Origin of the sequence: Desulforapulum autotrophicum HRM2, from assembly GCF_000020365.1 — a bacterium.
Lineage (GTDB): Bacteria > Desulfobacterota > Desulfobacteria > Desulfobacterales > Desulfobacteraceae > Desulforapulum > Desulforapulum autotrophicum.
This window is the reverse complement of the sequence record NC_012108.1, coordinates 1-57,671: the sequence shown is the minus strand read 5'-3', so window position 1 is coordinate 57,671 and position 57,671 is coordinate 1. Positions and strand designations below refer to the sequence as shown.

Genomic DNA, 57,671 nt, shown 5'->3' with positions numbered 1-57,671 from the left:
TTTCTGCCGGTCTTCAGCCTCATGGAACAATCCGGCAGACTGTTCCGCCCCCTGGCCTACACCAAGACAACAGCCATGGCCGCATCTTCCATTCTTGCCATCACCATTATTCCCGTGCTCATGACCTTTTTTGTAAGGGAAGAGACCATTGATCCGAAACTTTCAAAAAGCAAACGAAGAAATATCTGGATTCTTGCCATGGCAGGACCTCCTCTGGCCGTTATCTCTGCCGGCCTTGCAGGTGTTAAGCTTGCAGATAAAAGCCTTGTTTTTGCCCTTGGCTTCTCCCTGTTTCTCGGGATATGCCTCATTTCCCAGAAAATAATACCCGAAGGAAAAAACCCCCTGAACCGTTTTTTAATCCGAATATATATGCCGGTCATTAAGCTTGTGCTGAAATGGCGAAAGATAACTGTTCTCATCGCCATTGTCGCCATTGCAGTCACCTGGTATCCCATGACCCGCGTTGGAAGCGAGTTTATGCCGCCTCTGAATGAAGGGGATCTTTTATATATGCCAACCACCCTGCCCGGGATCTCCATTACCAAGGCCCGTGAACTTTTGCAGCAGACCGATAAAATAATAAAAAGATTTCCCGAAGTCAAAAGCACTCTTGGAAAGATTGGCCGGGCAGAGACATCTACAGATCCTGCTCCCCTCTCCATGATAGAAACTGTGATCATGCTAAGACCCCAGGTGGAATACGAAACAATATATAAAAACCGGTTTTTTTCAGACTGGCCTGTCTGGGCTAAACGACCGTTGACCTTTATCCTGCCGGAAAAGGTGGAGGGAAAGATCATCCATGAATGGCGCAAAAAAAAGGTGGCTCGATTTTTTTCAGGGTGGCCAGGGTTTATTAAAGCCTCACTCTCCTGGATATTGCCGGAGGAAAGGTATCTCACCATGGGTGAACTCTCCGACGAACTTGACCGGGCCGTCAAATTCCCGGGGGTGACCAATGCCTGGACCATGCCCATTAAGACAAGGATCGATATGCTCTCCACAGGTATCAAGACCCCTGTAGGCATCAAAATCATGGGACCCGACCTTGGGACACTGGCAGGTATTGGTGAAGATATAGAGAGGCTTCTAAGAGATAAAGAAGGCACCCGTTCTGTATTTTCAGAACGTGTTACCGGCGGAAACTATCTTGATTTCACCATCAAAAGAGAGGAGATCGCCCGTTACGGCCTTCTGGTCCAGGATGTCCAGGACATCATTACAACCGCCATAGGAGGCATGAATGTCACCTATACCATTGAAGGCCTTGAACGTTATCCTGTCAACCTTCGCTACAACAGGGAGATGAGGGATAATATCGAAATGATCAAACGGGTTTTTGTACCAACACCCTCGGGGGCCCAGATTCCCCTTATCCAGCTTGCCGATATTTCCATCCACAAGGGGCCGGCCGGTATAAAGAGCGAAAATTCCAAACGCACCGCCTGGGTCTTTGTGGATATTCGCGACATGGATATCGGCACCTATGTCAAACAGGCCAGAAAGCTTGTGGATGAGAAGATCAAGCTACCCCCGGGATATTCTCTTATCTGGTCCGGGCAGTATGAGTATATGCAAAAGGCGAGAAAAACCCTGAACATTATCGTTCCGGCAACACTTCTTGTGATTTTCATCCTGCTATTTATCCACTTTAACAATATCGTTGAAGTTATCATCGTCATGGCAAGCCTGCCCTTCGCACTTTTGGGAGGATTCTGGCTCATCTACCTCCTTGGATATAACATGTCCGTTGCAGTTGGAGTCGGCTTTATCGCCCTGTCAGGCCTTGCCACTGAAACAGGCATTGTCATGCTCGTCTATCTGGATGAAGTTTTTAAACGAAGAACAGATCAAAACCTTATGAACAATGCATCAGATCTTCAGTCATCCATTATTGAAGGGGCTGTGGACAGGGTCCGCCCCAAGATCATGACAGTTGCCACAACTCTTATCGGACTATTACCTGTCATGTATGGAGCCGGGGCCGGTTCCCAGATCATGAAGCGCATTGCAGCACCCATGGTCGGAGGCCTTATCTCATCCACAATCATGACCCTTATCATCATCCCCGTGCTCTACGACATGTGGAAAACATGGGAAATCAAAAAAAAGAACCTTACCAACGAATCATAAAAAAAAGGAGTTGCTCCATGAAACAGATTTTAAAAAAAATTGCAATATCAGTTCTCTTTTCTCTTATTATAACAAGCCCTGCCCTTGCAGGCAGTGAAATGACAGGTCAGAAAATGCCGGATCAGAAGATGGCAGGAAATGACATGTCCGCATCAGACAGGATCGGGAACCTTTTCCATGAATCCGTGGTGGTGGGCTATATGCTCTCCTATTATCTTATGGATCTAAGGGAAAAGAAAGGTGACGGGCAGAAAGGCGATGATATGGAAAAAATGGATATGGAGAAACCCCATCATATCATGCTCTATATCATAGACAAAAACCACACCCCCGTCCTCAAGGGAACTGTTGGATTTTTGATCAAGGATGCTGCGGGTACAGCACAGAAAGCCATGGCCATGAAGATGGGCATGGGATTCGGCATCACCGCGGACATGAAGCAGAAAGGAGTTTATACTATTTCAGCCAAGGCCCTGGTGAATGGTACAAAACTCATGGACAGCTTTGAGTATGAGATAAAATAATTTATTACCATTTGAAAGAATAAAAAGTACGGAGAAACAGGGATGACACAAACATCTTTCCCTGGGGAGGAGATATCAATGAAAACGATAGTTCCTGTTCGCATTGCGGGAAAAAACGCCATAATAAAGGCCAGCACGAAATAATATACCGGTCTCTCTTTGGAAAACTTTATATTGGGAGTCCGCGTCTTTATACCTGCGATTGACAACCACAGGAAAAGCTGAGCTTCAGCCCTCTGGCAGACCGACTGCCGGAACGGACAACCCCAGAATTCCGTTATCAGCAACAGTCCATTGAGGCCGTGACACGAAACACATGCCATACGCCCTCCCATCATCATCCAGTCATTCGATTCGGGTCCGTTTGTGTAAGAAATTTCCGTACCGCGTTTTCATCGTTCCCTCCATTTTTTAATCTTATGTTTGTTGTCACACCACTTCTCTGCAAGGCATCCGGATTTGAAGCATTGAAAACGCTTCAAATCTTTGTTTTGCGCAACCGCAGCGCATTGCCGATGACCGAAACGGAACTGAAACTCATAGCAGCCGCCGCGATCATCGGGCTCAAAAGAAGGCCAAAAGCCGGGTACAGCACGCCGGCTGCGATGGGCACCCCCACCGAGTTATATATAAAAGCGAAAAACAGATTCTGTTTGATGTTGCGCATGGTGGCACTGCTCAACAGACGGGCACGGACAATGCCCCTGAGGTCACCCTTGACCAGAGTGACGCCTGCACTTTCCATAGCGATATCCGCACCGGTGCCCATGGCAATACCGACGTGGGCCTGGGACAGAGCTGGTGCATCGTTGACGCCGTCTCCGGCCATGGCCACAATCCGGCCGGCATCCTGAAATTTTTTGACGGCTTCGGCTTTCTGGCCCGGCAGTACTTCTGCCACCACTTCATCCAGATCGAGCTTTGCAGCCACCGCCTGGGCCGTGGTCTTGCTGTCACCGGTCAACATGACAATGCGGATATTGTCCTTATGAAGCAGTTTGATCGCCTCGGCAGTGGTTTCCTTGATCGGGTCTGCCACGCCGATCAGGCCGGCGAGCTTCCCGTCAACTCCGACAAACATAACGGTCTGGCCATCCTTACGCATGGTTTCGGCTTTTGAAGCCAGTTCCTGAACATCTATCTTTAATTTCTCAAAAAGTTTGATATTACCAAAGGCAATCTGTTTGCCGTCCACGCTTCCTTTGACACCTTTTCCGGTCACCGATTCAAAATCGACGGCTTCGACCAGGTCTATCCCTTTTTCTTCGGCGCCATTCACAATAGCCGCCGCCAAAGGGTGTTCACTGCCTTTCTCAAGACTTGCCGCCAAACGCAGCATTTCCGTTTCATTGCCGCCAGCAACTGTGCTGACAGCAACGACCTTGGGCTTGCCTTCGGTGAGCGTTCCGGTTTTATCCACGACCAGGGTGTCGATTTTTCGCATGACTTCGATGGCCTCAGCATTTCTGAACAAGACCCCCATGGAGGCGCCCCTGCCGGTAGCCACCATGATCGACATGGGGGTTGCCAGACCCAGGGCGCAGGGGCAGGCAATAATTAGTACGGCTACCGCATTGATTAAAGCATGCGCCATTTTCGGGTCGGGTCCGAACATACTCCACACAATAAATGTAATGATGGCTGAGCCGACGACTGCCGGCACAAAATATCCAGCCACAACATCGGCCACTTTCTGGATGGGGGCGCGGCTGCGCTGGGCTTCGGAAACCAGATGAACGATCTGAGCCAGCAGGGTTTCGGCCCCTACCTTTTTGGCTTCCATGATCATAGTTCCCGTACTGTTGACCGTTGCTCCGATCAATTTATCGCCCTGATTTTTCTCTACCGGTATGGATTCACCCGTGACCATTGACTCGTCGATCGAGCTTTTTCCATCAACGACGACTCCATCAACCGGTACTTTTTCGCCCGGCCGAACCCGCAGCTTATCGCCAGGCTCCACCTGTTCAAGTGGAATATCTTCTTCAGCGCCATCATCTCGAATGATTCGGGCGGTTTTCGGAGTCAGCCCCAGCAGAGCTTTGATGGCAGAGCTGGTCTGGCCACGGGCCTTCAATTCCATAACCTGCCCCAGCAGAATCAGAGTAACGATGACGGCAGCGGCTTCAAAATAAACAGCCACCGTGCCCTCTTTTCCCCTGAAGGAGGCCGGGAATATTTCTGGAAATATGGCCGCGATAAGGCTGTAGATGTAAGCCACCGACACACCCAGTCCAATCAGGGTGAACATATTGAGATTCCAGGAAACGACTGACTGCCAGCCCCGCACCAGAAATGGCCAGCCGCACCAGAACACGACGGGTGTGGCCAACACCAATTCGATCCAGACAAGGACATTTTTCGAAACGATCCGTGCCAATGGGTTGCCGGGGATCAGGTCGCTCATGGCCATCATAAAAACCGGAAGGGTAAGGATCAGGCTAACCCAGAATCGGCGACGCATGTCTGCCAGTTCCGCGTTTTCTTCCTCCTGCCCGGTCCCACCCTTTGGTTCCAAAGCCATGCCACACTTTGGACAACTGCCGGACCGGTCCTGTAAAACCTCCGGATGCATGGGGCAGGTCCATTGTTTGCTGACAGACGTTTCCGGAGTTTCAGCCTCCAAAGCCATACCGCATTTCGGGCAGCTTCCCGGCTCGGTCTGTTTTACTTCCGGATGCATGGGACAAGTGTAGAGACCTGCCTTTTTTGGGGAAGCATGGTTTTTTTGTTTTACATTCTTTGCACGTTGTTCCTGTTTTGTCAGATAAGCTGATGGGTTTTCTACAAATTTTTTCAGACAATGCTCGCTGCAAAAATAGATTTTTTCTTTTCCATGGTCGGCATGATGCGGGCTGTCCTTACCGACGTCCATACCGCAGACCGGATCTTTCAAGGCGTTTCCCTCTGCCGCTTTATCCGGATGAGGTGTTTGATCCTCGTGATGATGCTTATTATCCTTATTCATATTCTATTTTCCTTTTATGAGAATGTATTGTCTACGTCTGACCGGCCAGACATGGAATTCAGGATGCTGCTTGTATCCGATGCCAATGTTGCCGTCTTCTGTATATAGTGTCCAGGCATAGGCAGGCTCATAACAACTGGTTGTTGAAGACCAGTAAAAAGAACGGATAGATTTAAACTGATCTTTTCCGGCAATGGCTGGAGAATGAGCATTGATGTCAATAAGACTTTCCAGTTCGCGGATATTGGGCAGCCGCCAGTCATTATAACCCGATTTTTTTTCATGATTGATTTGTTTAATTCCGACCGGGCTTGATGGATTCTCCGCCATCCATCCGCTACGAGCGTCGCTCCTGCGAAAACGATGATGTAGCCGATGACCATTGCGACAAGATGCGCTACCGGCGTGCCGAATATCTGTTCCCAAAGGTTTCCTCCCTCTCTCCACTTCACATCAAGGCCGAAAAACCTGGCCAAGAAGTAGATGGTCAGAGGAAACCCGTACATCTCTGCATAGAATGCAATGATAAAGGCCTGAACCACACCGGCATGCGACCATTCCTTCCAGTTCTGGGGCGCCAGGTAGCGGTACAGCAGCCATGAGACCATTACTATGACAATGACGGCCAGTCCCCATGTTCCGACATGCATGTAATCTCTCTCCTTTATTTTGATAGAATTTGTTCTCTAATCGTCCAAGAGCCGTAGATTAAATAACTGCTCAGAATGGTAGTTGCTTCATGACAGCCACCCAACCAGCAACCGTCAACGCTGCTCCTGCCATCCAAAAAATGGTCCGGGCAAACATGGAAATGTTTCCATACAGCGATCGATAGCCTGGGGGATCTTCGAGCACCAGCAAACCTTCGGACAACACCTCCCAGAATCCCTGGGTGCTGGCCAGAATCAATAAGGTCATCACGATGCCAGTTCTATCCCTCAATGGTTTCCAGACTATTATATTTTATCTTAACATATTGTCCAGTTTTCGGGGTCCACTATAAAGGGATCGTTCAAATTCAGCAACGACTCCCATATGCAGTCTCCTTTAAAACGTTGTAGATGGTCCCACGACTAACTCCGTATTCCTTGGATAATGTGGTGGGGTTCATCCCGGCTTTATTCTTTACCTGAATTTCTTGCTTTTGATCGCCTGTGAGGGATGATCTTCTCCCCAGGTGCTTGCCATTGGCCTTGGCTACTGCAATGCCTGCAAGCTGGCGTTCCTTTCTAAGATTGGTTTCAAATTCTGCGAATACTCCGAGCATTTGAAGGAATGCCTTGCCAGTGGCTGTACTGGTGTCGATCTTCTGATCCAGGATTTCAAGGGAAGCCCCCCTGCTTTCCAGGTGATCAACTATTTTGCATAGATCCCCGGTGTTCCTTGCCAAGCGGTCCAGCTTCCAAACCACAAGTTTATCGCCCTGGTTGATCATATCCAAAAGTAGGTTCAGGACTTCACGGCCCCTGGTCGTTGTGCCTGACTTCTTTTCCTGGCGATGGACTGCATCAGGGTAAGCAACCTTTAACGCTTCCACCTGCATCTTTGTATTCTGGTCTAAAGTGCTGACTCTGGAATAAGTAAAAATCGTCATGACATCCTTCCCGGTAAAAATTCCTGTTTAACTGTCAACAAACTCTTAAACCTTTTTAGAAACAGTGTCAACAATTAAAAAAACAACCTTTTTAACGGGGTTTTATAGACTGTCAATAAGGTATACCTTCTTAACAGGCTTTTAATTTAGACGCGGGTAGCGGTTCACAGTGGGCCTATTTTCTTGACGTGAGTCGCCCTTTGTGAAATTTATATTAATCACAATCAAACTGATAATTGAGAGAAAAAGGAGCCGACTTGCGTCTATCATTCCCCTCTAAAGAGCATTGGGCAGTGTGGTTGCTGATCCCAGGAAAGGAGCAATGGAAAAAATGGAGCACACCCGAAAAATTTAGTGTTATCAGCGCCTACCTTGGGATTGTCGGATTTATAATTACTGTTGTATCAATTTGGAATTCATTTTCACAACCTTCTCAGACCACAATAACTGTCTTGGGATCCAGCAATACGACGATTGTCGGGGATGGTAATGTTATCCATCCAGGAATCCCTCAAAAAGCCTTGGACCGTCTTCTGAAAACACTCGACGAAAAAGACATTGCCCTTGAAAATCGGGATAAAATCATTGACGACTGGAAAAGAAAATACCGGGAACTGGAGGAAAGATTAGATACTCGTTCCAGTGACGACCGACTTATAGCCCAAGCGAAAGATAAATTAAAGGCAGGATATCTGGACGGTGCGGAAAAACTCCTGGAACAATCCTTTAATAATAGCCTTAAAAAAATTGAGGAGAACAGAAAAAACGCCGCTGCAAGTGCCTATGAACTGGGTTCTGTCAAGGAACTCAAATTAGAATACAAGGAAGCCCTGCACTATTTTGAACAAGCGGTTAAATATGACCAGGAAAATAGTTTATATTTGACCAGTTTGGGATTCATTTTACACACATTGGCTAAACATGAGAAGGCGATTGAGTATTACGAGAAGGCCCTGGCATCTGACCTGAAAACCTACGGACCGGAGGATCCGATGGTGGCCATTGACTGGAACAATCTGGGTTCGGCATGGCAATCCCTGGGCAAGTACAAGAAAGCGATCGGGTATTACGAGAAGGCCCTGGCATCTGACCTGAAAACCTACGGACCGGAGGATCCGATGGTGGCCATTGACTGGAACAATCTGGGTTCGGCATGGCAATCCCTGGGCAAGTACGAGAAAGCGATTGAGTATTCCGAGAAGGCCCTGGCATTGGACCTAAAAGCCTACGGGCCGGAGGATCCGATGGTGGCCATGGACTGGAATAAGCTGGGCTTGGCGTGGACCTTCCTGGGCAAGCATGAGAAGGCGATCAAGTATTATGAGAAGGCCCTGGCATCTGACCTAAAAACTTACGGGCCGGAGCATCCGAATATAGCCAGAATTTGGAACAATCTGGGCGTGGTATGGGAATCCCTGGGCAAGTATGAGAAGGCGATCAAGTATTACGAGAAAACCTTGGCATCGGTCCTGAAAACCTACGGGCCGGAGCATCCGAATATAGCCAGAACTTGGAACAATCTGGGCGTGGCATGGGAATCCCCGGGCAAGTATGAGAAGGCGATTGAGTATTACGAGAAAGCCCTGGCATCTGACCTAAAAACCTACGGGCCGGAGCATCCGGATGTAGCCAGAACTTGGAACAATCTGGGCATGGTATGGCACTCCCTAAACAAGTATGAGAAGGCGATTGAGTATTACGAGAAAGCCCTGGCATCTGACTTGAAAACCTACGGGCCTGAACATCCGAAGGTGGCCTTACGCTGGAACAATCTGGGCGGGGTATGGCACTCCCTAAACAAGTATGAAAAGGCGATTGAGTATTTAGAAAAATCATTAACCGTTTTTGAAAAAAACTTGGGAAAGAATCATCCAAAAACGAAAATGGTAAGGGATAATCTGCAATCAATTAAAAATTCTCATCTCAAAGAATGAATAATAAAATCCATATTCGCCACAGATAACGGTTGTTATGGTAACTTTCAGGCCTGTCACCATGCCACATTCAACTTATTAAGGAAATTGCTGCCCAAATGAGGGCCGACGCCGGCTGAGGTGAAACCCCGTCGTGTTGCCGGATTACGGCCGGTCAGTCGTCGAAAATAAATTCAGACAGGTATGTTTCCAAAGCTGTTTTCGACTCACCCTCCAGATACGGACAGGCATCCATACTTTTGGCGCCTTCGGCAAGCCGCAGGGCAAAAACCAGGCAGGTCGGTTCCCGGCATTCCCGGCAATTGGTTTTGGGCAGATATTTTAAAATTTCAATCACAACTGGCTTCTTCGGGCTTTTATAACTCGGCCTGATCTCATCTCGATTGTCCCAAGTCTCGTTGATTTCACGGCGAATCCATTCAACGATTTTCAACGCCTGTTCCCGGTCCTTCACCGCGTTGACCGTGATCCGGTCTGGCTGAACCGAAATTAAGCGGCCCTCGGTCTTAAAAGTGACGGCCGGGGGATCTTTTACGTACTGACTCCCTCCAAGTGCCGTATTCAGATAAGGGATGACGCACCCCACATCCTGGTCCAGACGGGCAATGCCGTTGACGCTCATGGCGCCGGGAATACAGTGGTTGTTGACTATTTCAAGGCGAAACGATTTTAAGAGCATTTTTGGGTCCTCAACGGGAAAAAAGGTTTAATGTCAAAGGATGATGATATAGGTGTATCCATTGGGTTTGCCCGTCCTTTATTAGGGCCGCAGATTTTAGTACCGATTCAAGTAAATATATCACTTTTAGGCATATATCAAAAATTAAATTCTCAACTTTCGTTGACTTAAGCCTTGGTGGACGGGGTCAGGCTTTTTTTATTGCACTTTTTATCAGAAAACAATTATTAGACCAGCAAAAAAGGCAATAAGAAAAGCCTGATAATCATATAAAAATTCAATCCCGCCTGAAACCGCCACAGACCGTTCTGAAACGGTCGTGCATAAAATACAATGGATTCAACCCTTTTCTTGACTGATTTTCCCCATCAACGTATATTGCAGAGCAATAACCTGAGTACATAAGCCCGTGCCCGAAACGGGTGTATGAAAAATAAGGAAAACAAGCCAAATCTGACCCATGGAGAGACTGACTATTTCAACAACCATTGAACATATTATCCTGGAAAACGGCTGGCTTGACCGGGTGGACCGGGTATCCTTCCTTGCTGCCGGAGAGTACAATGAGAACCATCTGGTGGTTGCAGGCAGTAAGAAGTATCTCTTTCGCATCAACCACGGCAGCCAGATCAATCAGGCGGATCAAATCAGATACGAGTATAATGTTCTAAAGGCGGTTGAACCTTCTGGCGTCACCCCCAGACCTTTTTTTGCAGCGTCCGACTCCCCCCTTGGCGGAGTGATGCTAATGGAATTCATCCCGGGCAGACCCTTTGACTTTGCCAGGGATCTCGACCACGTTCCCCGGATCTTTGCCGCCATCCATTGCCTGCCTGTGTCACAGGCCCTGGTGATTCAGAGTACGCCCATCCAGGATATCGCAGACGAAAGTTTTCAACTGATCAATAAATTTACCGACCATCCCATGGCAGAGCAGAAACAGCGTCTCCTCGACTACCATGAACAGATTTTACGGCTCAACCAGGATAGTGGGACACTGTTCGACAATGAGCCCCTGTGCATGGTCAACACCGAGGTCAATTCGGGGAATTTCATCATCCAGGAAACCAAAGGCTTCCTAGTGGACTGGGAAAAAGCCGTTGTATCGTGCAGGTACCAGGATCTTGCCCATTTTCTCATTCCCACCACCACCCTGTGGAAGTCCGATTTCAGATTCACTCCGGAACAGCGCACAAATTTTCTCAGGGCATATTACCGTCTGATTTCGCCTGATTTCTCCTTTGAAGAACTTGCGTTTAAAACCGCCCTCCTTGAACAAACCATCCTGCTCAGGGCATTGAGCTGGTGTTTCATGGCCTTTGTTGAATACACAGACCCCAAGCGGGTCCTCAAGGACAGGGTCACCTTTGATAAGATCAAAACCTACCTGGGCGACATTGAATGTTTTTTAAATTAACCAGGATCAGCAAATCATTTAACGGAAAACAGGTGCTGAATAACATCAGTTTTACGGCGGAAAAAGGAGATATCATCTCATTTATCGGACCGTCGGGTGTGGGTAAAACCACCCTGTTAAAAATCATTGCAGGCATGGAAACACCTGATTCCGGAGACCTTATCTTTAACACAGAACCAGGAGATAAAAACCCTGCGGTCATGGTATTCCAGGATTTTCTTCTCTTTCCCAACATGACGGTATTTGATAATGTAGCATTCGGACTCAGGGCAACAAAAACAGGCAGACAGGTGATCCAGAAAAAAGTAATGGAGATGCTCGACTGCTTCCAGGTCCGGGAAAAGGCCGGCCAGTATCCCAAACAACTCAGTGCCGGTCAGCAGCAGCGGGTGGCCATTGCAAGGGCCATGGTGATCAATCCAGGGGTACTGCTCCTTGACGAGCCCTTTGCCAACCTTGATAAGAATCTCAAGGCGGACACGGCTCTTTTTATCCGCAACACCCAGAAACAGTTCCACACCACGACCATCTGTGTAATGCATGACCAGGAAGAGGCCTTCAGCATGTCCGACCGCATCGGCATCATGCTCGACAACCGGCTGGTTCAGTTTGACCGGGTGGACCGGGTATTTCATGAACCCCTATCCATCGAGGCCGCAGCCTTTCTGGGCCCTGTGAACCGGCTGACACCGGAAACTGCCGGGAAACTGACGATCAAAAACAATGGGTCAGGAGAAGACCTGGATTTTTCCACGGGAAATTATTACTTCAGGGCCGAGGCGGCAACAATTTCTTCCAACAGCCAGGGCCATTGGACGATCGTCCAGATCGTTTTTTTAGGAACAAACATCAGCTATCATTTGCAATGCGGCACTGCCGTGTTCCAGGTTCATACCCTTTATAACGGGTTTCAAACAGGAGACAGGGTTGATCTCTTGATCCATCGAATTCTACGAGGAGAAAACCATGAAAAAAACAGTTTTACTGCTGGGGATGATTCTCTTGATCCTGTCCTGCCAAAGACAGACGCCCCAACAGGGGGCCCTTACCCATGACCAGGCCCTGGTAAAGGCCCGGGGAACCCAGGTAAATTTTTACATGTGGGGCGGTTCTGCCACCATCAACGCCTGGATTGACGACTATGTGGCCAAACAGGTGAAGGAACAATTCGACATTGTTCTCAAACGGGTGCCCATGGATGCAGAGGTGTTTGTCAACAAACTTCTAACGGAGAAACAGGCCGGGAAAAGCAAGGGTACCATCGATCTTGTATGGATCAATGGTGAGAATTTCAAAAATGCCAGGCAGGCAGATCTTCTCTACGGCCCCATTGCTGACCGCCTGCCCAATTTCAAGGCATATATTGATCCCAAAAGCGTTGAATTTGATTTTGGGTTTCCCGTTGAAAACTATGAAGTCCCCTACGGCAAGGCCCAGTTTGTCTTTGTTTTTGACAGCGCAAAGATGGAAAGGCCCTTTGACAGCACGGCATCCCTTGAAGAGTGGGTGATCGGACATCCGGGCAGGTTTACCTATGCCCAGCCGCCAGACTTCACAGGTTCTGCCTTTCTCCGCCAGATCTTTTACGCAACCACCGGCGGTTATGAACAATACATGCATGGGTTTGACGAAGATCTCTACCTTGAAAAATCCCCCCTTGTCTGGACTTACCTGAACCGGATAAAACCCTATCTCTGGCAACAGGGCACCTCATACCCCAAGGGCAGCACGGCCCTGGAGCTTCTTTTCCAGCGGGGCGAGGTGGATATCAATATGTCCTACTACCAGGCCCATGCCGCCAACAAGATCATGGAAGGCAAATACCCTTCAACCGTTCGTACCTTTGTCATGGACCATAACAGCATCTACAATAATCACTTTACGGCCATACCCTTCAACACCCCTAACATCAACGGCGCCATGGTTGTTGCCAATTTCCTTATTTCACCCGAAGCCCAGCTTTCCAAAAACACCCCGGCTAACTGGGGGGATTTTACCGTACTTGACATGGAAAAACTGCCGACAGAGGCACGGCAGAATTTTGACAAGCTTGACCTTGGCGATGCCACCCTTGACATTGATCTTCTCAACCGCAATGCAGTTCCGGAAATTCCATCAGAGTACCTGACACGGCTGGAAACCGACTGGCAGCGGTTCGTGCTGGGAAAATAAACCATGGTGCCGTATCTGAAACTTTTACCGGCACTGCTGCCCTTTGTCGTGTTCTTTGTCGGCGGCATTGGTGTGACCCTTTTCCAGTCGTTTGGAATGATGAACCCCCTTGTTCACTATGATTCCATCTGGGCGGCCTATAAAATCATCATTACCCACGGCCATTTCACCCTGTCCATACTGTTCTCGTTGTATGTGGCCCTGGTCTCGTCTTTCCTGGCCATTGTGATCGGGACCGTACTTGCCTACACCATATGGAAACTGCCCCCTGCCATGGCAGTTAAAACCATGGTGTATAAAATTCCCATTATCCTGCCCCACATTGCCGTGGCCTTCATCACCATGATTTTTCTCAGCCGGTCAGGTATCATTTCGTCCATCTGCCACAGCCTTGGCATTATTTCCGGCATCCAGGAGTTTCCAAATCTGATTTTCAGCAGATACGGCATTGGAGAGATTGCGGCTTACACGGCAAAAGAGTGCTCGTTTGTCACCCTCATGGCCATGTCTGTCCTGGTGAAGTTTGACCGGCGCTACCTTGAGACGGCCCGACAGCTGGGCGCCGGAAGGATGCGCATTTTTTTCCTGGTGGTTCTGCCACAGCTAAGGGAGATCCTTGTCACCACCTTTTTGATTCTCTTTATATACAGCTTCGGGGCCTTTGAAATTCCCTATATCCTGGGAACAGCCAACCCCGGGATGCTGAGCCTCCAGGTGTACAACTATTATTTCATGCACGACCTTTCAGAACGGCCCGTGGCAATGGCCCTGCTGGTGATTATGTTTCTGATCTGTGCCCTCCTGGCCGTTGTCTATTTTCAGATAAGCTATAAACTGGGGCATAAACACAACGGAAGTGATGCATGACCAGGGATAAGACCAAGGTGATGCTCATATGGACCCTGTTTGTCCTTCCCCTGGTGGTGCTGGCCTTGTACAGCTTTGCCGGACGCTGGGCCTTTCCCTCCCTGCTGCCCGACACCATGGATCTGAGAACCCTGGTCTACCTGAAAAAAAACGCCATCAGCATACTTACCAGTATGGGATCGTCGTTTCTATACTCCATGGCTGCGGTTTTTATGTCCATTGTCTATTCCCTCCTGCCGGCATCGGTATTGAGCCGATCGAATTTTCCAGGACAGCGCCTGGTTGAAAGCCTGCTGCTGGCCCCGGCCGTGCTGCCGGTCATGACCTTTTCCATTGGCGTCCACATGATTTTCATCCGCCTGGGTCTGGCCGACACCCATCTGGGAGTGGCACTGATCCTTTCCATCTACAGCTATCCCTATATGTTAAGGGCCCTGATGGCAGGGTATGCCACCATTGATCCCGATGCCCTGGCCTGTGCTCGGAACCTGGGGGCAGGTTCCCGGCAGATCCTATGGGAAATTGAAATACCCCAGCTGCTGCCTGCCCTGGTGGCCGGGGGATCCATCGTTTTTCTGGTGGCATTCTCAGACTATTTTTTGGTGTTTCTCATTGGCGGCGGCAGTGTGCCCTCCTACTCAGGGTATCTGTTCCCCTTTCTCAACTCAACGGACTGGTCCCTTGCCTCGGCACTCACCCTTCTCTCCCTTGTGCCGCCTTTGCTGCTGTTTCTGGTACTGGACCTGACCCTGGCAAGGCTTTACCGCAGATGGATCTAAACACAAAACAACCCATCTCCCTCACTGCAATTGTCCCTGTGCTCCATGAGGCGGATATTGACCTGTTCCTGTGTGATCTTGTTGAACAAACCAAACACCGGGAAATGGAAATCATTGTGGTGGACGGCGATCCAGAAGGTTCGACCATTGGCCGGATATCCAAAGCCCAAACAACCTGGCCTGCCATCAAAAAAATCACCGCTTCCAGGGGCCGGGCCCTTCAGCAAAATGCGGGGGCTGCCATGGCCCGTGGAGATGTCCTGCTTTTTCTCCACGCAGACACCCGCCTGCCCCGTGATTTCCATGGACTGATCGTGGAGACTCTGGCCCAGGGATTTTCAGGCGGTGCCTTTGATCTTCACATCGACAGTTCACACCCCCTGATAAAACTCATATCAAAAATTGCCTCGTTCCGGTCAAGGATCACGAAAATTCCCTATGGAGACCAGGCCATCTTCCTGAAAAAAGAGCTGTTTAACAGGATCCATGGGTTTGACGAAATTCCCCTGATGGAAGATATTGCCCTGATGCAGAAGATAAAAAAATCCGGGGAACCCTTCAAAATCCTGCCCCAGAAGGTGTCGACCTCTGCCAGAAGATGGATAAACCAGGGAATTTGCTGGACCATGGTCCGCAATCCGATTATAGCCATGCTTTACTACCTTGGGGTTCCCCCGCGAATTCTGATTAAATTCTATTGATGGAAAATAAGGATCAGCCCACGTCCATGGAAAACCTGTTGATCGTTTTTATCAAATACCCGGAACCCGGCCGGGTAAAAACCAGACTTGGCCGTAAGATCGGATACAAACGATCGGCCCTGGTATACGAGGAACTGGTCAAACAGCAGATTCTGGATCTTACCTGTGATCGTTTATGGGAAACGCCGGCCAACGCTTTACATTCAGAAACATTTCATTGTTCGTTGGACAAGGGAACCACACTCCACTCCGGCCCGGCGGGTTATGACCTGGCATGTTACGTGGATGACAGCCGGCCCATTGACCAATATCGATTAAAATTCGGCAGCAATCTTAATTTTTTTGTTCAAAAGGGCAGGGACCTTGGTGAACGCATGGCAAGGGCCATTGAAGAGTCCTTTGATCGTCAATATTCCCGGGTAATCTTAATGGGCAGCGACATTCCCCTTGTGAACGCATGGGATGTCAACCTTTTTTTCAACCATCTTGTAAACGATCAAATGGTAATCGGTCCTGCAAGGGACGGTGGTTATTACATGATCGGATGTCAACGGGGGATCTCGGTTTTACCCCTGTTTGAAAACATGGAATGGAGCACCCCGGATGTGTTTAAAACCACCCTTGCCAGGGCATCGGGCCTGACGGTCAAAATTGAAAAAACCTGGTTTGACATTGACACCCCTGAAGATCTTAAGCTCTACCAGGGTCTTTTAAAAACAGGAAAAGGGTTTGCCAATACAGACCTGGCAAACCCCTGAAAAAATCTTAAAATTATATTTATGGAGGTCGGGTTAGGAGCAGCAGTCATTGCCTGCTCGTCAGACATTTAATTTTTAAATTTAAAAAGATGGCAGAGCCTCAGAGAGGCCCTGCTTTTAATGCCCATCATCCGGCAACATCAATTCCAGGATCACAACCAAGGTTTTTGTCAGGTGTCTCACATTCAAAATTATGGTGTCTGGTATCTACATGGCCCTCATTTCGTTCGTCTTCACTTTCAACAAAATTATCAATTTTTTCTTTTGTCATGGAATCACCCCGTTAATAAGTTTTTTTCAATTAAAAGTATTGCCTTTGACTTTGAAGCTCTGCCGTTTTCAATTAACCATCATCCCGCAACATCAATCCCCGGGTCACATCCAAGATGACTGTCAGGATTTTCACACTCAAAATTTGCCTGCCTGGTGTCCACATGACCTTCTCTTCTTTCATCGTCACTTTCAATATAATTTTCTTCTCTATGGTTTGTCATTATATTACCTCATTCGTAATTAGTTTTTTTTATTTATCAGGATTCTCTTGTCCGTCCTGTGTTAGAAATAAACTATGACCGAATTGTAAACATTGCAATGGGGGAAGACCAGGGGTTTAGTGATAGCTAAAACCTATCATCAACTAAAATTACCTGCTACACCCTGGCAGATTGACATTATCTGCCCGCTAATTTATCCTGGTTTTATTGGTTGTTAACAATTTGATAAACGAACAACCCAGGTTCAACACAGGGGAAAACCGTGATTCAAAGGCTTGGCATACTGCTCGTTTTCATGGTGATACTCGGCTGCACCAGGGGAGAGGACATTCTCTCTCCCGGGGAGAACCAGACCGGGATCACAACAGACGAAATCCGCATCGGATCCTCCCTGGCCCTTGGTGGCCATGCCGGATACCTTGGCACCCACATGCTCCACGGAGCAATGGCATACATCAACCACATCAATGAAACCGGCGGCATCCATGGCCGCAAAATCAATCTGATCGCCCTGGACGACGGATACGACCCTGCACGATGCCTTTACAATACCCAGCAGCTCATTGCTGAACACGGGGTTTTTTCCCTGTTCTGCTACGTGGGAACACCGACAACCGTGCGGATCATCCCCCTGGTCAATGAGGCAAAAATCCCGCTTTTAGGAATGCTTACCGGTGCCAACCGGCTCAGGGAACCCTTTAACCGCTTCCTGATCAACAGCCGGGCCTCCTATTACCAGGAGATCAGTGCGGCAGTGGATTTGATGGTCAAAAAATATCAATTTGACCGGGTGGCCGTGTTTTACCAGTATGACGAGTATGGGCTTGACGGGCTCAGGGGAGCTGAAATTGCCCTGAAACAATACGACCTGATCCCCGTGGCAAAGGGAACCTATGTCCGGGGGACCATTGATGTGGAAACAGGCCTGGAACAGATTGCCGCATCCAAAGCCCAGGCCGTGGTCATGATCGGCACCTATGACTCGTGCGCCAGGTTCATCCAGCTGGCCAGGATTCAGCAGTTTGCGCCACTTTTTTACAATGTTTCGTTTGTGGGCTCCAAGGAGCTTGCAAGAAGGCTCGGGCCCCTGGGAGAGGGGGTTCTGGTGACCCAGGTGGTGCCGCCCCCCCATGCCCTTGAAGACGGCATGGCCCTGCCCGGCGTCAAAGACTACATGGAGATGTTGAAACGATATTACCCTTCGAGCCTGCCCAGTTTTGTGGGCCTTGAAGGATATATCAATGCAAAAATTCTGGTCAGGGGTCTGGAACTTTCCGGAAGAGAGCTCACCCGGAAAAAGTTCATAAATGCCATTGAGTCCATCCATGAATTTGACCTGGGCATACAAAACCCCCTTTCATTTGCCAGGGATGATCATCAGGGCCTGGACCGGGTCTATTTCACCCAGATCAAACAGGGCAGGCTGGTGCTGTTTCCATGAAATTTTTCAATGACCTGACACTGAAAAACAAAATCTTCATCTCATGCCTGGGGTTTACCCTGATTGTCAGCATATTGATCGCCCTGTTTACCCGTTCCCTTTTGATAACAAGCCTGACCAACGAACTGAAGACAAGGGGGGTGGGAATATCCCAGAGTATTGCTGACAGTTCCAGGGGATTTATCCTGACTAAAAACCGGCCCGAGTTAACAGCCCTTGCCTATGACGCCCGCCTGGGAAACCGCAAGGATATAGCCCTTTATGTTTTAATCTGCGACAAGGCCGGCCGGATCCTTGCCCACACCTTTACCACGGGTCTGCCCGAAACCTTTAAATACGGCATGGAAAAAACCGATCATTCGGTTGAAAGCATCGTTCAAATGCAGGTTGACCGCCACTGGGTTTTCCACGTCACCGTACCGGTAAAAGAGGGAATATATACAATTGGTTCGGTGCAGATGGGGTTAAACCAGCACCACATCGACAGTCTCATTGCCCGGCTTCGACTCCTGTTTTTAAGCTTTCTGTCCGTGGTCACCATTATTTTTTTCTTTTTAAGCCACCGCCTTTCCCTCCACATTACCAAACCCATATCCTCCCTGATCCAATACATGGACCAGCTGACAAAGGGCGATTTCAACATCGAGGCAGCCCGAAACACATCCCTGGCCATGGAACCGGGTGCCGGGGATGATGAAATCTCCGTTCTGACCAATTCATTCATCAATATGGCCGCAGAACTCAAAGCCTCCACTGACAAGCTCAGGGAGTCCAGGAAAAAATATCATTCCCTGTTCCAGAGCGGACCCAACCCCATATTTGTCATCCAAAAACCCAACTTTGAAATCCTGGATGCCAATCCAAAAGCCACAGAACTGTTCGGGTATGAAAGCGATGAACTCGTGGGAATGAGCCTGCTGAACCTGGGAGACCTTGAAAAACATGAATTTTCAAAGTCCTATCCCATTGGACAAGCCATTGTTCTTTCGTCCAAGGTACGGTTTTTTAAAAAAAACGGCGACGCCGTATTTGTCAATATCCATGCCTGCCAGGCTGAATACCCTGGCAGGGATGTGATCATCGTTGCAACCACGGACATTACAGAGCTTGTTGAAAAAGACTCCCTGCTGATCCAGGCGTCTAAAATGACCAACCTTGAAAAAATGTCCGCAGGCATTGCCCATGAAATAAACCAGCCCCTGAACGCCATTAAAATGGGCAGTGAATATCTGTGCATGATGAACGAGCAGAACCGGGCCGTAAAACCCGCTGATCTCACCATGGTGCTGACGGAAATAAGCGCCCAGGTCACCCGGGCATCGGAAATTGTGGGCCGGTTAAAAACCTTTTCCAGAAAGGCGGACTTTTCAAGGGACCCCATTGATCTAAACCAGTGCGTCAAGTCTGTCCACAAGATCATCGGTCGACAGATCGCCCTGCAGAACATCGACATCACCCTTTGTCTGGACAATTTTCTTCCAAAAATCATGGCCCATAACAACCGCATGGAACAGGTTATTTTCAACCTGATCACCAATGCCAGGGATGCCATTAATGAGCGAGTGGAAACACAGATGGATATTAAGCAGGGAAAAATTGAAATCTCCTCTTTTTCCCATGGTCAGATGGTTGCCCTGACCGTTACCGACAACGGCATCGGCATCAAACCCGGACAGATGGACAATATCTTTGACTCTTTTTTCACCACCAAGGAAATGGGGGAGGGCATGGGTCTGGGCCTGCCCATTATCCAGGGTATTATCCGGGATTACAACGGAACCATCAGCGTTGAAAGTACACCCCTCACCGGCACGAGCTTTAAGATACTGTTTCCGGCACAAATTCAAAACCACCCCCAAAGGACCTCTCAACAATGAAAATACTGGTCATTGATGATGAAAAACCCACCCTTGCCATGTTTAAACTTTTTCTGACCGCCTATGGATATGAGGTCCATACGGCTGAAAACGGAGAACAGGGATTAACACGGTTTAAAGAGATATTGCCTGGAATTGTCTTTACCGACCTCAAGATGCCCGGCATGGACGGCATTGAAGTGTTAAGACAGATTCGACAATTTAACCCGGAAAGCCAGGTGATCATCATCACAGGACACGGCGACATGGAAAAAGCCCTGGAAGCCCTGGATCTTGACGCATCTGATTTTATCAACAAGCCCGTGGAACGAACGGCACTGAATGCGGCCCTTGAACGGGCGGAAAAAAGAGCGTTACTGCCTGGTGAACAGTCGTTTGAGTTAAACCATGTGCGATCGGGAACCCGCATTGATATCCACCTCCAGGGCAAATTGTCCGGGTCTGAAAAAAAAATCTTTATCGGCCCCTGGCACTCCGAACCCAGGCAATCGATCACCCGGATCAATTTCTGGTTTGACGATCTGTTCTCAATTGACAGGGAGGGGATCACCCTTTTCATGGAGAGCCTTCAGCAGATAAGGAAACGGGGAATAAAAATCCACATGAAAGGCCTGTCCTATAACTACCTTCGTTTTTTTCAAATGGCAGGTATGGAACGGATGGCCGTCCTTGAAACCGATCCGCCAGAGGAGTCAGGGGTTTGACACCTGTAAACTGCCGCATTCCCCAGGTCTCCGACCTTGTGCCGAGAACAAGGCTCCTCAACCTCCTTGCCGACCATGGCCACTGCCGGATTTTTCTGGTCACCGGCCAGGCCGCCCAGGGAAAATCCACCCTGGTGGCCTCATTTCTGGACAGAGAGCACCAGGACTGCCTCTGGTGCCATCTGACACCTGAAGCCTCCGACCACACCACCCTGTTTGATATTATCATCAACGGCATCCATCAACTTTTCCAGCAAAGGAGTGATCGGCAGACAGACAAGGGGCGTAAGAGTCAAAACATCCAGATCCCCCAGACCACTCTTGGCATTCGCCAGGACCTTTTACGCCAGATTGAAACCCTTTCCCTGATTTTTGAACAGATCGATTTTCCCCTGAACCTGGTACTTGACGACATGGAAAACCTGGATGATCGAGGGTCAGCCTTCGCCCTGATTGAGCAGCTCCTGGCCAACCCCCCCCATGGCATCCGATTTTTTCTTGTGTCCAGGACCCTGCCGCCGTTAAATCTGCCCCAGTTTAAAATAAACCAGACCCTTTTTGCCCTCAACAATGAAGACCTTGCCTTTACCCTGGACGAAACCCTGGCTTTTTTCCGGCAAAAAGACACCATGATCCCCGAGGATATTGAAAAAATATTCAACATCACCGACGGCTGGGCAGGGGGGCTTGTCCTGGTTTCTGAATCCCTCAGGCGAACCCAGAACCTTGAAAATCTGCCAGGTCACCTGTCGTCTGAAGCGTTCTCATACTTTTCCCTGGAAATTTACAACTCTCTACCCCTGGAAACCCGACATTTTTTGATGCAGACAGCGATATTTGACATCCTGGATACACGGATACTCAAAGATTTTTTCACCAACATTGATGCCGTGTCTGTTCTAAACGAACTTGAACAGCGAAATCTGTTTATCCAGAAGATTGAGCCGGACGATCGCTGGCCCGTGTTTAAATACAATCATCTGTTCCGGGATTTTCTCAAGGCGGATCTTTTGAAACACCTGAACCCCGGAGAATACGAAGCCTTGAACCAAAAGGCCGGCCGGCTTTTCTGGGCGAACAAATCCCATGAACAGGCCCTGGGCGCCTTTATCTCGGCAAAGGCCTTTTCAGAAATTGCAAACATCATCCGCATCAAGGGAACCGACTATGTGATCACCGGCAGAACAGCCGGACTTGCCGAAGCCATATATGCACTGCCCAAAGAGATGGTGGACCATGATCCCTGGCTGCTTTTCTTCAAAACCCTGACCCAGCGCATCAAGGGGGGCAGAAAAAACATCCAGGCCTTTGGCCGGGCACTGGCTGGGTTTACAAAAACAGCGGATACCCGGGGAATTTTGCTCTGCACGGCCTACCTCATTGAGGCCGCCGTGTTTGTCAGGGAACCCTCACCGGTGATTTTAAAATGGATCAACCAGGGAGAAGCCTGTCTGCGATCAAGGCAGGGGGAACATCGGTATACCTGGGCCAGAACCCTTTTGTGGCAGCAGATCGGCCTTGGATATATTGCCGGAAATGGGGACATCCCCAAGGGCATTTCCGCCTGTCGGAACGCCATCCTCCTTGCCCGGCACATTAAAAATCCGGACCTGCTGCTCAATGCCTCGGTGGTCCTGACCCTGGGATTTGTCCAGTCAGGAGATTTTTCCAGGGCAAGAAAGATGCTGGAAAAAATCCAGGCAATGACCGAGGAGGGTCGCCATCCCGAATACCGGGCCCTTAAAAACATCACCAATATCGACTATGCCCTTAAAAAAGGAGAGTTTGAGCCAGCACGGGTTCTTTTAGAAAAAACAGAAGCAGATGTTGAGAAATTCGGCCTGATTTTTCTATACCCGGGTCTTGTGGAAGCCCGGGCCATCTATTTTGTATCCACCGATCAATTTACCCAGGCCCTTCAGACGGCGAATCATCTGTCGGATTTTTCAATACTGGAAGGCAATGATTTTTACCTGGGTATTGCCCACCGCATCCGGGCCATGAATTTTTTAAAATGCGGCAAATATGCGCTTTCCAAAAAAGAAGCCCTCAAGGCTGTCAAAGCCCTAGGCGAGTCCAGAAGGGGGGATATCCACCTGTTCATGGCCCGCCAGATACACGGGTTTGCCCTTTTTCACCTCAAGGAATTTTCTGCGGCGCAAAGGGAACTTGAACCCACCCTTGAATATTTCCATCACATCACATCAGATCTTCTGTTCTGTGAAACCAGTTTTATCCTGGGGCTTGCAGCCTTCGCCCTCAACCAGGCCCAAAGGGGTGAAGCCCATCTTGGGGCAGGACTCCAGAAGGCCGTGGAAAACCACTACAGCTATTTTCCCCTGGTTGACTTGAAAACCCTGGCACAGGTGCTTGTCCGTGCAAGCATGATCAAGCCCGTTCCAACCCTTCCTTCCGGTATGATGTCAACGAAATTGTCCGTCCCCCTTCAGCAGGCCATTGTCGACTACCTTGACAGTGCTGAAAAAAAGGATAAAATAAAAAGAATCGATCAATTAAGCCCCCTGTACCGACTGACCCTGCCCATGATCCGGATCAACACCCTGGGAGAGTTCACCGTTCTTGTGGACAATCACCCCATGGACAAGGCCGTGTTTGAAGGAACAAAACCCATCTCCCTTTTAAAGGCCATTGTCCTGAACGGTTGCCGGGACATCCACAAGGAAATCCTCATCGATGCCCTGTGGCCTGATGCCGACCCGATTGCCGGCAATAAAAACTTCAAGATTAACCTGCACCGGTTGAGAAAAGCCCTTGAACCGGATCCGGTCAAGGCGTTTGGATATACCTATGTGATTCAGAAGGCTTCCCGGGTCTCCCTGGATATGGATCTTATTTCCCTGGACACGGATGAATTTATGGCCCTTGGGGCAAAGGCCACGGGCCTGGAATTCGTCAACACCCAGGAACAGGCCCTGGAGTGCTACGCCAGTGCAATCAAGCTCTACCGGGGAGATTACTTTGCCGATGATCCCTACCTGGATTGGATTGCCCACAGGCGTGAACTGTTCCGGTCAAAATATATGACGATCCTTCAGAAAAAAGCCATGCTCCACGAGGATATGAGCCAGTGGCAGGAGGCCATGGACACCTGGCGTAAACTTCTGCAGACAGACCCCACTTTTGAAGGGGCCTACCAGAACATGATGATCCTCTATGCAGATGCAGGCCGTAAAAATGAGGCCATCCAGGTGTTTAACAAATGCTGGGCAGTTCTGAAAACTGAACTGGATACGGAACCCGATCCAGAAACCTTTGATCTATATGAAAAGATCAAAAAGTTATAGGGTACTTCTTAAATCAGGCCATGGCATCCAGGAATAGATGCCCAGATGTATTCACCGTTTCCTTTTTCTGGTCATCTGTGGGCAGGGGAATATTTTATATGGTTGCAAATCAAAATCGCATTCATATAGTTAAGCTGTGCAAACACTAACATTTTAATGGGGGATCAAATGCAAACCACATGGACATACAAAGACTATGAGATCGAAGAAGGGTTAAAACCTGGAAGTAAAACTTTTCGTTATTTTTTTAAGATTCTCAAAAGTGGTGAAAAAAAATGTAACTGCTGTGTTTGGATTGCTGATGAGGCCCTGAGCCAATTCGATCAGGACAAAGAATTTGATACTATTCTTGCTTCCCAAAAAGAGGCCTGGCAACGTTGGGTAAAGGGAAAAATAGACGAGGGTGACTTTCGAAACCGAGCTTTGAAAATAGGAAAAGAAGGTCAACAGGAAATCAATCTATCGGATATGTCGGATCATATCAAGCCTGAATAAAAAAATTACCTTGATCTTTAGCTGTCAAAATAGCTGTTGTTGATATTGATTCTGATGTTCTTCATGATGCTGAAAACCTGGGCCAGGTACAAGATACCTGGCCCAGTTCTCAGTTATTATTCTTAAATTTTAAATAAAATGGGACGCGTATAATCAAAATATATTAAAGTTTTTTTGGTTTGCACACATTTTCGGGCTTTGCAGCGCTACGTCCACAGCCCTCACAATAATGGGTGGCCGGTTCGATAAGTGAAATATAAGCCTGGGGATCTTTGATCTGCAGCTCTTCTTCTATATAACCGCATAAAGTTTTCTGATTATCATCACTCATTGTTGTATACCTCCATATGTATATTTAGAATTATATTTATATTTGTGCCGCTATAATAAAAAAAGAAACTTGGGTTGACCTGAACGGCATCATTAAACACTAAAATAAACACTGGGTTGCACAAGTCAAACAACGCTCCCAAGTCAAGCACAGACACAATTGCTTTTTTAATGCCGTCTGCCTGACACCTGAAAGTTGCAAGCGCCGTGTGTCAGGTGTTCAGCAAAAAGCAATGACCCGATAAACCAAGGGAATGATCATCCTCTTTTCTAGGGCAAAAGCCTTCTTTCCTGCTGTATCATCCGGATGGTTTGCCATTTGCCTTTGTAAAACCGTGTAAAAATCATCAGACAGAGCATAAACAGGTAAACAGTGATGCAGGTCCATGCATAATAAAGCCCCATCTCAAAATAAATGATGCCCACCCACACCGGTATGAAAAGAAAAAAAACAGCGGCAACCCCCATGCTCCACATGATAAACCTGGAATCTCCGGCACCTTTTAAAACCCCCATATAAATAACATTAATGGAATCAAAGAAAAGATAGACTGCCACAAATCTTAAAAGGATGGTTCCCATTTCCAAGATGTTTTTCAGGTCTGCTGGTGCCAGATCTGCCGATAAAAAAACCTTGATGAGTGGAACGGGAAAAAATACAAACAGCAGAATCAGACAAAAGACATAGGACAGGGCAATGTGGGCGGTGGCGTTACCCGCTATAACCGCCTGATCGGGTTTTTCTCCTCCCATGGCCCGCCCCACAAGGCTCGAGACACCGATGGAAAAACCAAACATGGGCATGTATGACAGGGAATTGATGGACATGACGATGTTGGTGATTGCCAGCTCCTGTTTTCCCAGCCTTCCCACAATGAGAATAAAAAAGGCAAAGGCAAGAATATCCAGGAAAAATTGAATTCCTCCAGGGATCCCGAATTTCATAAGCCGCAAAAACAACTTTGGATTAAACTTCCGTGCATCCCAGACGTGGTAACGTTCATTATACTTTTTGTTAAAAATCAAAAACATAAAAACACCGGTAATCAGTGTCCATGCCATCACGGTTGCAAGTGCCGCTCCCCGGATACCAAGCTCGGGAAATCCCCAGGCCCCGTTAATAATGGCATAATCCAGGGGGATATTGAAAAGTGTTCCCAGGCTAGTGACCAGCATCACGTTTCGGGTCAGCCCCCTTCCCGAATAAAAACACGACAGGGTGGTTCCCAGGATACTGATACCTGTACCAGAGCACAGAATACGAAAGTAAGTCACTTCAAGCTGCTGAATTTCGGGCAAATGGCCGATAAATGCAAACAACCGGACAGCAGCAAGGGCAATGAGTGCCATGACAGCAGCACTTATCATCGAAAAATAGATCCCCTGCCACAGGGTTGCACCAACCCCTTTACTGTCATCGGCCCCCGTATACTGGGCAATAAACACATTTACATATCCAGCTGTACCCATGAAAAAAGAGGTAAACAAAAAAGAAGTAATACCGGCCGGCAGGGAAGCTGCCAGGGCATCCAGTGAATATTGGCCCAGAAAAACCCGATCGGTAAATTCCATCACAGTGGTGGCCCCCATGCTCAATACCAGGGGCAGACTTATCCTGAGGATCTCTTTATACTTCTTGATAGTGAAAAACGTCATATTATTAAAAATTTTGTTGTCCCTGATTCTGATGTACTGTGTGATATTCTACCGTCTTAAAAACAGAAGGGCAATTCCTTAACTTGACACATCTTCATGGCAGAAACAGGGAAGCTTTCCTTTAAAATTTGCAATACTTCACCTGGCATTATTCCATGTTTTTTTCACGTGAAACAATAATTTGGAATCCGAAAAAAATTATTTACTTGTTTCTGGGTGCTCCCCAGGCCATAAGATCAGCCGAGCAAGCCCAGCGACCGGTAGGTATTGCGTCCAGCTATACCATCAGGTTCCAGCCCATTTGCCTGCTGCCAGGCTTTCAGCGTGGCCTCGGTGTCTCCAGTAAACCTTCCATCCACCTGAATTTTCAGTGCTTCTTGGAGTTTGCGCACCCAGAGTCCACGGGAACCTTTTTTGACAATTCGGTAATCCACCGATGGAACAACGTCCTCTAGGACCTGACTGCTTTCTCCGGCCATGGCAAAGGCTGTTCCGCGAACGGCTTGAACGCGGCGTTCCCACCCCTTTCCAAATGTGAACCAGGTGGAAAGACTACGCAGAAAGGTCAAACGTCGGTCGCACATGACGTCGATAACCTGGAGGGGTTCGGACGCTTTGACCCTGGCAAGGGTTTTAGGACCAATACCACCATCCTGCTTGGCTCCAACTGCTGCTTGTAACCATTTAGCACCTCTCCCGGGTCCAGAATTCACTGCGGCGTCAAAGAGTGAATAATCGACACCTGCGGGAAGTTCATCACAGCAACATTTGCTCCAGTAACCAGAACGGTAAATTTGCTCCAGTGCCTCGTCTGTGATATTTCGCAGGTCGTCTTTATTTTTATCTTCTCCAAAGTAACGTTGATACGTAGCCAGCGTGACCCCTTTCATGGTTGCACCGCCTGGGTCTCTGGGATGATCTGCCCATCCACCCTCGTGGACCAAAACATGGGTCAGTGACATCTTAAAGTTTCTCTTCATTTTTTGACCTCTTTGTTGGGTAAGGCCCATGATCAAAATAAAACCTCCCACATGGCGTGTCTTTTGAGCCGTCTTCTTCGTTGCCTTAATGGGCACATATTTCAATATGCTCCCATTAACGTGCCTTGAATACGACTTAAAATCCTACGCCATGTTTTGGAATATTTTATTTCGATCATGGGCCTAAGGTTATATCGATTTGTAACCTGCCGTTGACATCAGGCCTTTGCCATGTTTTTTCTGGGCTTTGCCCCTTTTTTGGGACACATGGATTCCAGGACACAGACATCACAATGGGAGCCCACGGGCCGGCAGGTGCCCTGGCCAAAGGCGACCAGAATGGCATTTACACGCTGCCACAGCTTTGGGGGCAGTTTTTTCCTAAGGGCCATCTCGGTTTCAAGGGGATTTCGGGTGTCCACATATTCCCAGAGGTTCATGATCCGGTGCACATGGGTATCCACACAGATGGCGTCTTTTTTAAAGGCAACAGACATCACAAGATTTGCCGTTTTACGCCCCACCCCGGGCAGGGTCACCAGGTCATCAATATTCTGGGGCACCTTTCCATCAAAGGCCTCCATGGCCTTTGGAAGACGTTCAAGATAACCTGATTTTGAAGTGTAAAATCCCACGGGATAGATCAGATCGCTGATCTCCTGCCTGGAAAGCCCGGCTAGGGCATTTACATCGGGAGCCTTTTTAAAAAGTCTCTTACATGCAGCGGCCGTGGTTTCGTCCTTGGTCCGTGCCGATAGAATGGTTGCCACAAGTATCCGGAAGGGTTCCTCGGTCTGGGCCCCCATGAGGTCAATAATGGGAACCTTGTAATCGGCCACCTCTTTTGCCAGAATATCAATGAACTTCTCAATATCAATGCCCATGTCTCATGCCCCGGGCGTGTCTGAATCAAACACGATGTCACCGTTAAAATCAAAAATAACAGCACGGATCAATAATTTTCCATGGGAAAATTCAAGGGCCGAACGTTGGATATTCTCTCCCACCCGGCGAATCAGGTCCGGGTAGTCCGGAAAAATAAAGGTAAAGGCATGGCGGGCCGTGTTGGAACCGGCAATGTTTTCAGCCAGAGTCCCATTGGGGTATAGTTCCTGGGCCCACCTGGAAAGCCGCTTCATTGTCAGCTCTGATTTGGCGGCATGGGTGTGGGGAAATCCCATGGCCATTTTCACGGCTTTTCCAAAAAAAACCGTGATGATCACTTTTTTAATTTCAGATGCGGCCTCTGCCGCGTCCAGGGACGCCTTGAAAAAATCACCGATCTGGACAAAGGCCTCTTCTGAAAAACCGGGAAAAAGATCCATTGCAAACCGCTCACTGCGCCGTCCCGTGGTAAACACAAGGGTGTCAACACCCATGGCCTCGGCCACGCTGATTCCGGAATGGATGGTGGCAATATAGGCCTCGTGGGACATGGGCCGGACAATACCCGTGGTTCCCAAAATGGAAATCCCGCCCAGGATACCAAGACGGGCATTCAAGGTTTTTTTTGCCAGTTCCTCACCCATGGGAACCACAATTTCAACCTTTACATCCATGTGACTGAGATTAAACGCCCCAAGCACCTCGTTGACCGCCTCACAGATCATCGTTCGGGGCCCGGAATTGATGGCAGGTTGGCCCACTGGCACCTCAAGTCCCGGTTTTGTGACAACGCCAACCCCTTTGCCACCTGTGATGGTGATGGTGGAATCGCCCCTGTCCCGGCGTTTTATGGAAACCCTGGCACCTATTTCAGCCCTGTGGGTGACATCCGGGTCATCGCCGGCATCCTTTTCAACAACACTTTCAGCCATGGAAGGAGAAAGTTTTTTGCTGTTATGAATGGGGATAAGGCAACGTTCATCGTTCAAAAACCTTATCTCAATACCCTCTTGGGCCTTGCCCGAAACAAGCAGCATAAGGGCCGCCCTGGCGGCTGCCGCTGCCGCTGCCCCCGTTGTAAATCCAGGTTTCAGCCGTTTCTCTGTCATGGTCGGCAATCCCCGTTCTTAAACTGCCAGCACCTTTCCACAAAAGAGGTCCCAGCCGTGGAAAGGCTGCCAAAATGGATGTGAAGATAACTGCCCAGGGTATTGTTCTTCTGGAACCCCTGGGTTGAGGTTCGGGTGCCGTCCCGGCGGCAGGTACCGTATACTCGCCTGATCTCTTCAGGCACAGGGATGTCTTCATCCATGGCCGAATAGTGGAACTCATGGCCCTTGAGGGTATCCCCCTTTTTCCCCACCAAAGTATCCTCGGACAGAACAATTTTCCGATACCCCAGGGATCGAAGCCTTTTGGACATGGACACCTTAAATGGAAAACAGCCTACCATTTTAAACGTCTTGTCTTCATCCATGGCCGTCAGGCCTTTACAAAGGTACATGAAACCACCGCATTCCCCATAAACAGGCATACCTGCAAGGCTTTGCTGACCGATTTCGTCCATGAGGATGGTATTTTCAGAAAGCCCATCGGCAAAAAGCTCAGGGTAGCCACCCCCGAAATAAATACCGTGGATGTTCTGGGGAAGATTTTTGTCTTCAAGGGGAGAAAAAGTGACGATTTCAGCGCCTGCAGCTTCCAGGGCTTCAATATTTTCAGGATAATAGAAACAAAAGGCCCGGTCCCTTGCTAGGGCGATCCTTACTTTTTTCTGGGGCCTGTTTTTTATGCCCTCATCTTTAAGCCCGCAAAGACGAATGTCCGGAAGGGTCTTGATCATCTCCCCAAGGCGGGTGTGTTCATGGATCATCCGAACAAGCTCAGACACCACTTCCGCCTGGATTCCGTGGTCTTCCGAGGTCACAAGACCCAGGTGACGTTCAGGAATGGCAATTTTATCGTTCCTTGGCATGAATCCCAGGCACGGCATGGTGCAGTTTGCCTCAACCGCCTCCTTAAGATATTCGTAGTGGCGCTCGCTTCCGGTCTTGCTGAAAATTACCCCGGCAAATCGAAGATCCCTGTCAAAATTTTCAAATCCCTGGACAATGGCGGCAACGCTTCTTGCCATACTCCTTGAATCCACCACCAGGATCACAGGAAGGTCGAGCCACTTGGCCATCTGGGCCGTGGAGCCTGATTCGTCAACGCCGCTGTAGCCGTCAAACAACCCCATGACGCCTTCGACAACGGCAATGTCCGCCCCCTGGCAACCCCTGGAAAATACCTGCTGGTTGTAGGCCCTAGGGAGCATCCACGAATCAAGATTCCTTGATTGGCGGCCCGTCAATGCTGAATGGTGGCCGGGATCAATGAAATCCGGACCCACCTTAAAAGGGGCCACCTTGAGTCCAAGTTCCTGGAAATAGGCCATCACGGCAAGGGATATAGTGGTTTTTCCGCTGCCGCTGCCGGTTCCTGCAATTACAAACCCTTTAATAACAGCCTCCTTATTCTTCTGCCGCCATGATGGAAAGTGCGTTGACAACACTTGCGGCAACATTGGACCCACCCTTTCTGCCCACATTGGAGATAAAGGGGATGTCAAGATTGATAAGCTCAGCCTTGGATTCAGCTGCATTAACAAACCCCACGGGCAGGCCGACCACCAGGGCCGGTGTCAGCGTTTTATCCTTTATAAGATCCATCAGCCGAAGCAGGGACGTGGGTGCATTGCCTATTACATAAATACCGTTATCAAAAAGTTCAGCAGCCTTGTCCATGGCGGCAAAAGCCCGGGTCACCCCGTTTGCCTTGGCACGTTCAGACACATCCGGATCTGCAATCAAACAATGGACCCCATTGCCGAACAGGGCAAGTTCCCCTTTTCGGATGCCCACCCTTGCCATGTTGGTATCGGTCACAATGGTACATCCATCCTGTATGGCCTTGATGCCTGCTGCAACGGCAGCCGGATGAAACCTTACACTCTTCATATATTCAAAATCAGCCGACGTATGAATCATTCTTCTGACAATGTTCCACTCCTGGACGGTGAAATTATGGCTGCCAGCCTCGCTGTCAATGATCTTGAAACTCAAATTTTCTATTTCACCGGGTTTCATTTTTTTCTCTCCCCATATCTTTTAAAAGCACCCATGGCTTGTTTTTCCAGTTTTTATATTCCAACCAATCTGGTTGCGTTCAATATTTTCCTATACCCCATATGACTTCACAGGATATAGGTTCTTTATCAGATAAACGATAAATTTTCTTTATTTTTTTAATGGATCATTCAAGGAAAGGATGACCTTGATCATAATCAAGGTCCACTATTACCAGCCTTTAGATCGGCACACGAAGGGTTACTGTCTGACGGTAAAAAAAGAAATGCCGGCCTGTTGAGATCCAGTAGGGATAGGTAATATTGATCATGGGCGGCAACCATATGAAATCCAAACATGAACAGGCCTAAGATGCCCAGAAGGACGATAAAACCGCCAATGAAGATAAAGCCTTTGTGGTTTTAATGCAATCAAACCAATCCAATCCAATCCAATTACATGAACAACGATTGGGTCAAATCTGAAAGATCCTGAACTGTCTGCATGATCCCTTTTCCGCCTGTGGATTTTTTAATAATATCATCCCATTGGCTAGGTGGAACATCTGCCTTACCGATGACGTTGAAGCCATCTTTTACTTTTGTAAATGTTTCAAGGGCCTTTTCAAGCCGTTGCATATTGTGTTTGTCCGATGGTGACAATTTTGACGGTTCAATATTTTTAAGTTGTTTGAGCTTTGTATCGATAAAGGGCAGAAACTTGCCGTCAAGATCTTTGGCCGTTCCCCTGCAGGCTTCCCTAACCCCTGCCAGCCGGGACAAATTCTTATCCTTGAGCATTTCACCGGCCTTGAACATGGTGACATCAGACATTTGTCTTACCCATTTAGGGTCCAGGCTGTCCATTATTTCATCCACATTGGACAAATCCTTGCTGATATTGAGAACCGCCATCTGCTTGTATGCCTCAGGATCAACCCGTGAGGTCATTTTTTCCCAGGATCTGGGGGCGCTGTGGCCGTTGGAAGCATTCTTATAGGCATCATCCCAGGACTTCTGGGCATCCAGTTGCCATTGGTGGCGGGAAACCGGCTTGCCGTTCTTGGTCAGCCAGACATTTCGCCTTAATGAGGTTGTGCCGTCTGAATTTTTAAACGGGATAAAGTCCGGCTGTTCTTTCAATGCCTGATCAAAATCCATGCCAGTGGAGCCGGAGCTTGCTGCGTTTCGGATGGCAAAAATCTCGTGATCACTGTACCCGGCCTCTTTCATTGTTCGATAATATTGCTGCCGTGCCGGCCCGTGGATCTGATCCAGGGATTTATCAAAAAATCGACCGGTGGCAGGTGGAGCTTTGTATTTCAAATACCCTTTGGCTGCAGGGTTCTGGTTGATGGCGGCTGTGCTGTCGATCATCTTTTTGTGAAGGGCCTTGATTTCATCATCGGGCAGCCCGGCCTTTACCCCTTTTTTCCAGTTGTGATAGTCCGTAACAAATCCCTTGACCTGTCGTTCCGCATTTTCAAGTTCGGCTTTGTAGACTTTAACATCATCTATGGTTGGTTTACCCAACTTCGGATTGCCTGAAATAATGTCTGGTTTGACGGCATCTGCTTTTTTGGCGGCATCGGCAAGGCTGTCTGCTGTTTTACCTATTTTGGCATCGCCCAGGTCCGTGCCACCTTTGCCCATTTTGCCAACCAGAAACGGCAGTCCCTTGTTCATCAGGAGAGAAATCCCACCGGCCTTAGCCGCACCATACCAGCCATCCTGACAATATCCGTCGTAGGTACTCCAGGCAATATCCACGGCATCTGAATACATGGACACAGAATTTTTGACCCCTGTGAGCAGGTCTTTTTCAGCCCAGCCCGTGGTAAACTGGTAGGTCAGAGCAAGGGCCTGGGGGCCGCCGAACATGCTACAGGCAAGCATACCGACATCGGCCCCGGTTTTAATATTTTCAATGGCGGCAACCTGGGCCTCTTTCCATGCCAGGTCCTCATCAATCTTGGCCATTTTTGCCTCTTCAAATCCCTGCCATTTATTTTTTAACGCTCCGTTCAATTTTTGATATTTTTCCGGATCATCCGGGGATTCATCTCTGATTTTGTGGAGGATTTTCCTGGCCTGGTAACGGTCCGCCTCAGGTAGAAATTCAATGTATTTTTGTGCCAGTTCATCCTGGGTTTCAATGAATTCTATTTTTTTGATATTTTTTTCAATGTTGTTTCTGAACTGAACCCGACACATGCTGTCAAACGGAGTCTCGGTTTTTGTAAAGGTCCCGGTTTGAAGCTCGTTAATGCGGTCCTGTTCAAAAATAGCATTGGATTTGGCAGAAATAATATTGAACTGAAGCGCAGCAATCCTTTCCTGCTGACCTTTTTGAGGTACCCCGCCCTGGGCTTTTAAATCTGCTATTTCCCGGTTAAGTTCCTGGGCAATCTTCTGGGACTTTAATTGTTCATATTTGATGATGCTGGCATGAAATTCCATGGATTCTTTAAGCGCCGCCAGGTTTTCTTTGTCCAGATCCCGGGCCGTTTTTTTGTCTGCCTGCCGTTCGTCCTGGGCAGACCGATCTTTTTTCGCTATAATTTCAAGATTTTCACCCATCTGTTCGCTTAACGCTTTTGCCTCGTCCTGGCTCATGAATTTTCTTTTGTAGTAAAACTTAACACCTGCATTGGCCAGGGAGATAATGTTGCTGTAAACGTTTGAACCGCAATTGAGCTCTATGAGCGCAGTCTGGGAAAAGAAATTGTCCAATGGCAGGCTTAATTCGCTTTTCTGGGTTATTTTGCCTGGACCGCTGTTCAGATGCTCACTGAGCAGGCCGACAACCACCCCGTCTCCTGCATACCCCTTGTAGCGTCCCTGGGCATCCAGTCCCTGGGGGGACAGGCCCGCTTTGATATCCGAAAATGGAGAGGGAACAATACCTGATTTTACAGGGGTTGTCACATCCCGTGTGGCTGTAAATTTAAGCTCCAGGCGTCCGCCTGCCTGGGGGATAACAGGCGCCGGTAAATCCCAGCTTACATTATTTTCAATTGTGAGTGAATCACGGACTGTTTTACTGTTGTCCGCATCATCAAAAACGATTCGTTTATCAACATTGATAATCTTCGTATCAGAGCTGTCGGTTTCCCTGGTGGCCATCATCATGGGGCGGGGCGTAAATCCATCCTTACGGGCCATCATCTCCATATATTGCGCTTCTATGCCCTGACCGATCACAGAAACACCCAGTCTGTCTTTTTTAACCGGAACCGTGTTGACTTTTTCCATGCGGTCCAGCACCCAGTATATATTTTCGGCCGGAACAGGCTCAGGAAATTGAACCTGTCGGGCAAGGGTTTCAAAGGCCAGGCGTTCACCTTCAAATTCTTCAATAAATTCCTCTTGATGTTTTTTCAGCTGGCTTTCCCATTTATTCCAGTTGAATTCGTCGTCCGTGGGAGGCTTTTGATACTGAACATAATTGGCCAAAAAGGCCCGGGAGCGGACACCGCATGACAGCTCAACCTTTGGGAGCTTGTTTTTCCGGATCAAGGCTGCCATTTGTTCACTAAAATCGTTGTGGTCCTCAGTGAAATCCTTGGGTTCCAATGTGTATTCTGTTTTCTGAAAACCGTCTTCTGTCATGGTCAGCACCACCTTGGTCAAGGCACTGCCCCCATAATAATAGACAAAAGAGCCGTTGTCCTGTTGTTCAAACATCTGAAGAAAAGAACTCTTATCGCCCTCTTTACTCGTTTCACAGGAATACATGACCACCCGGTTTTCCCCCATGCTTTTCAAGGGTTGAAAATAGGTGACCCGGTCATAGTCATCATCTTTTTCCGTCCGGATGATGGTATGGTCTGGATTGGCACTGCGGCCTCCGTCCAGGGGATTTTGAATGGACTGGTATGGGGCCGGCTCATACTCGCCGGAAAGTTCCACCGGTTTTAACAGGCTTTTTAACAAGCTTTTTGATCGAGCATAATTTTGGGCTGCTGCCGCTTTGATCCCCGTCACATCGGGAATCTCACCCAAAGCTGCAAAGGCTTTAACCCCCTCATTCATTTTACGCTCAAGGGATTTTAACAGAGCAGCACTTTGGCCTGCCCGCCGCATCAGTTCGTGGGAGGCCTCGAGATTGCCGACAAATCGGGCCATCTGGGCCTGATTGATAAAATTGTCATATCCCTGGATAACCATCATCATGGATGCCCTCAGGGATAAAATTTCCCAAAGGATCGGGGAGGCTGCATTCAGGTAGGTGATGCAGGCATCTGCCGGAAAATCATAAATGGCTGCCCACTGGGCTTCAAATTTTTTTTTGGCCGCTGGCGCCATGGGGCCCAAAAGATCTTCCATGGCTTTTTTAACAGCCGATACAGCACCAAGATACTGGAGTTTGCTGAATTCACCCGGATCAAGCCGGGGGGCAATTGGTGAGGCTTTCGCTGTTGTCAGCATGGAGGATAATGGTGGCAGCGACGGCAATTTTCTGAACGCCTCCATTTCTTCTTTTTCCGATATTAAGCCTTCCGATATTTGAACCTTTGTTGACGGCGTCGACTGTATATTAATGGCATCCGCACTTGCCGGCACTGTTGGCTTGCCGACAACACCTGCTGTTTCAATGGTCTTTTCATCGGTCTGAGTCTTACTTTCAAAAATCGTTTCAGAAGGGGAGGAAAGTGGTACCGTATCTGTCAAGGTTAAATCTGAGACCTGATCTGATTCTATTTTATTTCCATTCCACTCTCTGGATAGGGATGCATCATTATAGTTCCATTTTCCTAAAAAAGAGGAAAAGTCTTCGGCGAAAATAAATTTCAGATGTCCTTTGGCATTGGTCTGTATCCATGTTCCGGTCAATATGTTGCCTTGCAGAACACCGTCTATTTTACCGCCTTTATATTTATATGTTCCAGTGATCCGATTTCCGTTCAGCTGAAGAGACATTTCGCTGAAATCGGTTTTATAGACGCCTTCAACGATGGGAGTGCCTTTTTTTGCTGAGGCAATATCTTTTATAATGGGTATTTTTGCAGATATGTTTTCGATCTTCCGGCCGTTCCACTTTTTGGACGGGGTGGCATCATTGTAGTTCCATTTTCCAGAAAAAGAGGAGAAGTCTTTGGCGAAAAAAAATTCCAGGCGTCCTTTGGCATTGGTCTGTATCCACGTTCCGGTCAATATGTTGCCTTGCAGAACTCCGTCTATTTTACCGCCTTTAAACTTATATGTTCCAGTGATCCGATTTCCGTCCATCTGAAGAGACATTTCGTTAAAATCAGTTTTATATATACCGTCAATAGAGGCTTGGACAGCATGGGCCATTGTCCCAAATGACAGCAGCAACAAACACACTATAAATACAAAAACAGTTTCTGTTTGGTTTTGTCTCCCAGTCATTATCTTTATCCTCATTTTCTCCTATCGTTTAAATAAATAGTGCCCGACCGAAAACCCGTGTTTGGATGAAAACTTACCCAGATGCAAGGCGCAAGCAAAGCGGCAGGTGGGTTAGTTTTCGTTCAAACACTAAAGATATGGACCCTTTACTCCAAAGAAAAACCTCCATTTATGGAGGCGATATAACGAATAAGGTTAGATTGTGTGAGCGCAGCGAACCACAATCTGAACCGTTTGTTGGACAAGCCCGGTCACACCTTATATAGAAAATAGCTTTTTCGGAGCAAGGCCGCCTGATCAGACGGATGTGGGGCAGGACCGGTTCTTTTTTCGAAAAATTGATCTTTGAAATAAATTCATCAAATTATCGAGGCCGTTCGAACCCAAAAAGGCTGTTTTCTGCGCGCAAGTATGCGTTGCCGGGAGAACCAGTTTCCTTTCACGCTTAGTGATGTGCGGAATTTGGATTAGTCAACACCTCCTTTTCAGCTCGTTCATGCTGGTCAGGCAACCAGCGGCAGAAGAATTTGTGTTTGGATGATTTTCATCTTTGCTCCACAAATGGGACAGGTGATGGCGGGTCGTTTTTTCTGTCTGCTTGCAAGCATACGGAATGGAATGACTCGCAATATTAGCTGAAGGAGTTTAATGAGTTTCTTGCTGCAGGGATGAAGGAATCCATAACACCGGATTCTACGAAAACCCTTGGGCAGGATATGGAGCATGAGCAGATAAAGAAATTTTTCTCCGGTCACGGTCCGGGTTTTGTATTTTTTAGACTTTGCGTGCAGGTAACGGAAGGTCACCATGCCGTCTTCGCATCGCAAGATGTCCTTTTCCTGAATGACTCCCCGGTAAAGATATTTTCCAAGATAGATGATGGCCTTGTCGCCGTTGCCGACGTTTTTGCAATGAACAATCCACTTTTCGGGGCAATCCCCGGGCAGTTTCAGGCCCTGATCGACCAAGGCTTCCAGCATTTTTGCCCGGAAGACCTTTGCCAGGGCCCTTTCGTTGAAGAGGTATCCGGCCTTTTTCTTCCATAAACGGGTTAGCATGTTGATGCTTGCCGCGGGCATGACGACATGAATATGGGGATGATACTCGAGCTCTCGTGAATGCGTGTGGAGTATGGCGGTGAACCCGGCTGCTCCACCAAGTTTTTTGTCGTTCCGGGTGAAGGTTTTCAGGGTCTCCTGGACACAATCAAACATCAGGGAATAGACGATTTTCTGGTGCCTCCATGTCAAGGCCCGAAGTTGCCTGGGGAGGGTGAAGGTGGCCAGGTAGTATTCGGCCGGGAGTCGCTTGTCCAGTTGATTTTCGATCCACTGCTGGTTTTCATGGTTCTGGCAATGGGGGCAGTTTCTGTGACCACAGGAGTGGGGAATATATCTTTTTTCGCCGCAGTCATGATCTGTGCATTGTGCCAGCATGTGCGGGCCATGCTCCTGCCTGCACTGCTCCATAGCCCAGAGGGCCTTTTGGTGACTGGGTAGGATTGAATCTTTGTATTGCTCCAGAAAGCCATGCTTGAATTTGTTGATTATTGTGGAGATTAGAATCATTTGACACCTCCCCAGGTAATATCAAAGGTGTCGGTCAAGGAATTGACGGCCTGGCGGGCGTTGTTTTTAGTGACGGTCGTCAGGTGAGTATATCTGGAGGTAGTCAGGATGCTGACATGTCCCAGGATCTGCTGGAGTTCGACAAGATCTACGCCGGATTCCAGCATATGGGTGGCATAACTGTGGCGAAGCGAGTGGCATGAAATTTTTTTTTAATACCGAGTTGCGTGACCACGGCCTTCATGGCAGTCTGAATTCCGCCTCTGTCCAAGGGCGTATCTACCAGATGTGCATTTTTCAGCCCCCGCTTCCGATTGGGAAAGAGGAACTCTGAGTGTCGATGGACAGACCAGAAATTTCTCAGGGTCTGCAAGGTCTTCTCCGGCAGGGGAACCAACCTGTCCTTGTTTCCCTTGGCGTCGCGGATGTGGACCCGCATATTGACAGAATCGATATCGCCGGCCTTCAACCTGATTCCTTCTCCAAGACGCAAGCCCAGTGAATAGGCTGTGAAGAAGAAAACCCGGTAACTCAACTGTCGTGTAGCGCAGACCAGTTGTTGGAGTTGTTCTACCGAAAGAATATCCGGAATCCTGGTGGTCTTCGGTGGTTTGATCAGGGGGATGTCCTCCCAGGTCTTGCCCAGCACTCTGGTGTAAAAAAACTTCAGGCCATAAAGGTCGAGCTTGACTGCACTCCAGGAACGGTTCTCGAGCAGGTCGTTGAAGTAATCAAGGAGTTGGTCGGTGGTCAGGTTTTCGACCCGGCAGTCGAAATAGTTGCCGATCCGCCTGATCGCCCGTGAGTAGGCCTCGATGGTCTTAGGTTGCAGGCCTGCCAGTTTCAAGCATTGAAGATGCTTATGGTAATACTTGTTGAATTTTGGATCATTGGGCATGCTGGTGTCCATTGTAAACCTCCTTTTTGAAGTAACTGGTCAATGGCGGATGCGTTGGCATCGCCTTTTCCGGTATATCACTATAAGAAGGCAAAATTAAAATGTGTTGATTTTTAAAAAAGGTGGGACTTGCAGTCTCCGCGTAGCGGCTTCGTCCAACACAGGTTTTCAGAGGCAAATTTTTCGCTTCAGTTTGCCTCAATTGGCACTTGTCTTTTTCCATATAGCCAGCCATTAACTGCGGCTATTTTGTGGTGTACCTATTTCAAGGGTTATTCTCTTTAAAATGAGAAAACCTGAAACACAATATAAGGAATAGTTTTTTATAAAAAAAACTTTGTCAAGCAAAAAACAAAAAGGTTTATTTTTTTAACGCTGAATATATACATTTTTTTTTACTTTTTAGTGGATCATTCAATGAAAGGGTTCACCCCCTGGTTACCCTTCCTGTCGCAAAAACCCAAGCAGATCTTCGGCCGAAATTTTACCTGCCATGTCACTACCGGTGAGCAGGCTTTCTGCAAGGTCTCGTTTTTCCCTGTGGAGATCCAGAATCCGTTCTTCAATGGAACCTTTGACAACCAGGCGATAAACGGTTACCGGTCGGGTCTGGCCGATTCGGTAAGCGCGGTCTGAAGCCTGATCCTCCACGGCCGGATTCCACCAGGGATCCATGTGAATGACATAATCGGCTGCCGTGAGATTCAGACCAAAACCACCCGCCTTGAGGCTGATCAGAAAAAGCTCACCCACCCCGCTTTGAAATGCGTTGATTCGTTCCCGGCGTTGCCCGGCCCGTGTGGATCCGTCCAGATACTGGTAGCTGATTTTTTTTGCATCCAGGAATTTTTTCAGAATGGCAAGATGCCCCACAAACTGACTGAAAACAAGGGCTTTATGATTGTTTTCAAGCAGCTCATCCACCATATCGCCAAACACCTTGAGCTTGGAACTTGTAATCTTTGTCCCTGGAAGGACCAGAGATGGATTGCAGCAGAGCTGCCTCAGTTTCGTCAATTCAGCTAAAATGCGCAAATGCTTTTGTCCGGGGGTGTCTTCAGCCGCTTCAATATTCTCAACAGCCTTAAGGCGATGGGCCTCGTACAACACTCGTTCATCCTGGCTCATCTCCACCTGGAGGGTGATTTCTGTCTTTTCGGGAAGTTCCTTGAGTACATGGGTTTTCATGCGACGCAGAATAAACGGGCGGATCAGTTTTTTCAATCTGCCAGAGGCTTTCTTGTCCTGATCCCGCTCAATGGGAATGGCAAAGGCATTCTTAAAATGATTAAAGGTACCCAAAAGACCAGGATTGAGAAAATTAAACAGGGTCCACAACTCGTCCAGGTGATTTTCCACAGGAGTTCCCGTGGTGATCATCCTGAACCCGGCGCTGAGCTTCATGGCCGCTTTAGACCGTTTTGTCCGCATGTTTTTGATGGCCTGGGCCTCATCCAGTACAATGGTCTGCCACGTCACACCGGCCAATTGTTCTGCTGCAACCTGGAGAAGGCCATAACTTGAGATCAGAAGATCAAACGGCCCCAGGTTGTCCAAGACCTTTTGGCGGTCTCCCGGTCCAAAGACAATGGGATTGAGAGTGGGGGTAAAACAATGACACTCATCCTGCCAATTGGCCATGACCGACAGGGGGGCCACCACAAGGGTTGGGCCGTCACCGGCATGGAGAAGAATGGCGGCAAGGGCTTGAACCGTTTTACCCAGTCCCATGTCATCGGCCAGGCAGGCACCCACCTGCCAGTGAACCAGCTGGGCCAGCCAATTAAAGCCGTCCACCTGATAATCCCTGAGGCATGCCTGGAGGGTGCCGGGAAGTTCAGGGTTAATAACCTCCTTGAGTTTTCTGCAATGGGTCGTCCAGGCCTTGTCACTCTTCAAGGATCCCACCTGACCGGTGAGTTCTTCAATGGCCGGAGCTGCCAGGGGCGCAAACCGAAACCCCTTTCCATGGGGGATGGAATAGGCCTTCAACTCCTCAAGCCGCTCTTTCAGGGCAAGGGTTATGGCCAGAAAGGTGCCGTCATCCATGGGTATAAATCGACCGGAAGGGTTATCAAGCAGTTCCATAAGCCTGGACAAATCCAGTGTCAGGTTTTCGTCAATGGTGAATGTACCCGTGGCCTTGAACCATTCCCGGTCTTTTTTAACACTCAACTTGAAGTCATCAAATGCTACCTGGTGGGAGCTTACCTGCATTTTTTCTCCCTGGGGCCATTCAATCACCATCTCTTCCCTGTGATTTTTCAGCTCAAAAAGAAGCTCAAGGGCCTCTTCAGGATCTTCCACCAGCCACTGACCTCCCACCTCTTCAAGGCGATCCAGGGTGGGGCATTGGGAAATCACGGCCCGGGATCGTTCTTTTTCCAGACGCATATCGCGTATGGCCTGTACCTTTTCTCCTTTAACATCGGCAAAAACATTGATTCCCCCACGTCCAGGTCTAAAGTAGGAACCCGTATGGGTAAAAGGTCTGATCAGAAATTCAATCTTGATCCCTTTCTGGCAGGGCATTATATGAACATGGGGCGTGGGGTCGGCAGCTATTTCCCTGACCTGTCCACCTGACCCGGCTGAAAGGTCCGAGTTGACGGTAACCAGGGATGAAATAGAGGCTATTGCCTGGGTTGCCATCTCTTCAGCTTCTTCAGGCAAGTCCAGCCCTTTTTCACCCAGAATCCTCGCAATTTTTAAATGCTCGGCAGAGAACCTAACCACTTTAAAGCGCGAAGGCGTTTCCCTGACCACGAGAACATTGTAAATTTCATCGATCGGCCGGGGCTTCATCTGGACATTGATCATCCCATCCTGGATACGAAAGCTGACTTCAGGCGCTCCCATAACAAGCTCCACGGGGCTTTCAAGGGCAGCGCCAATAAAAATAAGGGGATGACCCACAAGGGCTGGCAACGCCTTGTCCCCATCAAAGCGATAGTCGATCTTACGGTAACCATAACGGTAACCGCTTCTGAAGGATTCTTCAACAATGGCACTGGCCACCTGTCTGTCCTGGTCCGTCAACCCCTCCATGGTTGGGTAAGCCCCGTAGAGTTTTTTCAAAGCCACGGGTCTCCCCTTGGTCCAGGTGTTGTCCTTTGAGCGTTTCTGAAGGCGGGGGGTGATATGGCAGGTATTGTATTTTTCACTGTGCTGCATCAGCCAGACAAGGCGCAATTCACGGTAGTCTGCTTCAGCTTTTGGTTTCTGGGTAAGGGCTTCCCCTATATGAATCAGTGAATTAAGATTTTTTTCCCAGAGGGAAACGGGTTTAACCAGTGTAGCAAGGGTTTTAGTACCACACGCTTGATGGATTTTTTCTGACCGCTTACCATTTATTTCAACCTCTTCGCCCAACTCCGCAAGCAGTGCACTTGCCTCAGCTTCTATCCATCGAAGGCCTGATCTAAAGGCTCGTTCTCTGACGCTCTCCAGGATTGATATATGGGATTTGGCTCTTTTTTTATCTGTCCAGGTCATGACAAGGATACTTAAAAAAGAGATAACCGCATGGTTCTGTTCAATGCAGTGGTCAAGGGAATCATACACCGGGGCAACAAGCCCGAGCTTCTCCTGGAACATGGGTTTCATGGCCACCATCACCGGCAGGCAGGGATTTTTCTCTTTGTCGGCAATATCAATACAGGCCAGGGCAGCCCGGTGGTCGTCGTCTGCTGTACTTTTCAACAGGGCAAACAGAAAAAACAGCCCTTCATACCCAGTCAGAAACACCTTTCTTTTACGGGTATTTTTTTTTATGGCAGCCAGGGCAGCGTTAAAACAGGTCAAGGCACCGTCATTGTCGCCACAGATCACCTTGCCCCATCCCATTGAAGCTGAAACAGACGGGGACGCTTTCAACCGGCCAGAAATCGCCTGAAGGCGGGCGATCTCCCCCCTAAACAACAGCCAGGTCAATATCCCATGGCTTGTTTCCAGCCCGGGCGTTTTTGACAGAAGCGCCACACCATATTCCAGGGCATCCCCCACGGGTTCCAGATTTCGTCCTGCCGACTCCAGGATATATTCAATGATTTTTAATCTCGTTTTCGGAGCCATACAGTCAAAAATCAGGGGCTGAAACGGACGGTTAAACAGAACCTGGACAGGCGGGTTTTCCTGAAACGCCATGGGAAAATAAAAATTGCCGGAACGGTGAACCACATCCAGGTCAAAGCGGGTATCCCCCCCATAAACCGCCATTTGAAATGCCCTGTAAAAATCTTCAAGTCGCCGGAAAAAATACCCGTTGGGTGATCTTTGAATCGGCATCGCGTCCAGGAGAGTCAAGGCTATTTGCTGGAACTGACCTGTGGTTACGGCATCCTCAACCGCTGTTGCCCATACGGATTCAGGGCAGGTGATCCCCTTGGGTTTTTTAATCAAAAGATTCTGCTGCTCAAGCGCCTTTACAAGGGGTTGAAGGTTTTTCTGCACAAAGGGCATATTCTCTTGATCTCTGAGTCCCAGGGCATTCAAACAAGCCCCCATTTGCTTCTGGGTCAATTCAGACACCTGAACTGCCAGAATCCGGACCATTGTTTTCAAGACAGGGTCAAGCTGCCGGTAAGCCCTGGCAACGGGATTGTTCTTTTTTTCCATATATTTTATTTACCGGTCGTTGTTTTCCATGGTATCCATAAACCTGATTATTAGGCGGCAATCATTGTCAGCGCTTCAACCATCACCATAGCAAAGAGAAAATAATGGCACGATTTCAAGAAGATTACAAGACGCTGGAACAGGCATTGAATGGCACTTACATGGTGGATCAACTCAAATCCCTGGCCAGCCAGATCAGTAAAAACAATCCCACACGCAAGGCTGAGCTGGCGGCCCACATCGCATCAACGGTTTTTAAAGATATTGACACCATTCTTGCCTATTTGGATCCCATGGCCATGAATGCACTGGCTGAGGCCGTTTACAACTGGAGCGGCTGTTTTAAAAGCAAGCCGTTTTTTGCCAAATACAGCGCGCTTCCCCAGACGGAATCGAAAGGGGGCAGGGGGAGCATGCACCTGATGTACCTGTTTTTTATAAATGGAAAAATTCCCCCGGATCTGATGGCCATCCTGGAAAAAAAAATCAAACGGCCCGCCCCTGAAAAGATCGATTATGAAGACCTGGATGATGACCCGGAAATGACCGTCAGAGAAACCGCCCATGCCGCCTGCATGAACCTGAACGCATTGCTCACCATGGTCAAAGAAAACCAAATCCGGGTCAGCCCAAAGACTGGCCGTGCCACCGCCGCAACCGTTAAAAAGATTTCAGCCCATCTGTGTGAAGGAGATTTTTATGATGCCGAGGACCTTGATCCCATTCAGGCATTTGCCTGGCCCCTGCTGCTCCAGGGGGGAGGACTTGCAGCCATTGACGGAAATTTCCTCAAATTGACCCGGGCCGGTACCCTGGCATTGAAAAAAGATCTGGCCAAGGGCATTCAAACCATCTGGAAAAAATGGGAAAAGACGAAAATCATTGATGAATTCTCCCAGGTGACGGTCATCAAAGGTCAACGGTCAGCCAAGGGACGGACCATGACCTCACCCGTCCGCAGACGGCCCGTGATCAATGGGGTGCTCACCTGCCTTGAACCCGGCAGATGGGTTTCAGTGGATGAGGTGGAACGGTTCATGCGCTCAGAATCCCAAACCTTTGAAATGACCAACTACGACTGGAAACTCTACTTTGGCGATCCCCATTACGGCCTTCTGGACTATAATGATACCTGGTCACTTTTACAGCTGCGATATCTGCTGATCTATCTGTTTCAATATGGCGCCACCCTGGGGCTTGTGGACGTTTCTTATAAATATCCGGACAACGCCAGGCCTGATTTCCAATCCTGCTGGGGCGCAGATGATGAGCCTTTTCTGAGCCTGTGTGACGGGTTGATGCAGATCCGGCTCAACGATCTGGGGGCCTATGTGCTGGGACTTTCAACCGATTACAACGCCGTGGATCCCCGGGATTTTGAAATTCATGACACGGATATCCTGTATACGGGCAAAGGAATCCCCACGCCTGATCACAGCCTCTACCTTGATAAAATAGCAGATCAAACAGAGGCCGGCCGCTGGCAGGTCTCCCTTGTCTCCCTGCTCAATGCCCTTAAAGCCGGGGAGACATTAAAGGACATTAACGCCTTCATCACTCAGATCACCCAGGAAAAACCGGGAAAAAACCTTGAAAAACTGTTTGAAAAGGCTGAAGAACGAAGCTCGGCAGTTGTGGACAGGGGAAAGGCAACCCTGCTCGAGTGCCATGGGGATATCCGCAAGCAGATATTGACCGACAAAGAAATGGGCCGGCTTTGCCTGCCTGCCGGGGATCGTCATCTGGTAATTCTTCCGGAAAAAGAGGCGCTCTTTGCCCGGTATCTGGAAACCCTGGGCATCATTATAGGATAATATTACTTTCTCCTCCCAAACCGGATTATTATGTGATAAAAAATAAGGTTTCAATTTAAGATAAACCTGTGACCTTTATTGGATCACAATTTTGGAGGATATGGAGATGGCTGAAGATAAAATAATACGTTTTGCCAGCAGGATGGAGCAGCTTCCCCCCTATCTTTTTGGCATGATAAATGCCATGAAGATGGAAAAAAGACGCAACGGGGACGATGTCATCGATCTTGGCATGGGCAACCCCATGGACCCGACCCCTGAGACCGTTGTTGATAAACTGGTTGAAGTGGCCCAGAATCCCAAGACCCACGGCTATCCAACCGCCTCTTCGGGTATGAAAAATCTTAAACGGGAAATAGCCCTCTACTATAAACGCCACTATGACATCGGGCTTGATGCTCAGACAGAAACGATCTTCACCATCGGATCCAAAGAGGGTATTTCCCATTTGAGCCTCGCCCTTCTGGGGCCGGGGGATTCAGTTCTGGTGCCAGGACCTGCGTTCCCCATCCATATATATGCGGCCGTCATTGCCGGAGCAAATGTGGTAAGAATTCCCATTGCACCGGCAGAATCCTTTCTCAAACGCATCGTCAATATCTGCGAATCCTTTTATCCGGGTCCCAAGGTATTGATGATCAACTACCCCCACAACCCCACGGGCGAACTTGGCAGCCTGGATCTGTTCAAGGAGATCGTGGTACTTGCTAAACGATTCAAGTTCATGGTCATCCACGATTTTGCCTATTCAATGATCACATTTGACGGATATAAGGCCCCAAGCTTTCTTGAAGCGCCCGGAGCAAAAGATGTGGGGGTGGAATTTGGATCCTTTTCAAAATCCTACAACATGGCTGGATGGCGCATGGGATATTGCGTGGGAAATGCTGAAATTATTGCCGCCCTTGCAAAAATAAAGGGATATTTTGATTACGGTATCTTTTCAGCCATACAGATTGCCGGTATCATCGCCCTGAGGGATTGTGACGACACCATAACCCGGCAGGTAGAAATCTACCAGTCAAGGCGGGACACCCTGTGCAGTGGCCTTGAACGCATGGGCTGGCCAGTAAAATCGCCAGGTGCAGGCATGTTTGTCTGGGTAAAGATCCCAGAACCCTACGCTAAAATGGGATCCATGCAGTTTGCCATTGAGATGATGAACCGGGCCAATGTGGCCGTGGCACCGGGCGTCGGGTTCAGTGAAGAGGGCGAGGGATTTTTAAGACTGGCCCTTGTGGAAAACGAGGAACGTCTTCGCCAGGCCATCCGCCAGATGAGAAAAGCCATCCAGGACATGGAAAAAGAGGGGATCTTTTAAGGGGCTCAGATGTAAATAATTCCACAAATATGGTACAGGATTTCAGCTCGTATTCAAGGCGTATCAAAGGGAGCATATTGAAATATGTGCCCTTTGATGCAACACCTAAGACGAGCTGAAAGACAAGCAAGATTGAGGAATTATTTATTTCTGAGTCCCTAAGTCCGGGTCGAAAGCTGGCCGCAACCGGCCATGAGTTTTTGACCTTTGCTCCAGCGCTTGATGACAAACAACCCGGAATCTTCAAGCCAGCTGGCAAACTGGTTCATGGAACAATCATCCACCCCCTGGAACTCAGGATCCGGGTCCCGGCCCGGGTTATAGGCAATGAGATTTACCCTTACCTTAAGGGGGACAAGGTATTGCACAAGGGCTGCGGCAGCCTCTTGGGAATCGTTGACCCCCTTTATCAACACATACTCGACCAGAATATAACGTCGTTTGTGAAGGGGGTAATCCGCCAGGGCAGCCCTCAACACATTCAGGGGATATCGCCGGTTGACGGGCATGAGAACGGACCTTACTTCATCAATGGCCGAATGGACGGAAACGGCAAGGCTCAGCTGGGTGAGACCAAGTCCTGCAAGGGCCCTTATGCCGGGGACAAGACCACAGGTGGAGACGGTCATGTGGCGGAAGGCCACATCAAAACCCTTCTGGTCGTTAAAAACCCGAATGGACCGCACAAGGTTGTCAAAGTTATCAAAGGGTTCACCCATACCCATGAACACGATGTTGCTGATTTTTTTTCCCAGGGTGTTCCTGGCGGAAAAGAGCTGACCCGTGATTTCATGTACCTGAAGATTTCTCTTGAAACCCGATCGTGCGGTCTCACAGAACCTGCAACCCATGCGACATCCTGCCTGGGTGGAAACACACAGGGTATTGTACTGCTTCATGGGAATAATCACAGATTCAATGGAACATCCGTCGTGTAAACGGGTAACAAACTTTACGGTATTATCCTCTTCCATCTGATCCACAACGGTAAAATCCGGCAACTCGTAATCGGATACCAGGGCCAGGGACATCCCCTGTGACCGCTCAAACTCCGGGGCCGTTGAAAAATTATGATTTCCCCTTTTTATTACCTCCCGGAGTAGTGCCCCTGCATGGTAATCCCCCCGGCCGAATCCATTGTACAAGAGTTGGGATACCTCTTTAAATGTCATTTCAAGTAAGTTCATGGGACATATAATAATCACTAAACCTATTCATGCAAAAAAAAACAGATCCCAGGGTCCACCTAAATTTTTCTTGCATTTTTTTTATCGTAAATCTATAGCTGGTGGCAACTTTAAATTAGTGGATTGGGGAAAAATTTTGGTTAAACATTCAACACGACTGATATTGATTGCACTCATGGCTTTTTCCATGCCGACGGGGGCTTTTTCTGCAGATAACCTTGCAGAACGAGCCATGGATTCAGTAAAAAAAGGGGTGGATATCCGCAAGGAAACTCAAAAAAACGAAGCCCGCTGGTTTGAGGACAAAAAAAAACTTGTTGCCGAGTACACCTCCCTTGAAGCAGAATTTGAGAGTCTCACCAACGAGGAGATCGAACTTGTGGATGCCATCAACCAGCTTCAGGTGAACATCAGCGACCTGGAAACTTCCCTCAAAGATATTGAGGAAATCGCATCAGACCTTGATCCTTTTTTACAGGCAACCGTGGTTGAGATTGATGCCCTTGTGGAAAATAATTTTCCCATGCTCTTGGACGAAAGGAAAAACCGGATTGCAGCCCTTAAAACGCTTGTCCAATCAAGCGAAATCACTGTCAGTGAAAAATTTAGAAAAACCATGGAAACCCTGTTTGTCGAGGCAAGCTATGGCAACACTGTCGAGGTGTACCAGGAAAAGGTTTCCCTGGGGGGTGAAACAATACTGGCAGATATCTTCCGCCTTGGCCGGGTTTCGTTGTTCTGTATTACCCCGGACGGTAACCTTACCGGCTTTTACGACCGGGCAAAAGAGTCATGGCAACCCTTGCCTGTCTCGTACAACAGTGAAATCGCAAAGGCCGTTGAAATGGGCACCAAACGTAGAGCCATGGATTTTCTGACCCTGCCCCTGGGAAGGATGGTGGCCCAGTGAAAAATCCAGGAATGATACTGATTATCCTGTTTTTATCCATGGGGATTACGGTTCACTCTTTTGCCGCACAGCAGCAAACCCACGACATGCGAGCCACGGCCATTGAAGCCCAGGAACAGCGGAACAAAATGATGCATCAGGCCGATCTGGAACGTCAAACAGCTGCAAAAGAGGCAAACGAAAGCCGACAGAAAATATTCCAGGATAAAAAAAGTCTGACCCGGGCAATTGAACAGCAAAAACAAAAAAACCTGGCCCTGGATCAAAAAAACATTCAGCTAAAGGAAAAGATCAAGGCCCTCAAGGCAAGCAAAGAAAAAATGGGTACAAGGCTTGCCGAAATGGATGCCGTTGTAAAGGAACTTTCAGGCTTTGTGAGGATCACGGCAAAGGATATTGACACCCTGATCGGACAGAGCCTCCAGAGCGCTCTTATCAAGGATAGAAAGGCTGCTATTACCCCCCTGTTAAAAACTTCGAAATTTCCAGCCATGAAAGATATACGGGCCATGAAGAATATTTTAATGGATGAAATCCTGGGTTCAGGCCAGGTGAGAATTCAGCAGGGAACCATCATCGACCAGATGGGAAAGGAGGTCATGGCCGATATTCTGGTCCTTGGCAACTTTACCGCAGCCTACAGAATTGACAAGACCGTTGGCTTTTTACTCTTCTCAGATGAGAGCCAGCAATTGTTTGCCCTTTCAAAGGAACCTTCAAGTGCCATGCAAAAGGCCATTGGAAAATATATGAACGGCAAATCCGATGCTGTTCCCATTGATATTTCCAAGGGCAATGCCATGCGTCAACTCACCCACCGGTTGAGCCTTTTAGAGCAAATACCCAAGGGAGGACCCGTTGTATGGCCGATTCTTGCCCTGGCTGTTCTGGCGGTCCTGATCATCCTTGAAAAAACATTTTTTCTGGCAAGGAAATATCTAAATGCAGCCCCGTTCATGGCAACCCTGAAAAAAAGAATAGCCGCACAGGACTGGGAAGGGTGCAGTCAGCTTCTGGCACGCCATGGAAAAAAGCCCCTTGCCAGGGCACTTTCCGCGGGCATGGATTTTAGAACAAAAACAAGGACAGATATGGAAAATGCGCTCCAGGAGGCAATCCTCAGGGAAATCCCCCCACTTGAACGCTTTTTATCCACCCTTGGCATGTTGGCAGCCATTGCACCGCTCATGGGACTTCTTGGCACGGTCACAGGCATGATAAACACTTTTCACACCATCACCTTTTACGGCACCAGCGATCCAAGGATGATGTCAGGCGGTATATCAGAGGCCCTTGTAACCACCATGCTGGGCCTGTGTGTGGCCATCCCCATCATGCTGTGCCACACCCTGTTAAGCCGTTGGGTTGAAACCATGATCGCCACCATGGAAGAGAAGGGCGTGGCCATGGTCAATGCTTTTTTTATACTTGGAAACGGTGAATTTTGAATCAGATTTTAAACCAGGTCTTAAACCATTTCTGGGCCATGGAAGCCTACCTCAGGACTGGCAGCATCGTCATGATTCCCCTGGTGGCAGTCTCAATTATCATGTGGACTTTAATCATTAACCGCATCTTATTTTTCCATCGGCTCCATCGAAAAAACATGTCAAGGGAAATGGCAGGAGAATTTGTCAAAAACAATGAACTCCCCCCCGTTCACCTTTACCGGGGAGCGGTCTCCCTTCTGGTGACCCAGTTTTTGAACAACCGGACCCGGAAGGCCTCCGTGGACCTTTACATCCTTGACGAAACGGTAATGGATATAATAACCGTCCTTGAACGCCATCTTGCCCTGATCGGGGTGCTGGCCGCCGTGGCGCCCCTTCTCGGACTCCTTGGAACGGTGACAGGAATGATGGCGACTTTTGATATCATATCAACCTTTGGAACGGGAAATGCCAGGGCCATGGCAGGCGGCATATCAGAAGCCCTGGTGACCACCCAGACAGGGCTCCTCGTGGCCATTCCCGGGCTCTACATGCACGGGTTCCTTGTCAAGCGTGCAGAAAAATTAAAAGGAGTCATTGCATCAACCGGCATATACCTCCAAAGATTTGTATAACGGAAATAAACCACAATGATCAACATCACAGCAGCCAGAAAAGCAAAAAGACAAAGCCTGACCCTGGATATAGCACCCCTGATAGACATGGTGTTTATCCTGTTGATATTTTTTTTAGTGACCACCTCATTTGTCAGGGAAACCGGGGTGGAAGTCAACCGTCCCACCGCATCAACGGCCATTGCCAAAGAAAATGTCACTATTCTGGTGGGTATAACGGCCCAGGATAAGATATATATGGACAACCGGGAGATCGACATAAGGGCGTTACGCCTGAATGTGGAAAGATCACTTGGGGAAAAGCCGGACGGAAGTGTGGTTATTGTGGCGGACAAAAATTCAAATACGGGGACGGCCATCGCCGCCATGGATCAATGCCGCCTGGCAGGCGCCAAAGAGGTGAGCCTCGCAGCAGGCATGAAGGCGGAAAAAATTAGGTGAAACACTTGAGGCCGTGGCTGGGTGCAGCCCTTGTATCCATTGTGCTGAACCTCGTATTTTTCAGCCTTATGCCGTTGATGACAAACCATGAAAAACAGACCGGCATAAAAGAATTAAGAATAACCAGTCAGGTCAATATTGTGAGACTCAAGGAACCTGATCCAGAAATAGTTAAAAAAGAGCCGGAAAAAAAACGGCCAGACTCGGAATCCAAGGGAAAAAAAGATACGCTAAAAAACATTAAGCAGCCCCCCAGGTCTGCACCCCAACGGGTGGCCCATGATTTTCCCACCCTTGACTTTAAGGTTAACCCTAATTTACCGACAACGCCCCAGGCCCCGGTTTTTCCAATGGAACAGGTGGCATTTTCCCCCCAGGTCATGGACAGAATATATACCGGTGCTGATATAGATAATTCCCTTGTACCCAAGGTTCACATTCCCCCTGTCTATCCTTTTCAGGCAAAAAGAAGGGGAATAGAAGGATGGGTAAAGGTCCGCTTTCTGGTCAATCCAAAAGGGGAGGTGGAAGATATTTCCATCCTTGACTCATCACCGAAAAATGTATTTGACCAAAGCGTACTCAATGCCCTTCCCAGGTGGAAATTCACCCCTGGAACAGTTGAAGGAGTGGCCGTTAAAACCCGGGTGGAAACAACCATAAGGTTTGAACTTGAAAATTAAAAGATCAATGGATAAACGAACGTTATTGTTGCTGGTTTTTATTATCTTTCTTCAACCACAGTTGACCCTGGGTAAAGACAATATTCAGGCGGATATTCCCTTTTCCACAGCCATTGCCCTGGAAAAAGCCCGGAATATGACCCAGGCAGATAAACGATCCCAGGCCATTGATCTTCTGGAAACATTTAGAAAAAAGTTAATAGAAACAAACAAACAGATCCATCCTTTTCTGCTGTTTACCCTGGGCAATTATTCCATGGAAGCCAACCATATAGAAGAGGCGACCCGATACTACGAAGACTGTGTTAAAAACGGTGGTGATTTTTCACCTGCATGGCTGAACCTTGCAAAGGCCTGTTACGACCTTGAACAGTTTAACAGGGCCGGTCAATGCTTTGTCAGGGGGTACGAACTTGAGACGGAAAAAAGGGCTGTTCTGCTATACTATGCTGCCAACGCCTTTTTCTCTGCCAGGCAATATCCAAAGGCCATGGCGGTTTTCAATCGTCTGACAAAAAATCATACCGGCGAGATCCAACCCAGTTGGCACGAGCTTGCCGTCCATATTTTCCTGGCACTCGAACAGCCAAAAAATGCCTTGCCACACATGGAATATCTTGCACAAAATATGGATGGAACCGCCAGAACCACCTGGCAGGAGGCCCTTCTTTACCAATATATGGAACTTGGCATGGATAAAAAAGCCCTTGATTTTGTGACTTTTTTAACCAGGGAATATCCCCTTGAACCCAAATGGTGGAAGGGACTTGCACGGTTCAGCCTGGATAACAATAAGATGGAAAACGCCATTGTGGCAATGACTCTGTACAGCTTTTTAACCCCTTTGACGGACAATGAGAAAAAACTGATGGCCGATCTTTACCTGGCCGCGGGCATTCCCGCAAAAGCCGTTGAACACTACCAGGATATATCAACCCCGGAAAAAAGATTGGCAGTCACACAAAACACAGTTATTGCACTTAGACAGATGAATCTTGATCAGAAGGCCCTTGAACTTCTGGATCAGGTGCTGACAACGGAAAAAATATCCATTAAATTAAAAATGCTCAAGGGAGACCTGCTGTTTTATCTGGAACAATACCAGGCAGCTGAAACCCTGTTTGAAACCCTTGCACCCAAGGATAATTCAGGACATTCCTGGCTCATGCTGGGATATAGCCGATGGAACCTTGGCAAGATTCAATCCGCCCGAACAGCAATGGCCCGGGCAGCCACCTTTAAACAACAGAAAAAAGCAGCAGCCCGGGCCATTAAATCCCTTAAATAATACCCACCTAAAACACGTGTTTGGATAAAAACTTGTCCAGATGCAAGGCGCGAGCAAAACTGAAACCGGAGCGTACTGTAGTACGTGAGGATTTCAGAAATTTGCAGCAACGCCGCATATGGGTGAGTTTTCGTTCAAACACTAATTAAAAATCCAGGGACGAAACCTCAAGGGCATTGGTCTGAATAAAATTTCTCCGGGGCTCCACCTCTTCACCCATAAGCAGGGTAAAAATTTCATCGGCTTTTTCCGCATCTTCAATATTGACCTGGAGCATCACCCTTTTTTCAGGATCCATTGTGGTTTCCCACAGCTGATCCGGGTTCATCTCACCAAGACCCTTGTATCGTTGGATGGCTATCCCTTTCTTGGCCTCAGCCATAATATAGTTGAAAAATTCAGTCCTGTCTTCAAAAGAGACCACCTTGTCACTGGAAGATTTGGCACACACATTGAACGGCGGCAGGTCCATGGATTCTATCTTGTTTAGCACCTTGTGCATGATCGTATAATCGCCCATGGCGATCAGGCTGCGGCCAACCGTGACAAGGCTGTGCTTTATACCCTTTTCCCGGTCATGCTCGTTGCCAAGGATATCCATTTCATACAGGTTTCTTTCTTCGTCAAATGTGATATCACGGATGATATATCCCTTGGCGGTCAGGGTCTCCTTGAGGGATGTCATACGTTCAAGGTCCTCAAGAAAGAATTTATCCTTTACCCCCTCACCGATCAGGAACATTAAAAGTTTTGTATCCATTTCACGCATGGTGAGCCGGTCAACGGCATTGTGGAACGAGATCAAATCCTTTAAAAAGGCAAAGAGACTCTCTTCTGGCAGGGGCTCTTCGCTGTCTGCCAGGCGAACTTCCTTTTGTTCACATATCCTTTTTAGAAGATAATCCCTGTACTCAGGCTCATCCTTGAGATAGATGCCGCTTTTACCCTTACCTATTCGAAAAAGAGGCGGCTGGGCAATATACAGATATCCGTTGCTGATCAGATCGGGCATCTGGCGAAAGAAAAAGGTGAGCAGCAGGGTTCTGATATGGGACCCATCCACATCGGCATCGGTCATGATGACGATCTTGTGGTAACGGATCTTTTCTATATCATACTCCTCTTTTCCAGCCCCTGTACCAAGAACGGTAAAGACATTTTTAATCTCATCACTTCTTAAAATTTTGTCAAACCGCGCCTTTTCAACGTTTAATATTTTTCCCTTCAGGGGAAGGATGGCCTGGAACCGTCTGTCCCTTCCCTGCTTGGCACTACCGCCTGCTGAATCTCCCTCCACAAGAAAGAGTTCCCTCTCTTTGGGATCTGCGTACTGGCATTCGGCAAGTTTTCCCGGAAGGGTTGAATCAAGCAGGGTGCCCTTTTTCCGTGCAAGCTCCCTTGCCCTCTTGGCGGCATCCCTTGCCCTTGCCGCATCAACGGCCTTCATGATTATTTTTTTAGCCGTGTTGGGATTTTCCTCAAGAAACATGGCAAGGCGTTCATTGATAAGGGACTCTACTATTCCCTTGACCTCGCTATTGCCAAGCTTTGTCTTTGTCTGACCTTCAAACTGGGGATCCATTACCTTGACGCTGACAATGGCCGTAAGCCCTTCCCTTACATCATCACCACCGATCTTGATATTCTGCATATTTTTTGGAAGATTTCCAGAGCTTGCATAATTGTTCAGCGTACGGGTAAGTGCGCCCTTGAATCCAGACAGATGGGTTCCGCCCTCAATGGTGTTTATATTGTTGGCAAAAGAATATATTTTTTCCTTGAATGTGTCGTTGTACTGAATGGCGACATCCACGCTGACATCACTCTTTTCTCCTTCAATATGAATGGGTTCATGCATGGCGGTAAAATTACGGTTCAAATATTCAACAAACGATAGAAGTCCGCCTTCATAGTGAAAATCATCCTTTTCAGCGGAAAGTTCATCCTCAATGATGATGCGAATCCCCTTGTTCAGGAATGCAAGCTCCCTCATCCGCCGGGATAACTTTTCGTATTCAAACTCATTTTCGTTCATAATATCAAAATCAGGTTTGAACAGGATTCGTGTTCCGCTTTTATCCGTATCACCTGTGATCTCAAGTTCAGTCTGTTTGACACCCCTGGAATACCGCTGGAAGTAAACCTTGCCGTCCTTGAACACTTCCATCTCTAAATTAATGGAAAGGGCATTCACAACGGAGATTCCCACCCCGTGAAGTCCCCCGGATACCTTGTAGGAATCCTTGTCAAATTTACCGCCGGCATGGAGTTTTGTCATGACCACTTCAGCTGCCGGTATATGTTCCGTTTCATGCATGCCAACGGGAATACCACGGCCGTTGTCCTCGACACTGACGCTCTGATCTGGATGGATGATGACGATTATTTTATCACAGTGACCCGCCATGGCCTCGTCAATACTGTTGTCCACCACCTCATAAACCAAGTGATGCAGGCCTTCTATCCCCACGTTTCCAATATACATGGAAGGTCTTTTTCTGACGGCTTCAAGACCTTCAAGAATTTTTATATTGTTTGCACCATAATCTTTTACATTGTCGTTGTTTTTCATTGTTTATCCCAATTTATACGGACATTGCCATTATTGCACAAACGAGTTGATCATCATCCAGGCCTTTGATGATACAGGGATGTTTAGCTCCCTTTACATTCAAAATAACGGTGTCACTATTGATAGAATTTAATGCATCTATGAAATATCGGGGGTTAAATGCACTTTCAAATGCTTCACCCCCATACCCCATGGTTATTTTTTCCTTGGATTCACCGATCTCAGGGTTGGTAATGGTGACGACAAGCTCGTTTTCATTAAAATTAAACATTACGCTCTTATAATCTTCAGATGAGAGAATAGACATTCTTTTCATGACCATGAGCAGCATGCTTCTGCTCATTTCAATCTGGGTCATCTGATCGGTGTTGAGAACTCTTCTGTAATCGGGATAATCCCCTTCCAAAAGCTTGATCATCAGGGTTTCATTCTGCTTTTGAACAATCAGATGATCATCTTTAATACCAATGTTCACGCTGCCTTCCCTGTCCAGAAATCGGCCAAGTTCTGACAATCCTTTTTTAGGAATAATTACATTTTCATCGGGTAAGACAAGTTCACCTTCATAGGATGCGTCAAAGGAGTTTAATCGTCTTGAATCTGTGGAAACCATCCTCAGACGTTCTCCTGTTTCGTCAGTGATCTTTTCAAAAAGGGCACCAAGAACATAGGTTCTTTTTTCATCAGCAGAACCTGCTATCATTGCTGAAACTTCAACCATTTTTTTAAAGGCTGCAGAATCTATTTCTACAAACGGGATATCCTCAATCAGGGGTGTTTCTGGAAAGTTCTCATAATCAGATGAAACAATGTGATACTGAATATTGTCCTTTCCTATTTCAACCCATCTGTTTTCAATTTCATTCAGAGGAACCTGGGCATCGGGATATTCCCGGATAATTTCATAGAGTTTTTTTGCATTGATGGCAATGATACCGTCGGATTCAATCTCAGCTTCGTATCTTCCCTGGAAAACCGTTTCAAGATCATTGGCAGTTATTATCACCTCAGACCCTGATACCTTGATAAGAACATCCGATGTAATGGCAAGATTGGTTTTTTTGCCACAAATACCCTGTACCTGTGCAAGCACTTCTGAAAGGCTTTTTCTGTCAGCTGAAAATTTCAT

46 protein-coding genes (1 of these 46 running past the window's edge) are annotated in these 57,671 nt (G+C 48.1%); 23 read left to right on the top strand and 23 right to left on the bottom strand.

The genetic code is table 11. The features are described from left to right. Positions 1–2,136 carry the 3' portion of an efflux RND transporter permease subunit gene (locus tag HRM2_RS00205; protein ID WP_012662419.1) on the top strand. Its footprint begins 1,356 nt before the window's first position, so 2,136 of the gene's 3,492 nt are visible here — the last part of the coding sequence; the start codon falls outside the window, past its left edge; the stop codon is at positions 2,134–2,136. A gap of 17 nt (positions 2,137–2,153) precedes the next feature. Then, positions 2,154–2,660: a hypothetical protein gene (locus HRM2_RS00200; protein ID WP_012662418.1), complete on the top strand. Its 507-nt coding sequence runs from the start codon at positions 2,154–2,156 to the stop codon at positions 2,658–2,660. A 478-nt stretch (positions 2,661–3,138) separates the two neighbouring features. On the opposite strand, the gene HRM2_RS00195 is transcribed toward HRM2_RS00200, so the two are convergent. From HRM2_RS00195 to HRM2_RS00180, 4 genes are all read right to left on the bottom strand, one after another. After that, positions 3,139–5,628 (bottom strand): heavy metal translocating P-type ATPase, encoded by a 2,490-nt coding sequence (locus HRM2_RS00195; RefSeq protein ID WP_012662417.1) that lies wholly within the window; start codon positions 5,626–5,628, stop codon positions 3,139–3,141. 3 nt (positions 5,629–5,631) lie between these two features. Next, positions 5,632–5,958, bottom strand: coding sequence for an Lcl C-terminal domain-containing protein (locus HRM2_RS25750; protein ID WP_083776650.1), 327 nt, complete (start codon positions 5,956–5,958; stop codon positions 5,632–5,634). A 390-nt stretch (positions 5,959–6,348) separates the two neighbouring features. Continuing rightward, complete coding sequence (locus HRM2_RS00185; RefSeq protein ID WP_041272957.1) at positions 6,349–6,546, bottom strand: hypothetical protein; 198 nt, start codon at positions 6,544–6,546, stop codon at positions 6,349–6,351. A gap of 100 nt (positions 6,547–6,646) precedes the next feature. Further along, entirely contained in the window at positions 6,647–7,222 is a 576-nt protein-coding gene (locus tag HRM2_RS00180; RefSeq protein ID WP_012662414.1) for a recombinase family protein, read from the bottom strand. A 236-nt stretch (positions 7,223–7,458) separates the two neighbouring features. Between HRM2_RS00180 and HRM2_RS00175 the strand changes: the two genes are divergently transcribed. Further along, positions 7,459–9,156: a tetratricopeptide repeat protein gene (locus tag HRM2_RS00175; protein WP_232364152.1), complete on the top strand. Its 1,698-nt coding sequence runs from the start codon at positions 7,459–7,461 to the stop codon at positions 9,154–9,156. A gap of 154 nt (positions 9,157–9,310) precedes the next feature. Here HRM2_RS00175 and HRM2_RS00170 read toward each other — a convergent pair whose 3' ends face one another. Next, positions 9,311–9,835, bottom strand: coding sequence for a (Fe-S)-binding protein (locus HRM2_RS00170; RefSeq protein WP_012662412.1), 525 nt, complete (start codon positions 9,833–9,835; stop codon positions 9,311–9,313). Positions 9,836–10,295: 460 nt separating this feature from the next. Between HRM2_RS00170 and HRM2_RS00165 the strand changes: the two genes are divergently transcribed. From HRM2_RS00165 to HRM2_RS00135, 7 genes are read left to right on the top strand one after another with little or no spacing between them, the layout of a single operon-like run. Further along, the gene (locus HRM2_RS00165) at positions 10,296–11,252 is read left to right on the top strand and encodes an aminoglycoside phosphotransferase family protein (protein WP_012662411.1); all 957 of its coding nucleotides are present in this window, start codon (positions 10,296–10,298) and stop codon (positions 11,250–11,252) included. After that, on the top strand, positions 11,237–12,307 hold the full coding sequence (locus HRM2_RS24805; RefSeq protein WP_012662410.1) for an ABC transporter ATP-binding protein: 1,071 nt from the start codon (positions 11,237–11,239) through the stop codon (positions 12,305–12,307). Before HRM2_RS00165 ends, HRM2_RS24805 begins: the two co-directional genes overlap by 16 nt. Further along, positions 12,219–13,424, top strand: coding sequence for an ABC transporter substrate-binding protein (locus tag HRM2_RS00155; RefSeq protein ID WP_012662409.1), 1,206 nt, complete (start codon positions 12,219–12,221; stop codon positions 13,422–13,424). The genes HRM2_RS24805 and HRM2_RS00155 overlap by 89 nt, the downstream gene beginning before the upstream one ends. A gap of 3 nt (positions 13,425–13,427) precedes the next feature. After that, positions 13,428–14,291, top strand: coding sequence for an ABC transporter permease (locus HRM2_RS00150; protein WP_012662408.1), 864 nt, complete (start codon positions 13,428–13,430; stop codon positions 14,289–14,291). After that, on the top strand, positions 14,288–15,070 hold the full coding sequence (locus HRM2_RS00145) for an ABC transporter permease (RefSeq protein WP_012662407.1): 783 nt from the start codon (positions 14,288–14,290) through the stop codon (positions 15,068–15,070). The genes HRM2_RS00150 and HRM2_RS00145 overlap by 4 nt, the downstream gene beginning before the upstream one ends. Further along, a complete protein-coding gene (locus HRM2_RS00140; RefSeq protein WP_012662406.1) occupies positions 15,061–15,771 on the top strand; it encodes a TIGR04283 family arsenosugar biosynthesis glycosyltransferase in 711 nt (236 codons plus the stop codon). The genes HRM2_RS00145 and HRM2_RS00140 overlap by 10 nt, the downstream gene beginning before the upstream one ends. Beyond that, positions 15,771–16,529 (top strand): TIGR04282 family arsenosugar biosynthesis glycosyltransferase, encoded by a 759-nt coding sequence (locus HRM2_RS00135; RefSeq protein WP_012662405.1) that lies wholly within the window; start codon positions 15,771–15,773, stop codon positions 16,527–16,529. Before HRM2_RS00140 ends, HRM2_RS00135 begins: the two co-directional genes overlap by 1 nt. Before the next feature lie 127 nt (positions 16,530–16,656). On the opposite strand, the gene HRM2_RS26845 is transcribed toward HRM2_RS00135, so the two are convergent. Both HRM2_RS26845 and HRM2_RS26840 read right to left on the bottom strand, forming a co-directional pair. Further along, entirely contained in the window at positions 16,657–16,800 is a 144-nt protein-coding gene (locus tag HRM2_RS26845; protein ID WP_012662404.1) for a hypothetical protein, read from the bottom strand. 79 nt (positions 16,801–16,879) lie between these two features. Further along, complete coding sequence (locus tag HRM2_RS26840; RefSeq protein ID WP_187149314.1) at positions 16,880–17,023, bottom strand: hypothetical protein; 144 nt, start codon at positions 17,021–17,023, stop codon at positions 16,880–16,882. A gap of 262 nt (positions 17,024–17,285) precedes the next feature. Here HRM2_RS26840 and HRM2_RS00130 point away from each other — a divergent pair, with 262 nt between their 5' ends. The 5 genes from HRM2_RS00130 to HRM2_RS00110 all read left to right on the top strand — a co-directional run bounded on the left by HRM2_RS00130 (position 17,286) and on the right by HRM2_RS00110 (position 24,845). After that, positions 17,286–18,464, top strand: coding sequence for an ABC transporter substrate-binding protein (locus HRM2_RS00130; RefSeq protein WP_012662403.1), 1,179 nt, complete (start codon positions 17,286–17,288; stop codon positions 18,462–18,464). Beyond that, entirely contained in the window at positions 18,461–20,341 is a 1,881-nt protein-coding gene (locus HRM2_RS00125; RefSeq protein ID WP_012662402.1) for an ATP-binding protein, read from the top strand. Before HRM2_RS00130 ends, HRM2_RS00125 begins: the two co-directional genes overlap by 4 nt. Further along, positions 20,338–21,045: a response regulator gene (locus HRM2_RS00120; protein ID WP_012662401.1), complete on the top strand. Its 708-nt coding sequence runs from the start codon at positions 20,338–20,340 to the stop codon at positions 21,043–21,045. Before HRM2_RS00125 ends, HRM2_RS00120 begins: the two co-directional genes overlap by 4 nt. Then, a complete protein-coding gene (locus tag HRM2_RS00115) occupies positions 21,042–24,350 on the top strand; it encodes a BTAD domain-containing putative transcriptional regulator (RefSeq protein ID WP_012662400.1) in 3,309 nt (1,102 codons plus the stop codon). The genes HRM2_RS00120 and HRM2_RS00115 overlap by 4 nt, the downstream gene beginning before the upstream one ends. Positions 24,351–24,518: 168 nt before the next feature. Beyond that, positions 24,519–24,845, top strand: coding sequence for a hypothetical protein (locus HRM2_RS00110; RefSeq protein ID WP_012662399.1), 327 nt, complete (start codon positions 24,519–24,521; stop codon positions 24,843–24,845). 163 nt (positions 24,846–25,008) lie between these two features. On the opposite strand, the gene HRM2_RS26835 is transcribed toward HRM2_RS00110, so the two are convergent. The 13 genes from HRM2_RS26835 to HRM2_RS00060 form a co-directional block, all read right to left on the bottom strand. After that, positions 25,009–25,176, bottom strand: a complete 168-nt coding sequence (locus tag HRM2_RS26835; protein ID WP_012662398.1) for a hypothetical protein — start codon at positions 25,174–25,176, stop codon at positions 25,009–25,011. 269 nt (positions 25,177–25,445) lie between these two features. Further along, positions 25,446–26,831 carry an MATE family efflux transporter gene (locus HRM2_RS00105; protein ID WP_012662397.1) on the bottom strand — a complete coding sequence of 462 codons (1,386 nt, stop codon included), beginning with the start codon at positions 26,829–26,831 and terminating at the stop codon, positions 25,446–25,448. Positions 26,832–27,067: 236 nt separating this feature from the next. After that, positions 27,068–27,907, bottom strand: coding sequence for a glycosyl hydrolase 108 family protein (locus HRM2_RS24800; RefSeq protein ID WP_232364308.1), 840 nt, complete (start codon positions 27,905–27,907; stop codon positions 27,068–27,070). Positions 27,908–28,029: 122 nt separating this feature from the next. Then, positions 28,030–28,695 (bottom strand): endonuclease III domain-containing protein, encoded by a 666-nt coding sequence (locus HRM2_RS00095; protein WP_012662395.1) that lies wholly within the window; start codon positions 28,693–28,695, stop codon positions 28,030–28,032. A gap of 3 nt (positions 28,696–28,698) precedes the next feature. Then, positions 28,699–29,805: a cobalt-precorrin-5B (C(1))-methyltransferase CbiD gene (cbiD, locus tag HRM2_RS00090; RefSeq protein WP_012662394.1), complete on the bottom strand. Its 1,107-nt coding sequence runs from the start codon at positions 29,803–29,805 to the stop codon at positions 28,699–28,701. Next, on the bottom strand, positions 29,802–31,262 hold the full coding sequence (locus HRM2_RS00085; protein ID WP_012662393.1) for a cobyrinate a,c-diamide synthase: 1,461 nt from the start codon (positions 31,260–31,262) through the stop codon (positions 29,802–29,804). The genes cbiD and HRM2_RS00085 overlap by 4 nt, the downstream gene beginning before the upstream one ends. Then, complete coding sequence (locus tag HRM2_RS00080; RefSeq protein ID WP_012662392.1) at positions 31,210–31,824, bottom strand: precorrin-8X methylmutase; 615 nt, start codon at positions 31,822–31,824, stop codon at positions 31,210–31,212. Before HRM2_RS00080 ends, HRM2_RS00085 begins: the two co-directional genes overlap by 53 nt. Positions 31,825–32,258: 434 nt before the next feature. Continuing rightward, entirely contained in the window at positions 32,259–37,034 is a 4,776-nt protein-coding gene (locus tag HRM2_RS00075) for a hypothetical protein (RefSeq protein ID WP_148214524.1), read from the bottom strand. 647 nt (positions 37,035–37,681) lie between these two features. Continuing rightward, positions 37,682–38,746 (bottom strand): IS91 family transposase, encoded by a 1,065-nt coding sequence (locus HRM2_RS00070; RefSeq protein ID WP_012662389.1) that lies wholly within the window; start codon positions 38,744–38,746, stop codon positions 37,682–37,684. Beyond that, positions 38,743–38,913, bottom strand: a complete 171-nt coding sequence (locus HRM2_RS28000; RefSeq protein ID WP_012662388.1) for a tyrosine-type recombinase/integrase — start codon at positions 38,911–38,913, stop codon at positions 38,743–38,745. Before HRM2_RS28000 ends, HRM2_RS00070 begins: the two co-directional genes overlap by 4 nt. Continuing rightward, positions 38,895–39,656 carry a tyrosine-type recombinase/integrase gene (locus HRM2_RS27995; protein WP_012662387.1) on the bottom strand — a complete coding sequence of 254 codons (762 nt, stop codon included), beginning with the start codon at positions 39,654–39,656 and terminating at the stop codon, positions 38,895–38,897. The genes HRM2_RS28000 and HRM2_RS27995 overlap by 19 nt, the downstream gene beginning before the upstream one ends. Then, positions 39,634–39,867, bottom strand: a complete 234-nt coding sequence (locus tag HRM2_RS27420; RefSeq protein WP_232364151.1) for a hypothetical protein — start codon at positions 39,865–39,867, stop codon at positions 39,634–39,636. Before HRM2_RS27420 ends, HRM2_RS27995 begins: the two co-directional genes overlap by 23 nt. A gap of 215 nt (positions 39,868–40,082) precedes the next feature. Continuing rightward, positions 40,083–44,261 carry a DEAD/DEAH box helicase gene (locus HRM2_RS00060; protein WP_012662386.1) on the bottom strand — a complete coding sequence of 1,393 codons (4,179 nt, stop codon included), beginning with the start codon at positions 44,259–44,261 and terminating at the stop codon, positions 40,083–40,085. Between the two features lie 104 nt (positions 44,262–44,365). Here HRM2_RS00060 and HRM2_RS00055 point away from each other — a divergent pair, with 104 nt between their 5' ends. Further along, positions 44,366–46,075, top strand: a complete 1,710-nt coding sequence (locus HRM2_RS00055) for a hypothetical protein (protein WP_012662385.1) — start codon at positions 44,366–44,368, stop codon at positions 46,073–46,075. A gap of 106 nt (positions 46,076–46,181) precedes the next feature. Next, the gene (locus HRM2_RS00050; RefSeq protein WP_012662384.1) at positions 46,182–47,396 is read left to right on the top strand and encodes an aminotransferase class I/II-fold pyridoxal phosphate-dependent enzyme; all 1,215 of its coding nucleotides are present in this window, start codon (positions 46,182–46,184) and stop codon (positions 47,394–47,396) included. 158 nt (positions 47,397–47,554) lie between these two features. On the opposite strand, the gene rlmN is transcribed toward HRM2_RS00050, so the two are convergent. Then, positions 47,555–48,583 (bottom strand): 23S rRNA (adenine(2503)-C(2))-methyltransferase RlmN, encoded by a 1,029-nt coding sequence (rlmN, locus tag HRM2_RS00045; RefSeq protein ID WP_012662383.1) that lies wholly within the window; start codon positions 48,581–48,583, stop codon positions 47,555–47,557. A gap of 136 nt (positions 48,584–48,719) precedes the next feature. Between rlmN and HRM2_RS00040 the strand changes: the two genes are divergently transcribed. From HRM2_RS00040 to HRM2_RS00015, 6 genes are read left to right on the top strand one after another with little or no spacing between them, the layout of a single operon-like run. Then, entirely contained in the window at positions 48,720–49,493 is a 774-nt protein-coding gene (locus tag HRM2_RS00040) for a DUF3450 domain-containing protein (protein WP_012662382.1), read from the top strand. 11 nt (positions 49,494–49,504) lie between these two features. After that, positions 49,505–50,941, top strand: coding sequence for a MotA/TolQ/ExbB proton channel family protein (locus HRM2_RS00035; protein WP_012662381.1), 1,437 nt, complete (start codon positions 49,505–49,507; stop codon positions 50,939–50,941). A gap of 38 nt (positions 50,942–50,979) precedes the next feature. Beyond that, the gene (locus HRM2_RS00030) at positions 50,980–51,558 is read left to right on the top strand and encodes a MotA/TolQ/ExbB proton channel family protein (protein ID WP_012662380.1); all 579 of its coding nucleotides are present in this window, start codon (positions 50,980–50,982) and stop codon (positions 51,556–51,558) included. A gap of 15 nt (positions 51,559–51,573) precedes the next feature. After that, entirely contained in the window at positions 51,574–51,999 is a 426-nt protein-coding gene (locus HRM2_RS00025) for an ExbD/TolR family protein (RefSeq protein ID WP_012662379.1), read from the top strand. Next, positions 51,996–52,682, top strand: a complete 687-nt coding sequence (locus HRM2_RS00020) for an energy transducer TonB (protein ID WP_041272955.1) — start codon at positions 51,996–51,998, stop codon at positions 52,680–52,682. Before HRM2_RS00025 ends, HRM2_RS00020 begins: the two co-directional genes overlap by 4 nt. Before the next feature lie 7 nt (positions 52,683–52,689). Then, a complete protein-coding gene (locus HRM2_RS00015) occupies positions 52,690–53,970 on the top strand; it encodes a tetratricopeptide repeat protein (RefSeq protein WP_012662377.1) in 1,281 nt (426 codons plus the stop codon). 145 nt (positions 53,971–54,115) lie between these two features. Here the strand turns inward: HRM2_RS00015 and gyrB are convergent, their stop codons facing one another. Next, positions 54,116–56,542, bottom strand: coding sequence for a DNA topoisomerase (ATP-hydrolyzing) subunit B (gene gyrB / locus HRM2_RS00010; protein WP_012662376.1), 2,427 nt, complete (start codon positions 56,540–56,542; stop codon positions 54,116–54,118). 13 nt (positions 56,543–56,555) lie between these two features. Next, on the bottom strand, positions 56,556–57,671 hold the full coding sequence (gene dnaN, locus HRM2_RS00005; RefSeq protein ID WP_012662375.1) for a DNA polymerase III subunit beta: 1,116 nt from the start codon (positions 57,669–57,671) through the stop codon (positions 56,556–56,558).

Bases quoted from the DNA above. Each gene is read 5' to 3' on its own strand.
- cbiD (WP_012662394.1), bottom strand. From the start codon at position 29,805: ATGACAGAGAAACGGCTGAAACCTGGATTTACAACGGGGGCAGCGGCA.
- HRM2_RS00015 (WP_012662377.1), top strand. From the start codon at position 52,690: ATGGATAAACGAACGTTATTGTTGCTGGTTTTTATTATCTTTCTTCAA.
- HRM2_RS00165 (WP_012662411.1), top strand. From the start codon at position 10,296: ATGGAGAGACTGACTATTTCAACAACCATTGAACATATTATCCTGGAA.
- HRM2_RS00180 (WP_012662414.1), bottom strand. From the start codon at position 7,222: ATGACGATTTTTACTTATTCCAGAGTCAGCACTTTAGACCAGAATACA.
- HRM2_RS00105 (WP_012662397.1), bottom strand. From the start codon at position 26,831: ATGACGTTTTTCACTATCAAGAAGTATAAAGAGATCCTCAGGATAAGT.
- HRM2_RS27420 (WP_232364151.1), bottom strand. From the start codon at position 39,867: ATGGAAAAAGACAAGTGCCAATTGAGGCAAACTGAAGCGAAAAATTTG.
- gyrB (WP_012662376.1), bottom strand. From the start codon at position 56,542: ATGAAAAACAACGACAATGTAAAAGATTATGGTGCAAACAATATAAAA.
- HRM2_RS26835 (WP_012662398.1), bottom strand. From the start codon at position 25,176: ATGAGTGATGATAATCAGAAAACTTTATGCGGTTATATAGAAGAAGAG.
- HRM2_RS28000 (WP_012662388.1), bottom strand. From the start codon at position 38,913: ATGCTGGAATCCGGCGTAGATCTTGTCGAACTCCAGCAGATCCTGGGA.
- dnaN (WP_012662375.1), bottom strand. From the start codon at position 57,671: ATGAAATTTTCAGCTGACAGAAAAAGCCTTTCAGAAGTGCTTGCACAG.
- HRM2_RS00070 (WP_012662389.1), bottom strand. From the start codon at position 38,746: ATGATTCTAATCTCCACAATAATCAACAAATTCAAGCATGGCTTTCTG.
- HRM2_RS00030 (WP_012662380.1), top strand. From the start codon at position 50,980: ATGGAAGCCTACCTCAGGACTGGCAGCATCGTCATGATTCCCCTGGTG.
- HRM2_RS00110 (WP_012662399.1), top strand. From the start codon at position 24,519: ATGCAAACCACATGGACATACAAAGACTATGAGATCGAAGAAGGGTTA.
- HRM2_RS00125 (WP_012662402.1), top strand. From the start codon at position 18,461: ATGAAATTTTTCAATGACCTGACACTGAAAAACAAAATCTTCATCTCA.
- HRM2_RS00200 (WP_012662418.1), top strand. From the start codon at position 2,154: ATGAAACAGATTTTAAAAAAAATTGCAATATCAGTTCTCTTTTCTCTT.
- HRM2_RS00195 (WP_012662417.1), bottom strand. From the start codon at position 5,628: ATGAATAAGGATAATAAGCATCATCACGAGGATCAAACACCTCATCCG.
- HRM2_RS00170 (WP_012662412.1), bottom strand. From the start codon at position 9,835: ATGCTCTTAAAATCGTTTCGCCTTGAAATAGTCAACAACCACTGTATT.
- HRM2_RS00185 (WP_041272957.1), bottom strand. From the start codon at position 6,546: ATGACCTTATTGATTCTGGCCAGCACCCAGGGATTCTGGGAGGTGTTG.
- HRM2_RS00080 (WP_012662392.1), bottom strand. From the start codon at position 31,824: ATGAAACCCGGTGAAATAGAAAATTTGAGTTTCAAGATCATTGACAGC.
- HRM2_RS24805 (WP_012662410.1), top strand. From the start codon at position 11,237: ATGTTTTTTAAATTAACCAGGATCAGCAAATCATTTAACGGAAAACAG.
- HRM2_RS00150 (WP_012662408.1), top strand. From the start codon at position 13,428: ATGGTGCCGTATCTGAAACTTTTACCGGCACTGCTGCCCTTTGTCGTG.
- HRM2_RS26845 (WP_012662404.1), bottom strand. From the start codon at position 16,800: ATGACAAAAGAAAAAATTGATAATTTTGTTGAAAGTGAAGACGAACGA.
- HRM2_RS00095 (WP_012662395.1), bottom strand. From the start codon at position 28,695: ATGGGCATTGATATTGAGAAGTTCATTGATATTCTGGCAAAAGAGGTG.
- HRM2_RS00050 (WP_012662384.1), top strand. From the start codon at position 46,182: ATGGCTGAAGATAAAATAATACGTTTTGCCAGCAGGATGGAGCAGCTT.
- HRM2_RS27995 (WP_012662387.1), bottom strand. From the start codon at position 39,656: ATGGACACCAGCATGCCCAATGATCCAAAATTCAACAAGTATTACCAT.
- HRM2_RS25750 (WP_083776650.1), bottom strand. From the start codon at position 5,958: ATGGCGGAGAATCCATCAAGCCCGGTCGGAATTAAACAAATCAATCAT.
- HRM2_RS00085 (WP_012662393.1), bottom strand. From the start codon at position 31,262: ATGTTGCCGCAAGTGTTGTCAACGCACTTTCCATCATGGCGGCAGAAG.
- HRM2_RS00145 (WP_012662407.1), top strand. From the start codon at position 14,288: ATGACCAGGGATAAGACCAAGGTGATGCTCATATGGACCCTGTTTGTC.
- rlmN (WP_012662383.1), bottom strand. From the start codon at position 48,583: ATGAACTTACTTGAAATGACATTTAAAGAGGTATCCCAACTCTTGTAC.
- HRM2_RS00035 (WP_012662381.1), top strand. From the start codon at position 49,505: ATGATACTGATTATCCTGTTTTTATCCATGGGGATTACGGTTCACTCT.
- HRM2_RS00055 (WP_012662385.1), top strand. From the start codon at position 44,366: ATGGCACGATTTCAAGAAGATTACAAGACGCTGGAACAGGCATTGAAT.
- HRM2_RS00140 (WP_012662406.1), top strand. From the start codon at position 15,061: ATGGATCTAAACACAAAACAACCCATCTCCCTCACTGCAATTGTCCCT.
- HRM2_RS00060 (WP_012662386.1), bottom strand. From the start codon at position 44,261: ATGGAAAAAAAGAACAATCCCGTTGCCAGGGCTTACCGGCAGCTTGAC.
- HRM2_RS00135 (WP_012662405.1), top strand. From the start codon at position 15,771: ATGGAAAATAAGGATCAGCCCACGTCCATGGAAAACCTGTTGATCGTT.
- HRM2_RS00025 (WP_012662379.1), top strand. From the start codon at position 51,574: ATGATCAACATCACAGCAGCCAGAAAAGCAAAAAGACAAAGCCTGACC.
- HRM2_RS00155 (WP_012662409.1), top strand. From the start codon at position 12,219: ATGAAAAAAACAGTTTTACTGCTGGGGATGATTCTCTTGATCCTGTCC.
- HRM2_RS00120 (WP_012662401.1), top strand. From the start codon at position 20,338: ATGAAAATACTGGTCATTGATGATGAAAAACCCACCCTTGCCATGTTT.
- HRM2_RS00075 (WP_148214524.1), bottom strand. From the start codon at position 37,034: ATGGACGGAAATCGGATCACTGGAACATATAAGTTTAAAGGCGGTAAA.
- HRM2_RS26840 (WP_187149314.1), bottom strand. From the start codon at position 17,023: ATGACAAACCATAGAGAAGAAAATTATATTGAAAGTGACGATGAAAGA.